Annotated in this window: 49 protein-coding genes (2 of these 49 running past the window's edge); 32 read left to right on the top strand and 17 right to left on the bottom strand. The window is 67.7% G+C overall.

The features are described from left to right. The 23 genes from nuoN to lpxB all read left to right on the top strand — a co-directional run. Window positions 1-105: the 3' end of an NADH-quinone oxidoreductase subunit NuoN gene (gene nuoN, locus ACP2AH_RS20125; RefSeq protein ID WP_425107425.1), read on the top strand. It extends 1,323 nt beyond the left edge of the window; the window shows 105 of its 1,428 coding nt (coding positions 1,324-1,428); its start codon lies off the left edge, out of view; the stop codon is at window positions 103-105. 2 nt (window positions 106-107) lie between these two features. Then, window positions 108-863 carry a biotin--[acetyl-CoA-carboxylase] ligase gene (locus tag ACP2AH_RS20130; RefSeq protein ID WP_425107426.1) on the top strand — a complete coding sequence of 252 codons (756 nt, stop codon included), beginning with the start codon at window positions 108-110 and terminating at the stop codon, window positions 861-863. A 71-nt stretch (window positions 864-934) separates the two neighbouring features. Beyond that, window positions 935-2,563, top strand: a complete 1,629-nt coding sequence (locus ACP2AH_RS20135) for a ribonuclease J (RefSeq protein ID WP_425107505.1) — start codon at window positions 935-937, stop codon at window positions 2,561-2,563. 105 nt (window positions 2,564-2,668) lie between these two features. Then, window positions 2,669-3,073, top strand: a complete 405-nt coding sequence (gene mce, locus ACP2AH_RS20140) for a methylmalonyl-CoA epimerase (RefSeq protein WP_425107427.1) — start codon at window positions 2,669-2,671, stop codon at window positions 3,071-3,073. Window positions 3,074-3,082: 9 nt separating this feature from the next. Continuing rightward, window positions 3,083-3,358: a DUF1467 family protein gene (locus ACP2AH_RS20145; RefSeq protein WP_307018058.1), complete on the top strand. Its 276-nt coding sequence runs from the start codon at window positions 3,083-3,085 to the stop codon at window positions 3,356-3,358. A gap of 418 nt (window positions 3,359-3,776) precedes the next feature. Beyond that, window positions 3,777-5,099 (top strand): proline--tRNA ligase, encoded by a 1,323-nt coding sequence (proS, locus tag ACP2AH_RS20150; protein ID WP_425107428.1) that lies wholly within the window; start codon window positions 3,777-3,779, stop codon window positions 5,097-5,099. Window positions 5,100-5,254: 155 nt separating this feature from the next. After that, entirely contained in the window at window positions 5,255-6,478 is a 1,224-nt protein-coding gene (locus ACP2AH_RS20155; protein ID WP_425107506.1) for a lipoprotein-releasing ABC transporter permease subunit, read from the top strand. Window positions 6,479-6,487: 9 nt separating this feature from the next. Further along, the gene (locus ACP2AH_RS20160; RefSeq protein ID WP_425107429.1) at window positions 6,488-7,183 is read left to right on the top strand and encodes an ABC transporter ATP-binding protein; all 696 of its coding nucleotides are present in this window, start codon (window positions 6,488-6,490) and stop codon (window positions 7,181-7,183) included. A gap of 444 nt (window positions 7,184-7,627) precedes the next feature. Continuing rightward, on the top strand, window positions 7,628-11,062 hold the full coding sequence (gene dnaE / locus ACP2AH_RS20165; protein WP_425107430.1) for a DNA polymerase III subunit alpha: 3,435 nt from the start codon (window positions 7,628-7,630) through the stop codon (window positions 11,060-11,062). A gap of 341 nt (window positions 11,063-11,403) precedes the next feature. Continuing rightward, window positions 11,404-12,282, top strand: coding sequence for a sulfotransferase family protein (locus ACP2AH_RS20170; protein WP_425107431.1), 879 nt, complete (start codon window positions 11,404-11,406; stop codon window positions 12,280-12,282). A 183-nt stretch (window positions 12,283-12,465) separates the two neighbouring features. Beyond that, window positions 12,466-13,464, top strand: a complete 999-nt coding sequence (locus ACP2AH_RS20175) for a 30S ribosomal protein S2 (protein ID WP_425107432.1) — start codon at window positions 12,466-12,468, stop codon at window positions 13,462-13,464. Between the two features lie 123 nt (window positions 13,465-13,587). Further along, on the top strand, window positions 13,588-14,511 hold the full coding sequence (tsf, locus tag ACP2AH_RS20180; protein ID WP_425107433.1) for a translation elongation factor Ts: 924 nt from the start codon (window positions 13,588-13,590) through the stop codon (window positions 14,509-14,511). A 100-nt stretch (window positions 14,512-14,611) separates the two neighbouring features. Continuing rightward, entirely contained in the window at window positions 14,612-15,343 is a 732-nt protein-coding gene (gene pyrH, locus ACP2AH_RS20185; protein WP_244376410.1) for a UMP kinase, read from the top strand. 143 nt (window positions 15,344-15,486) lie between these two features. Further along, window positions 15,487-16,050 carry a ribosome recycling factor gene (gene frr, locus ACP2AH_RS20190; RefSeq protein ID WP_244376411.1) on the top strand — a complete coding sequence of 188 codons (564 nt, stop codon included), beginning with the start codon at window positions 15,487-15,489 and terminating at the stop codon, window positions 16,048-16,050. A 24-nt stretch (window positions 16,051-16,074) separates the two neighbouring features. Beyond that, window positions 16,075-16,872: an isoprenyl transferase gene (locus ACP2AH_RS20195; protein ID WP_425107434.1), complete on the top strand. Its 798-nt coding sequence runs from the start codon at window positions 16,075-16,077 to the stop codon at window positions 16,870-16,872. 4 nt (window positions 16,873-16,876) lie between these two features. Continuing rightward, entirely contained in the window at window positions 16,877-17,698 is an 822-nt protein-coding gene (locus ACP2AH_RS20200) for a phosphatidate cytidylyltransferase (protein ID WP_425107435.1), read from the top strand. A gap of 161 nt (window positions 17,699-17,859) precedes the next feature. Further along, entirely contained in the window at window positions 17,860-19,005 is a 1,146-nt protein-coding gene (rseP, locus tag ACP2AH_RS20205; protein WP_425107507.1) for an RIP metalloprotease RseP, read from the top strand. Between the two features lie 188 nt (window positions 19,006-19,193). After that, window positions 19,194-21,620, top strand: coding sequence for an outer membrane protein assembly factor BamA (gene bamA / locus ACP2AH_RS20210; RefSeq protein ID WP_425107436.1), 2,427 nt, complete (start codon window positions 19,194-19,196; stop codon window positions 21,618-21,620). 87 nt (window positions 21,621-21,707) lie between these two features. Then, window positions 21,708-22,781 carry a UDP-3-O-(3-hydroxymyristoyl)glucosamine N-acyltransferase gene (gene lpxD, locus ACP2AH_RS20215; RefSeq protein WP_425107437.1) on the top strand — a complete coding sequence of 358 codons (1,074 nt, stop codon included), beginning with the start codon at window positions 21,708-21,710 and terminating at the stop codon, window positions 22,779-22,781. 4 nt (window positions 22,782-22,785) lie between these two features. Continuing rightward, entirely contained in the window at window positions 22,786-23,274 is a 489-nt protein-coding gene (gene fabZ, locus ACP2AH_RS20220; RefSeq protein ID WP_425107438.1) for a 3-hydroxyacyl-ACP dehydratase FabZ, read from the top strand. Beyond that, window positions 23,271-24,104, top strand: coding sequence for an acyl-ACP--UDP-N-acetylglucosamine O-acyltransferase (gene lpxA, locus ACP2AH_RS20225; RefSeq protein ID WP_425107439.1), 834 nt, complete (start codon window positions 23,271-23,273; stop codon window positions 24,102-24,104). Before fabZ ends, lpxA begins: the two co-directional genes overlap by 4 nt. Next, complete coding sequence (locus tag ACP2AH_RS20230) at window positions 24,079-24,978, top strand: LpxI family protein (protein WP_425107440.1); 900 nt, start codon at window positions 24,079-24,081, stop codon at window positions 24,976-24,978. The genes lpxA and ACP2AH_RS20230 overlap by 26 nt, the downstream gene beginning before the upstream one ends. Further along, entirely contained in the window at window positions 24,975-26,153 is a 1,179-nt protein-coding gene (gene lpxB / locus ACP2AH_RS20235) for a lipid-A-disaccharide synthase (protein WP_425107441.1), read from the top strand. The genes ACP2AH_RS20230 and lpxB overlap by 4 nt, the downstream gene beginning before the upstream one ends. 88 nt (window positions 26,154-26,241) lie before the next feature. Here lpxB and gltA read toward each other — a convergent pair whose 3' ends face one another. Together gltA and gltX are read right to left on the bottom strand one after the other, a co-directional pair. Further along, a complete protein-coding gene (gene gltA, locus ACP2AH_RS20240; protein WP_307018028.1) occupies window positions 26,242-27,549 on the bottom strand; it encodes a citrate synthase in 1,308 nt (435 codons plus the stop codon). Between the two features lie 241 nt (window positions 27,550-27,790). Next, window positions 27,791-29,227 (bottom strand): glutamate--tRNA ligase, encoded by a 1,437-nt coding sequence (gene gltX / locus ACP2AH_RS20245; protein WP_425107442.1) that lies wholly within the window; start codon window positions 29,225-29,227, stop codon window positions 27,791-27,793. A 211-nt stretch (window positions 29,228-29,438) separates the two neighbouring features. On the opposite strand from gltX, the gene ACP2AH_RS20250 reads away from it, so the two are divergent. Further along, window positions 29,439-31,703, top strand: coding sequence for a ComEC/Rec2 family competence protein (locus ACP2AH_RS20250; protein ID WP_425107443.1), 2,265 nt, complete (start codon window positions 29,439-29,441; stop codon window positions 31,701-31,703). Here the strand turns inward: ACP2AH_RS20250 and lexA are convergent. The 10 genes from lexA to ACP2AH_RS20300 form a co-directional block, all read right to left on the bottom strand. Beyond that, the gene (lexA, locus tag ACP2AH_RS20255) at window positions 31,697-32,392 is read right to left on the bottom strand and encodes a transcriptional repressor LexA (protein WP_244376422.1); all 696 of its coding nucleotides are present in this window, start codon (window positions 32,390-32,392) and stop codon (window positions 31,697-31,699) included. The two genes, ACP2AH_RS20250 and lexA, sit on opposite strands and share 7 nt — an antisense overlap. 148 nt (window positions 32,393-32,540) lie before the next feature. After that, a complete protein-coding gene (locus ACP2AH_RS20260) occupies window positions 32,541-33,254 on the bottom strand; it encodes a GntR family transcriptional regulator (RefSeq protein ID WP_425107444.1) in 714 nt (237 codons plus the stop codon). An 83-nt stretch (window positions 33,255-33,337) separates the two neighbouring features. Continuing rightward, window positions 33,338-33,724 (bottom strand): oxalurate catabolism protein HpxZ, encoded by a 387-nt coding sequence (gene hpxZ / locus ACP2AH_RS20265; protein ID WP_425107445.1) that lies wholly within the window; start codon window positions 33,722-33,724, stop codon window positions 33,338-33,340. Between the two features lie 56 nt (window positions 33,725-33,780). Further along, a complete protein-coding gene (gene glp / locus ACP2AH_RS20270; RefSeq protein WP_425107446.1) occupies window positions 33,781-35,001 on the bottom strand; it encodes a gephyrin-like molybdotransferase Glp in 1,221 nt (406 codons plus the stop codon). 10 nt (window positions 35,002-35,011) lie between these two features. Then, window positions 35,012-35,497, bottom strand: coding sequence for a cyclic pyranopterin monophosphate synthase MoaC (gene moaC, locus ACP2AH_RS20275; RefSeq protein ID WP_425107447.1), 486 nt, complete (start codon window positions 35,495-35,497; stop codon window positions 35,012-35,014). A 3-nt stretch (window positions 35,498-35,500) separates the two neighbouring features. Further along, window positions 35,501-36,316, bottom strand: a complete 816-nt coding sequence (gene trpC, locus ACP2AH_RS20280; RefSeq protein ID WP_425107448.1) for an indole-3-glycerol phosphate synthase TrpC — start codon at window positions 36,314-36,316, stop codon at window positions 35,501-35,503. A 9-nt stretch (window positions 36,317-36,325) separates the two neighbouring features. Further along, on the bottom strand, window positions 36,326-37,351 hold the full coding sequence (gene trpD, locus ACP2AH_RS20285) for an anthranilate phosphoribosyltransferase (protein ID WP_425107508.1): 1,026 nt from the start codon (window positions 37,349-37,351) through the stop codon (window positions 36,326-36,328). Between the two features lie 32 nt (window positions 37,352-37,383). Further along, complete coding sequence (locus ACP2AH_RS20290) at window positions 37,384-37,992, bottom strand: anthranilate synthase component II (protein ID WP_425107449.1); 609 nt, start codon at window positions 37,990-37,992, stop codon at window positions 37,384-37,386. Between the two features lie 140 nt (window positions 37,993-38,132). After that, on the bottom strand, window positions 38,133-39,647 hold the full coding sequence (trpE, locus tag ACP2AH_RS20295; protein WP_425107450.1) for an anthranilate synthase component I: 1,515 nt from the start codon (window positions 39,645-39,647) through the stop codon (window positions 38,133-38,135). Window positions 39,648-39,662: 15 nt separating this feature from the next. Continuing rightward, window positions 39,663-41,555 carry a SurA N-terminal domain-containing protein gene (locus ACP2AH_RS20300; RefSeq protein WP_425107451.1) on the bottom strand — a complete coding sequence of 631 codons (1,893 nt, stop codon included), beginning with the start codon at window positions 41,553-41,555 and terminating at the stop codon, window positions 39,663-39,665. A 186-nt stretch (window positions 41,556-41,741) separates the two neighbouring features. Between ACP2AH_RS20300 and tpiA the strand changes: the two genes are divergently transcribed. The 4 genes from tpiA (at window position 41,742) to ACP2AH_RS20320 (ending at window position 45,880) form a co-directional block, all read left to right on the top strand. Beyond that, window positions 41,742-42,491, top strand: coding sequence for a triose-phosphate isomerase (gene tpiA, locus ACP2AH_RS20305; protein WP_425107452.1), 750 nt, complete (start codon window positions 41,742-41,744; stop codon window positions 42,489-42,491). A gap of 151 nt (window positions 42,492-42,642) precedes the next feature. Then, window positions 42,643-43,026 (top strand): preprotein translocase subunit SecG, encoded by a 384-nt coding sequence (gene secG, locus ACP2AH_RS20310; protein WP_421700731.1) that lies wholly within the window; start codon window positions 42,643-42,645, stop codon window positions 43,024-43,026. 116 nt (window positions 43,027-43,142) lie between these two features. Continuing rightward, a complete protein-coding gene (locus ACP2AH_RS20315; RefSeq protein ID WP_244376433.1) occupies window positions 43,143-44,771 on the top strand; it encodes a CTP synthase in 1,629 nt (542 codons plus the stop codon). Window positions 44,772-45,010: 239 nt separating this feature from the next. Further along, a complete protein-coding gene (locus ACP2AH_RS20320) occupies window positions 45,011-45,880 on the top strand; it encodes a VOC family protein (RefSeq protein ID WP_425107453.1) in 870 nt (289 codons plus the stop codon). 95 nt (window positions 45,881-45,975) lie between these two features. Here the strand turns inward: ACP2AH_RS20320 and ACP2AH_RS20325 are convergent, their stop codons facing one another. Further along, on the bottom strand, window positions 45,976-48,495 hold the full coding sequence (locus ACP2AH_RS20325) for a glycosyltransferase (protein WP_425107454.1): 2,520 nt from the start codon (window positions 48,493-48,495) through the stop codon (window positions 45,976-45,978). 334 nt (window positions 48,496-48,829) lie between these two features. Next, the gene (locus tag ACP2AH_RS20330; RefSeq protein WP_425107455.1) at window positions 48,830-49,306 is read right to left on the bottom strand and encodes a hypothetical protein; all 477 of its coding nucleotides are present in this window, start codon (window positions 49,304-49,306) and stop codon (window positions 48,830-48,832) included. A gap of 260 nt (window positions 49,307-49,566) precedes the next feature. Between ACP2AH_RS20330 and ACP2AH_RS20335 the strand changes: the two genes are divergently transcribed. Beyond that, entirely contained in the window at window positions 49,567-51,192 is a 1,626-nt protein-coding gene (locus tag ACP2AH_RS20335) for a beta-1,6-glucan synthase (protein ID WP_425107456.1), read from the top strand. Here ACP2AH_RS20335 and ACP2AH_RS20340 read toward each other — a convergent pair. Continuing rightward, a complete protein-coding gene (locus ACP2AH_RS20340; RefSeq protein WP_425107457.1) occupies window positions 51,152-51,532 on the bottom strand; it encodes a hypothetical protein in 381 nt (126 codons plus the stop codon). The genes ACP2AH_RS20335 and ACP2AH_RS20340 overlap by 41 nt on opposite strands. Window positions 51,533-51,598: 66 nt before the next feature. Then, window positions 51,599-52,561 carry a DMT family transporter gene (locus tag ACP2AH_RS20345; protein ID WP_425107458.1) on the bottom strand — a complete coding sequence of 321 codons (963 nt, stop codon included), beginning with the start codon at window positions 52,559-52,561 and terminating at the stop codon, window positions 51,599-51,601. A gap of 159 nt (window positions 52,562-52,720) precedes the next feature. On the opposite strand from ACP2AH_RS20345, the gene glmU reads away from it, so the two are divergent. Continuing rightward, window positions 52,721-54,070, top strand: coding sequence for a bifunctional UDP-N-acetylglucosamine diphosphorylase/glucosamine-1-phosphate N-acetyltransferase GlmU (gene glmU, locus ACP2AH_RS20350; RefSeq protein WP_425107459.1), 1,350 nt, complete (start codon window positions 52,721-52,723; stop codon window positions 54,068-54,070). Window positions 54,071-54,184: 114 nt separating this feature from the next. After that, entirely contained in the window at window positions 54,185-56,008 is a 1,824-nt protein-coding gene (glmS, locus tag ACP2AH_RS20355; RefSeq protein ID WP_425107460.1) for a glutamine--fructose-6-phosphate transaminase (isomerizing), read from the top strand. Between the two features lie 109 nt (window positions 56,009-56,117). Here glmS and queF read toward each other — a convergent pair whose 3' ends face one another. Continuing rightward, window positions 56,118-56,579: a preQ(1) synthase gene (gene queF, locus ACP2AH_RS20360; protein WP_421700740.1), complete on the bottom strand. Its 462-nt coding sequence runs from the start codon at window positions 56,577-56,579 to the stop codon at window positions 56,118-56,120. Between the two features lie 119 nt (window positions 56,580-56,698). Here queF and eno point away from each other — a divergent pair, with 119 nt between their 5' ends. Then, on the top strand, window positions 56,699-57,166 hold the 5' portion of the coding sequence (gene eno / locus ACP2AH_RS20365) for a phosphopyruvate hydratase (protein WP_244376443.1). Its footprint extends 816 nt past the window's final position; only the first 468 of its 1,284 coding nucleotides appear in the window; its start codon is at window positions 56,699-56,701; its stop codon lies beyond the right edge, outside the window.

A 57,166-nucleotide genomic window follows, 5' to 3' on the forward strand; every position in this document is an offset into this window, starting at 1 on the left:
CCGCGGGTGGTGCTCGCCATTTCCGGCACCTTCACCCTGCTGTTCTTCGTCTATCCCGCGCCGCTGATCGCGGCGGCGGCGGCGGCGGCCCGGGCGCTCTTCTGAGAATGGCGCCCACGCCGGTCGCGACGCCGGTCGTCCGTTTCGACACCGTCGGTTCGACAAACGAAGCCGCGCTCGCCCAGGTGGGCGGCGCGGCGCCCTGCTGGTTCGTCGCCGCGCGGCAGACCGGCGGACGCGGCCGGCGCGGCCGCCCTTGGGCGTCGGAGCCCGGAAATCTCTATGCCTCGCTGCTGCTGGTGGATGCCGCGCCGGCGGCGCGCCAGCCGGAGCTCTGCTTCGTCGCCGCGCTCGCGCTCTATGATGCCGTGCGCGCCGTCACCGGCATCGACCCGCTGCGCATCGGCCTCAAATGGCCCAATGACGTGATGATTGACGGCGCCAAGCTGGCCGGAATCCTGCTAGAGGGCACGGTAGCGCCCGGCGGGCGGGCGGCGACGGTGATTGGCTTCGGGGTCAATTGCGCGCACCATCCCGCCGACACGCCCTATCCCACCACGGACCTTGCCGCCGCCGGCTATCCCACCGACCCGCCGGCACTGCTCGCCGCGCTCGACGCGGCGATGGCGGCGCGGCTGGCGGAATGGGCGCGGGGCGCCGGCTTTGCCGCCACCCGGGAAGCCTGGCTGTGCCGCGCCAGCGGCCTCGGCAAGGCGATGACGGCCCGGCTTGGCAGCCGGGAGGTTGCGGGAGTATTCGAGGCACTCGATTTTTCGGGCGCCATGGTGCTGCGCCGCAGTGACGGTGTGCGCGAGACGATCAGCGCCGGCGACGTGTTTCCCACGCCCGCCGCGCCAGTGTGAAAGGCAGGAATGTGAGCAAGTGGCCGGACGAACTGGTCTTCGCCCCCCTCGGTGGGGTCGGCGAGATCGGTATGAATCTCGGGCTGTATGGTCTGGGGCCACGCAACCGGCGCAAATGGCTCGCGGTCGACCTCGGCATCTCCTTCGCACCGCCGGAAGTGCCGGGCATCGACATCATCATGCCCGATGTCGGCTTTCTCGAACGTGAGGCCGATGCCGGCAACCTCGCCGGCCTCGTCATCACCCACGGGCACGAGGACCATATCGGCGCGCTGGTGGATTTGTGGCCGCGTCTCGGCTGCACCGTCTACACCACGCCCTTCACCCATGCGCTGGCGGAGGCGCGGCGCCTCGGCGAGCCGGGGGCGCCGAAGATTCCCTTCCACATCGTGCCCACGGGCGGGCGGAGCAAGATCGGCCCGTTCGACGTGGAATTCGTGCCGGTCGCGCATTCCATTCCCGACAGCCATTCGCTGGCCATCCGCACCCCTCTCGGGCTGGTGGTGCACACGGGCGACTGGAAGATCGACCCGACTCCGGTGGTCGGCAACGTCACCGATCCCGCGCGCTTCACCGCGCTCGGCGATGAGGGCGTGCGGGCGATCATCTGCGATTCCACCAATGCCATTCGCGACGGTATCTCGCCCTCGGAAGTGGATGTGCAGGCCGCGCTGCACGATCTGATCGCCGCCGCGCCGCACCGTGTGGCGGTGACGACCTTCGCCTCCAATGTCGCCCGCATCCGCTCGATCGCCGAGGCGGCCGTGAAGGCCGGGCGCGAGGTGGTGCTGGTCGGGCGGGCGATGGAACGCGTGATCGGCGTGGCGCGCGAGCAGCACATGCTCGACGGGCTGCCGCCCTTCCGTCCGGTCGATGCCTATGGCTTCCTGCCGCGCGACAAGGTGGTCGCTATTCTCACCGGCAGCCAGGGCGAGCCCCGCGCGGCATTGGCGCGCATCGCCGATGACGACCACCCCGACATCGCCCTGTCGCCGGGCGACCATGTGATCTTCTCGTCGCGCACCATTCCCGGCAATGAGCGGGCGGTGAACCGCATCATCAACGCGCTGGTGCTGCAGGGCATAAAGGTCATCACCGACCGCGACGGGCTGGTGCATGTTTCCGGCCATCCGCGCCGGGGCGAGCTGGAGCAGATGTACAAATGGCTGCGCCCGCAAGTGGCGGTGCCGGTGCATGGCGAGCCGCTGCATCTGTCCGAACATGCCGAACTTGCCCGCCGCATGGGCGTGCGTGAGGTGATCCGGCTGGTCGATGGCGATGTGGTGCGCCTCATCAGCGCCGATCCCTCGCTGGGGGCGGAGGTGATCGAGGAGATTCCCTCCGGCCGGCTCTACAAGGACGGGCAGGTGCTGGTCGGCGCCGAGGACCCGGCGATTTCCGAGCGGCGGCGGCTCTCCTTCAGCGGGCTGGTTTCGGTCGCCATCGCCATGTCGTCCAAGGGCGAGGTGGTCGGCGATCCCATGATCGACCTTTCCGGCCTGCCGCGCCTCGGCATTGGCGGCACGCCGCTCGACGAGGTGGTGGAGGACGCGGTGCTGAACTGCCTCGACGGCCTGCCCAAGCCGCGCCGGCGCGACCCGGATGCGGTCGCGGAATCGGTGACGCGGGCGGTACGCGCCCAGATCAACGCCGCCTGGGGCAAGAAGCCGCTCTGCCATGTGCTTGTCATCACGGTATGACAGGTGGGCCGGGAGCCGGCAGACACGGGAGGTGAGCCTTTTCCGTGCCGCCGGCGTATCCCCGGTGCCGGCGCGTCCGCGCGGCGGAACGGGGAGGGGACTTGCATGATCGGCCGTCTGAACCACGTCGCCATCGCGGTGCCGGATCTCGAAGCGGCGATCGCGACCTATCGCGACACGCTCGGCGGCGAGGTGTCCGGCGTCACGCCGCAGCCGGAGCATGGGGTGAACACGGTGTTCGTCACCCTGCCTAACACCAAGGTGGAACTGCTCGGCGCCCTCGGGGAAAACTCGCCCATCGCGAAGTTCCTCGAACGCAACCCGGAAGGCGGCATTCATCATCTCTGCTACGAGGTCGAGGACATCCTCGCCGCCCGCGACCGCCTGCTGGCGGCGGGGGCGCGGGTGCTGGGCTCGGGCGAGCCGCGTCTCGGCGCGCATGGCAAGCCGGTGCTGTTCCTCCACCCCAAGGATTTTCTCGGCACGCTGGTCGAGCTGGAACAGGCGTGAGGCGGCACAATGGGCGTCGGCACCTATATCGCGATCTATTTCATCGTCTGGTGGGTGGTGATCTTCGCCGTCCTGCCCTTCGGCGTGCGCTCCCAGCATGAGGACGGCGCGGTCGAGGACGGCACGGAGCCGGGCGCGCCGCAGCAGCCGATGCTGCTGCGCAAGGCACTGGCGACGACGGTGATCTCGGCGGTTCTCGTTCTCATCTTCGCCTGGCTGGTGGAGACGGACCGGCTGAACTCCGACATGCTGCCCATGCCGTTCCCGCTCTATCAGGCCAAATAGGCGGCGCCCTGCCGGCAAAAAGGCAAAAAAAGAGGCGGGACCGAAGTCCCGCCTTCCTTATCTGGCCGCCCGCACCTGATTCCGCGCCGTTTCGACGTCTGCCAGGGGGCTTTCTTAGCCGTCATTCCTCCCGAGACCTGGACCGATCAGCACGCTTCTAAAAGCGTTCAGCGGACCTCTTTCTAGAGGCCGGCACTCTAGCAAAATTTAGAACCTTGTCATCCTTGCGTCGCAATACGAGTATGGTGCGTTGCAACAAAAATGGGCGCGGATCGGGCATCAAGCCTTAAGTTGAGGCAGTCTTTGCGCCATTCGCCCGCGCCCATGGGGCAAGGGCTTGTGTTTTGTGAGGCGATCCGGTTTCACTCCGCCATCGCCGCCACGCAGCCGATCCCGGCCGAATCGTGAGTTTCCGCTGATGCGCCTTTCCCGCTACTTCCTTCCCATCCTCCGCGAAGTCCCGAAGGAAGCGGAAATCGTCTCGCACCGCTTCATGCTGCGCGCCGGCATGATCCGGCAGGAGAGCGCCGGCATCTATGCGTGGCTGCCGCTGGGCAAGCGCGTGCTCGACAAGATTTGCAACATCATCCGCGAGGAACAGAACCGCTCCGGCGCCATCGAGATCATGATGCCGACCATCCAGTCGGCCGATCTCTGGCGCGAAAGCGGGCGCTATGACGACTATGGCAAGGAGATGCTCCGCATCAAGGACCGGCACGAGCGCGACATGCTCTACGGGCCGACCAATGAGGAGATGCTGACCGAGATCGTTCGCGCCTATGTGAAGTCCTACAAGGACTTGCCGCTGAACCTCTACCACATCCAGTGGAAGTTCCGCGACGAGGTGCGCCCGCGCTTCGGCGTCATGCGCTCGCGCGAATTCCTGATGAAGGACGCCTATTCCATCGACCTCGATTTCGAGAACGCGGTCGTCGCCTATAACCGCATGTTCGTGGCGTATCTGCGGACCTTCGCCCGGCTGGGGCTGAAGGCGATTCCCATGGTCGCCGACACCGGCCCGATCGGCGGCAATCACAGCCATGAGTTCATCATCCTCGCCTCCACCGGCGAGAGCCAGGTGTTCTGCCATGCCGATTATCTCGACATGGCCACGCCGGAGGCGGGCGTCGACTTCCGCGATCCCGCCGGCCTGCAAGACATCGTGAACCGTTGGACCAGCCTTTATGCGGCCACGGAAGAGAAGCATGACGAAGAGGCCTTCGCGGCGATTCCCGAGGAACAGCGGGTCTCGGCGCGTGGCATCGAGGTGGGTCACATCTTCTATTTCGGCACCAAATATTCCGAGCCGATGGGCGCCAAGGTGACGGGCCCCGATGGCGTGGAGACGCCCGTGCATATGGGCTCCTACGGCATCGGGCCTTCGCGTCTCGTCGCCGCCATCATCGAGGCGTCGCATGACGAGAACGGCATCATCTGGCCGGAGGCCATCGCGCCGTTCCGCGTCGGGCTGCTGAACCTCAAGGTGGGCGATGCGGCGACGGACGAGGCCTGCGAGGCGATCTATGCCGAGCTGACCGCGCGTGGCGTCGATGTGCTCTACGACGACACGGCGGAGCGGCCCGGCTCGAAATTTGCCACCGCCGACCTGATCGGCCTTCCCTGGCAGATCATCGTCGGGCCGAAGGGCCTGGCGGCCGGTACGGTGGAGCTGAAGCGGCGGGCGGACGGTTCGCGCGAGACGCTGACCATCGCGGCGGCGCTGGAGCGGATCATCGGTTGAGTTGAAGGCGCGTGCCGGCCGATCAAGGCCGGGCGAGGGGCGGAGCAGGCATGGCGGCCAAGAGCGCAGCGCGTCGGACCAAGGCAGCGAAGACCGCGTCGGCGGGCGCCAGCGCGGAGCCCACCGGCTCCAGGCCGTTCAGCGCCTTCGAGTGGATGCTGTCGCTGCGCTATCTGCGCGCGCGCCGCAAGGAAGGCTTCATCTCGGTCATCGCCGGCTTCTCCTTCCTCGGCATCATGCTCGGTGTGGCGACGCTCATCATCGTCATGGCGGTCATGAACGGCTTCCGCACCGAGCTGCTGTCGAAGATCCTCGGACTGAACGGCCATATTCTGGTGCAGTCGGCGGGCGAGCCGCTGACCGACTATGAAGAAGTCGCCAAGCGCATTGCCGGCGTGCCGGGGGTGAAGCTCGCCGTGCCGCTGGTGGAAGGGCAGGCGCTCGCCTCCTCCGCCTTCAATGCCGGCGGCGTGCTGGTTCGGGGCCTCTCCGAGGCCAGCCTGCGGGCGCTGCCGGCCATCGGTTCCAATATCAAGTCTGGGACGCTGGAGGGCTTCGACGAGGGCTCCGGCGTCGCCATCGGCGCGGGCCTCGCCAAGCAGCTCTCGCTGCAGGCCGGCGACAACCTCACCCTTGTCGCCCCGCGCGGCGCGGTGACGCCCATGGGCACGACCCCGCGCATCAAGGTCTACAAGATCGCGGCGGTGTTCGAGATCGGCATGTCGGAATATGACAGCGCCTTCGTGTTCATGCCGCTGGCGGAGAGTCAGGCCTATTTCAACAAGGATGGCGATGTGACCGCCATCGAGGTCTATGTCGACAAGCCGGACGATGTGGAACGCTTCAAGCCCCTGTTGCAGGCGGCGGCGGAGCGCCCAATCTACTCCGTCGACTGGCGGCAGCGGAACGCCACCTTCTTCAACGCGCTGCAGGTGGAGCGGAACGTGATGTTCCTGATCCTCACGCTGATCGTGGTGGTGGCGGCCTTCAACATCGTCTCCGGCCTCAACATGCTGGTGAAAGACAAGGGGCGCGACATCGGCATTCTGCGCACCATGGGCGCCACCAGCGGGGCGATCATGCGCATCTTCCTCGTCACCGGCGCCGCCATCGGCGTGGTCGGCACGCTGGCGGGTTTTTTGCTCGGGCTCATCGTCTGCCTCAATGTCGAGGAGATCCGTCAGTTCATCTCCTGGCTGACCTCAACCGAGCTGTTCTCGCCGGAACTCTATTATCTCAGCCGCCTGCCGGCCGAGCTGAACGCAGGCGAAACCGCCACCGTGGTGCTGATGGCACTCATCCTGTCCCTTCTCGCCCCGCTCTACCCGTCCTGGCGTGCCGCGCGCCTCGATCCGGTGGAAGCGCTGCGCTACGAATAGGAGGGCGCCATGTCGACCGCTTACCCCAAGGCCGCGCTGCGGCTTGAGAGCATCGAACGCCGCTATGCCCAGGGCGAGGGCACGCTGGAAATTCTGCGCGGGACCAATTTCACCGTGATGGAAGGCCAGTCCGTGGCGCTGGTCGCCCCGTCAGGCACTGGCAAGTCCACCCTGCTGCATATTGCCGGCCTGCTGGAACATCAGGACGCGGGCGAGGTGTTCATCGGCGACACCGGCACCGCCGGCCTGTCGGACGCCGAGCGCACCCGCATCCGCCGCGTCGATGTCGGCTTCGTCTACCAGTTCCACCATCTGCTGCCCGAATTCTCCGCGCAGGAGAATGTGATGCTGCCGCAGATGATCCGCGGCCTGCCGCGCCGGGAGGCGGCAAAGCGGGCGAAGGAACTGCTCAGCTATCTCGGCCTCGGCAAGCGGCTGGAACACCGGCCGGGCGAACTTTCCGGCGGCGAGCAGCAGCGCGTCGCCATCGCCCGCGCCGTCGCCAACGCGCCGCGCGTGCTGCTGGCCGACGAGCCGACCGGCAATCTCGACCCGCACACCGCCGACCATGTGTTCCATGCGCTGTCGCAGCTTGTGGAGGCGACGGGGCTGGCGGCGGTGATCGCCACCCATAATCTCGACCTCGCCGACCGCATGCACCGCCGGGTGACACTTCGCGAGGGGCAGGTGGTGGAACTCGCCTGAGGCGGGAGCACCACAAGCGGGCAACGTCATCCCGAGGTGCCCGGCGGCGCCGGGCCTCGAAGGATGGAGGCTTGGTGCCTAGTCTGGCACCTTTCCGCGCGCTGGGCGATTCGTGCGAGGAGGTTCGAGGCGTTTTCGTTTCGTCAACCATGAACTGGAACGAAAGAAGAACATGGCTTGATCATGTGGATTGCGGGAGTCATGTTCTCTCTATGTTCCAGGGAGGTCGACATGATCCGCGTTCTCGTTCAGGAAGCCGCCGCTCTCGCGTCCATCGCACTGTTCGTTGCCATGATCGGCCTTTGGGCCGGGGTGATCACCGGGGTTTGAGGCGCGATTACCTGGTCCCGCCTGAGGACAGCGGGGAGGAGCCGCCCGCAAGGGTGGACGCCGCCGGCGGCGATGCCCACCATGGGGAGTTTCGAGTCGCAGGAGGGATGTGAGATGGCGCAGGCTGATGTCGGGTTCGTGCATCTGCATGTTCATTCCTCCTTCTCCCTGCTTGAAGGCGCGCTGAGCATCGGCAAGCTCGCCGATCTCGCCAAGAAAGACCGCCAGCCCGCCATCGCCCTCACCGACACCGGCAATCTGTTCGGTGCGCTGGAATTCTCGGAAAAGATGGCCGGCGCCGGCATCCAGCCGATTCTCGGCTGCGCCGTGGCGGTGGATTTTCCCGGCACGGCCCCCCGCGGCCCCGCCGGGCAGGAGCGCCCGCGCATCGTCCTGCTCGCGATGAACGAGGAGGGGTGGATGAACCTCATGGAGCTGGTGTCGCGCTCCTTCCTCGACACCGCCTCCGACGGCGCGCCGCACATCAAGGCGGACTGGCTGGAAGGCCGAGCGGCCGGTCTCATCGCTCTCACTGGCGGTCCCATCGGCCCCATCGACCGCGCGCTCGCGGCCGGCAGTGCCGACCATGCGGAGCAGCGGCTGGCCACGCTTAAAGCCCTGTTCGGCGACCGGCTTTACGTGGAAATCCAGCGCCATGGCGTCGCCGAGGAACGCCGGGTCGAGCCGGCGCTGATCGAACTCGCCTACCGCCTCGACCTGCCGCTGGTGGCGACCAACGAACCGTTCTTCGCCGCCCAGGACGATTATGAGGCCCATGACGCCCTCATCTGCATCGCCGAGGGCCGCCTCGTCGCCGAGCCCGACCGGCGCCAATTGACGCCGGAGCACCGTTTCCGCACGCGCGCGGAAATGGCTGACCTGTTCGCCGATCTTCCGGAAGCCCTCGCGAACACGGTGGAAATCGCTCAGCGTTGCGCCTATCGCCCGCGCACGGTGAAGCCCATCCTGCCGCGCTTCACCCTCGACCGCGACGAGGCGGAGGAGTTGCGGCTGCAGGCCGAGGAGGGGCTGCGCAACCGTCTGGCGGTCCACGGGCCGACGGAGGGCCTGACGGTCGCGGACTATGAGGCGCGGCTGGCCTTCGAGCTCGGCATCATCGAGCGGATGAAGTTCCCCGGCTACTTCCTCATCGTGTCGGACTTCATCAAATGGGCGAAGGCGCAGGGGATTCCTGTCGGACCGGGCCGTGGCTCGGGCGCCGGTTCGCTGGTCGCCTATTCGCTCACGATCACCGATCTCGACCCGCTGCGCTTCGGCCTGCTGTTCGAGCGCTTCCTCAATCCCGAGCGCGTCTCGATGCCGGACTTCGACATCGACTTCTGCCAGGAGCGGCGCGACGAGGTGATCCGCTACGTCCAGCAGCGCTACGGCCGCGATCAGGTGGCGCAGATCATCACCTTCGGTACGCTACAGGCGCGCGGCGTGCTGCGCGATGTCGGCCGGGTGCTGGAAATGCCCTATGGCCAGGTCGACAAGCTGTGCAAGCTGGTGCCGCAGAACCCGGCCAATCCAGTGACGCTGAAGCAGGCGATCAACGACGAGCCGCGCCTGCAGGGGGAGAGCGACGCTAACCCGGTCGTCAAGCGCGCCTTCGATATCGCCACCCGGCTGGAGGGCCTCAACCGTCACGCCTCGACGCATGCCGCCGGCATCGTCATTGGCGACCGGCCGCTGGCGCGACTGGTGCCGCTGTACCGAGACCCGCGCTCGGACATGCCCGTCACCCAGTACAACATGAAATGGGTGGAGCAGGCGGGGCTGGTGAAGTTCGACTTCCTCGGCCTCAAAACCCTCACCGTCCTGCAAACCGCCGTTCGACTGGTCGCCCTGCGCGGGATCAAGCTCGACCTGTCGACGATTCCGCTCGACGATAAAAAGACTTACGACATGCTCACCCGCGGCGAGACGGTCGGCGTGTTCCAGGTGGAAAGCGCCGGCATGCGGCGGGCGCTGGTCGACATGAAGCCGGACCGGCTGGAGGACATCATCGCCCTCGTCGCCCTGTACCGGCCGGGCCCGATGGCCAATATCCCGGTCTATTGCGCGGTCAAGAACGGGCAGGAAAAGGCCGCCTATGCGCATCCCGCGCTGGAAGCGAGCCTGAAGGAGACCTACGGCGTCATCATCTACCAGGAACAGGTGATGCAGATCGCGCAGACGCTCTCCGGCTATTCGCTGGGCGAAGCCGACCTGCTGCGCCGCGCCATGGGCAAGAAAATCCGCGCCGAAATGGACAAGCAGCGCGAGCGCTTCGTCGATGGCGCGGTGGAGCGGGGCGTGCCGAAGGCGAAGGCGTCGGAGATTTTCGACCTGCTCGCCAAATTCGCCGATTATGGCTTCAACAAGAGCCACGCGGCGGCCTATGCGCTGGTGTCCTACCAGACCGCCTATATGAAGGCGAATTACGCGACCGAGTTCCTCGCCGCCTCCATGACGCTCGACATGGGCAATACCGACAAGCTGGCGGAATTCCGGCAGGAATCGCAGCGGCTCGGCATCGAGGTCGTGCCGCCCTCGGTGAACCACTCCGGGCGCGACTTCGCCGTGAAGGACGGGCGCATTCTCTATGCGCTGGCGGCGATCAAGGGGGTCGGCGGCCATTCGGTCGACGCCATCGTCGAGGCGCGGGGCGAGCGGCCCTTCACCAGCCTCGCCGACTTCGCCTCGCGCATCAACGCCAAGGCGCTGAACAAGCGGACGATGGAAAGCCTGGTCAATGCCGGGGCTTTCGATGCGCTGGAGAAGAACCGCGCGCGGGCCTCGGCGGCGATCGACTGCATGCTCGCCCATGCGGCATCGGTCGGGGCCGAGGTGGCGTCGGGGCAGGGCAATATGTTCGGTGGCCCGTCGGTCGCGGCGGAACTGCCGATTCCCAGCGCCGGGCCGTGGCTGCCGGCGGAGAGGCTTCAGCGCGAATACGACGCCATCGGCTTCTTCCTCACGGGCCATCCGCTGGACGATTACGGCAAGGCGCTGGACCGGCTGCGTGTGCAGCGCTGGACCGATTTCACGCGTTCGGTGCGGGCCGGCTCCATGGCCGGACGGCTTGCCGCCACCGTGGTGAGCCGGCAGGAGCGCCGTACCAAGACCGGCAACAAGATGGGCATTGTCGGCCTTTCCGATCCGTCCGGGCAGTTCGAAGCGGTGCTGTTCTCCGAAGCGCTGGCGCAGTACCGGGAGTTGCTTGAGCCCGGCAAGGCCCTGTTGCTGCAGGTGTCGGCGGAATTGCAGGGCGAGGATGTGCGCGCGCGTATCCAGACCGTGGAGCCGCTCGACCAGGCGGCCTCGAAAATGCAGAAGGGCATGCGCGTCTTCCTGCGCTCGCCGGAGCCCTTGGAAAGCGTGGCCACCCGGCTCGGGTCGCTCGGCGGCGCACGGGGCGACGGCGAGGTGTCGCTGGTGCTTTTGCTGGGTGAGCGCGGCGACACCGAAGTCGAGGTCAAGCTCCCCGGCCGCTTCAGCCTGTCGCCGCAGATCGCTGGCGCTCTGAAAGCGGTGCCCGGTGTTGAAATGGTCGAGATGGCGTAAAGCCGCCGCGCCGGGCGTCTGCGAGACGCATCCAGCGTGAGGAAGGCCCTACGTGCGGGCTTCCTGCACTTGCCGATTCGCCTCTGCTGTGCGTGCCTCGCCATGCCCGCAGGGGCCGGCGTGCAATTCAGAGTCTGTTCCCGGTTGTACTCAACCTTGATGACGTGCGGTGCCGCGTCGCCAAGGGCTGAGACGTCATGTTTCGGAGTGTGGCGCGGTATGTCTGTATGTGTCTGAATAAATGCGCAGATTTTATTCGATTACTGAGTTTCATTTGTGCTTGATCTTTGCGGCAGGCATGCCCTTTTTACCGCGCATCACAAAGGAAGGTGTCGGGGTCGGTGGTATTCGAGGGTTCAAAGACACGTCGGGCGATTTTAATCCTTGGCATGCACCGCAGCGGTACCTCGGCGCTCACGCGCACGGTCAATCTGCTGGGGGCGGCCACGCCGCAGACGCTAATGGGTGCGACCTCGAACAATCTGCGCGGCCACTGGGAATCCAAACCTATCGTCGATCTCAACGACGAAATCCTCGCCGCGTGCGGGCACCGCTGGTATTCGCCGCAGCATATCACGGTGTGCCCAAGCGAGGTTGTGCGGGCGCGGGGCATGTGGTCCCGGCTGCGCGACACGCTGGAAAGCGAGTTCGACGGTGCTTCCACGGTGGTGCTGAAGGACCCTCGCATCAGCCGGCTGGTTCCGCTTTATCGGGAAGTCCTCGACGAATTGGGCTATGCGACCGAGGCCGTTCTCACCTTGCGCAACCCGCTAGAGGTTGCGCAATCGCTGGCGCGGCGCGACGGCATGGGCTCGCGGAGGGCGCTCAGCTTGTGGATGCGCTACACGCTGGATGCCGAGCGGGGGACACGCGGCCTGCCCCGGGCTCTCGTCGTCTATGAGGAATTGCTCGCGGATTGGCGCGGCGCGACGGATCGGATGAAGCGACAGCTCGGAAGTCCGTGGCCACAGGTGACGCCGGAGATGGCGGCCGCGATTGACGCCTTCCTCACCCCCGAGTTGCGTCATCATAAGGTCAATCCGCCTGGCGGCGGCATCGGACGGGCCGCTATCGCCGGGCTGCTTTATCGCGACATGCGGGGCACCCTCTCCAGGGAGTCGAGCGCGACGCCCGGATTTGTTTCTTCCACCCTTGCGGAGTTGAACCTGCGAACCGGTCGCGCCTTGACCGGACTGTTGAAGCGTCCCACTCCGGATTGAAGAGAGCGGCGGACTTGCCACGGGAACGGCGCTCCCCTATAAGCCGCGCCATTCCGCACGCGGACTCGCGGCCGGGAGCCCCTCGTCACAACCTGGCGCTGGCTTCACGACCGCTCCGGTGCCGTCAGCCGAATTCCTCGGCACGGCCATGTCCGCGGAGGCCCAACCGGATGAGAGACGACAATGGCGCTTCCTGACTTCACTATGCGCCAGCTCCTGGAAGCTGGCGTGCACTTCGGGCATCAGTCCCACCGCTGGAACCCGAAGATGGCTCCGTTCATCTTCGGCACCCGCAACAACATCCACATTCTCGACCTGGCCCAGACCGTGCCGGCGCTGCACCGCGCCCTGCAGGCGGTGTCCGACACCGTGGCCCGTGGCGGCCGCGTGCTGTTCGTCGGCACCAAGCGTCAGGCGGCCGATGCCGTGGCGGATGCCGCCAAGCGCTCGGCTCAGTATTATGTGAACTCCCGCTGGCTCGGCGGCATGCTGACCAACTGGAAGACCATTTCCCACTCCATCGCCCGCCTGAAGAAGCTCGAAGAGCTGCTCGCGGCCGGCGAGGGCGTCGGCTACACCAAGAAGGAGCGCCTGACGCTCCAGCGCGAGAAGGAAAAGCTCGATCGCGCCCTTGGCGGTATCCGTGACATGGGCGGCATTCCCGACCTGCTGTTCGTGATCGACACCAACAAGGAAGACCTCGCCGTCGCCGAGGCTCGCCGCCTTGGCATTCCGGTCGCGGCCATCCTCGACACCAATTGCGATCCGGACGGCATCGCCTTCCCGGTTCCCGGCAATGACGACGCCGGTCGCGCCATCAACCTCTATTGCGACCTCGTCGCCCGCGCCGCCATCGACGGCATCGGCCGCTCGCATGGCGATCTCGGCATCGATGTTGGCGCGGCTGAGGCCCCGCTGGTCGAGGACCTGCCGGCGGAGACCGCCTGGACCAGCCTCGAAGCCCTCTCGGGCCCGCGCGGCATCGCCGATGACCTGAAGAAGCTCACCGGCGTGTCGCCGGCGATCGAGAAGCAGCTGACCGACCTCGGCATCTTCCACTTCTGGCAGATCGCCGCCCTCAACGCTGACGACGCCCATCGTCTCGGCGAAGAAGTCGGTCTGCCGGGCCGTGTCGATGGCTGGGTGGCGCAGGCCAAGGAGCTGACCGCCGAGGTCGAGTGACCCCGGCGTCCGCTTCGCGACGGCGTCACATTCCGGCGCCAAGCATTGTATCGCACGGCCGGCCCGGATTTCGTCCGGCCGGCCGTGTCGTCGATAGACACAGAGATCGTTGAGGAACGGAACATGGCCAACATCACCGCGGGCATGGTGAAGGAGCTGCGCGAGAAGACCGGCGCCGGCATGATGGACTGCAAGGCCGCGCTGACCGAGGTGGACGGCGACATCGAGGCCGCCATCGACTGGCTGCGCAAGAAGGGCCTCGCCAAGGCCGCCAAGAAGGCCGGGCGCGTCGCCGCCGAGGGCCTGATCGGCCTCGCCGTATCGGGCACCACGGGTGTCGTCGTCGAAGTCAATTCCGAGACCGACTTCGTGGCGCGCAACGACCAGTTCCAGCAGCTCGTGCGCGACATCGCCACCGTCGCGCTGAGCGCCGAGGACGATGTCGAGGCGGTGAAGGCCGCGGCCTATCCGGCCGGCGGCACCGTCGCCGAGGCGATCAACAGCGCCGTCGCCACCATCGGCGAGCACATGAACCTGCGTCGCTCCAAGAAGCTGGCGGTGTCGGCGGGCGCCATCGGCGCCTATGTCCACGGTTCGGTGGGCGAAGGCCTCGGCAAGATCGGCGTGCTGGTCGCGCTGGAGTCGGAAGGCAAGGCGGATGAACTCGCCGCGCTCGGTCGCCAGATCGCCATGCATGTCGCGGCTGCCAACCCGCAGGCGCTCGATGCCGCCGGCATCGACGCCGACGTGATTGCCCGCGAGAAGGGCGTGCTCGCCGAGAAGGCCAAGGCCTCCGGCAAGCCGGACAATGTGGTCGAGAAGATCGTCGAGAGCGGCCTGAAGACCTTCTACAAGGAAGTGACGCTGGTCGAGCAGGCGTTCATCCACGACCCGTCGAAGACGGTCGCCCAGGCGGTGAAGGAGAGCGAAGGCAAGGTCGGCGCGCCGATCAAGCTTGTCGGCTTCGTCCGCTTCGGCCTCGGCGAGGGCGTCGAGAAGCAGGAAAGCGATTTCGCCGCCGAAGTCGCGGCCGCTGCCGGCGTCTGAGCGCGTTGTTACGTTGATAAGTCACGCCGGGCCGCCCACGGGCAGTCCGGCGTGTTTTACTGTGCGCGCCACCCGGGTCGCGCCAAGCCAGAGGTGCCCCATGTCGATCCCCGAGCCGCACGGCGCCCTTTTCGAGCGCGTCCTGGTCAAGGTGTCCGGTGAGGCGCTGATGGGGAACGAGGCGTTCGGGCTGCACTGGCCGACCATCGAGCGCATCGCCCAGGATCTCGTGGAGGCCCGCGCCACCGGAACCGAGATCGCGGTTGTCGTCGGCGGCGGCAATATTCTGCGCGGCGCCAGCGTTGCGGGTCAGGGGCTCGACCGTGCCACGGCCGATCATATGGGCATGCTGGCGACGGTGATGAACGCGCTGGCGCTGGAGAAGGCGGTCGAGAAGGCCGGCGTTCCCGCCCGCACCCTTTCCGCCATTCCCATGCCCACCATCTGCGAGCCCTATGCCCGCCAGACCGCCTCGCGCCATCTGGGGCGCGGGCGCGTCGTTCTGCTGGCCGGCGGCACGGGCAACCCCTATTTCACCACCGATACCGGCGCCGTGCTGCGCGCCGCCGAGCTCGAATGCGATGCGGTGATGAAGGCGACCAATGTCGACGGCGTCTACACCGCCGACCCCAAGCACGATCCCTCGGCTCGGCGCTATGAGCGGCTTACCCATGATGAGGCGCTGGCCAAAGACCTGAAGGTGATGGACGCCGCCGCCTTCGCGCTGGCGCGTGAATCGAAGCTGCCGATCGTCGTGTTCTCAATCCGCGAGCCGGGGGCGATTGCCGCCGCCATTCGCGGCGAGGGGCGCTCCACGACGGTAGCGCCGTAGCCTTTGTCACCAAATTGGCGTCCCGCGCCCGTGGTGCGGGCATGGTTGTCGCCTAACGCTTGCCATGCGCGCCGTTAGGTTGGATAAGCCGCCAACCGGCGCCCGTCGGCCTCGGGCCGGCTGATGAATGAATGAGGTTCGTGATGAGCACTGGTCCGATCGACATTGCCGATATCAAGCGCCGCATGACGGGCGCGATCTCCGTTCTCAAAACCGAGCTTTCGGGCCTGCGCACCGGCCGCGCCTCGGCCAGCCTGCTGGAGCCGATCCAGGTGGATGCCTATGGCAGCCACATGCCGTTGAACCAGGTCGCGTCGGTCAACGTGCCGGAGCCGCGCCTGCTGTCGGTTCAGGTGTGGGACCGAGGAATGGTGGCGGCGGTCGAGAAGGCCATCCGCGATTCCAATCTGGGCCTGAACCCGCAGACCGAAGGGCAGGTCCTGCGTGTGCGCATCCCCGAGCTGACTCAGGATCGCCGCCAGGAACTCGTCAAGGTCGCGCATAAATACGCCGAGGCCGCGCGCGTGTCGGTGCGCCATGTGCGCCGCGACGGGCTCGACGTCATCAAGAAGGCGGAAAAGGACGGCGAGATGAGCTCGGACGACCTCGACCGGCTCGCTGACCAGGTCCAGAAGGCGACGGACCAGTTCATTGCCGAGATCGATCAGGTCGTCGCCGCGAAGGAAAAGGAAATCCTCGCGGTTTGATCGGCGGGCGCCGATAAGGGCGCCATGGGGGGGTCCGTGAACATTGCAAGGCGCGGCGAGGCCTCTGGGGCCGCCATCGAGACCGAAGGGGGCGCTGCCGCGTCTCTCTTCCCGGTGCCGCGCCATATTGCCATCATCATGGATGGCAACGGGCGATGGGCGAAGGGCCACGGGCTTCCGCGCTTCGAAGGGCACCGGCGGGGCGCCGAAGCTGTCCGCCGCACGGTGGCCGATGCCCGGGAATTGGGTATCGAGGCGCTGACCCTCTACAGCTTCTCCAGCGAGAACTGGTCCCGGCCGGAGCGGGAGATCGGCGAGCTTATGGGGCTGCTGAAGCGCTTCATCCGCTCCGATCTCAAAGAGCTTCATGCCAAGAATGTCCGCCTGCGCATCATCGGCGAGGGACATCCGACCGACAGCGAAGTGCAGGCGCTGTTCGACGAAGCTGAGGCGCTGACCCGCGACAATACCGGGGTGCGCCTTACCGTGGCGTTCAACTATGGCGCGCGTGGCGAAATCGCCCGCGCGGCGCAGGCGCTGGCGCGGCAGGTTGCTTCCGGTCAATTGCGTCCCGAGGACATCACACCGGAACGTTTCGCGGAGGCGCTCGACACGGCGGGGCTACCGCCGCTCGATCTCGTCATCCGCACCAGCGGCGAACAGCGCCTGTCGAACTTCCTGCTGTGGCAGGCGGCCTATGCCGAACTGGTCTTCCTGCCCGTGCTGTGGCCGGATTTCGATCGCAGCTGGCTGGAGCAGGCGCTTTGCGAGTATCGTCGTCGCGAGCGCCGCTTCGGCGGCGTCGAAGCGGCGGAAAGCTGAGCTCTTGCGGATCGGAGAGGATTTCCTGCCGCGGCTCGCTTCGGCCCTCGTGCTTGGGCCGTTGGTGGTGCTGGTCGCCGTGGCCGGCGGCTGGGCCTTCAGTGCTCTCGTCGCACTCTCTTCGGTGATCGTGCTGTGGGAATGGCTCCGCATGATCGGCGCCAAGCCCCGCACGCCGCTGCTGGTGATCGGCGCCGCGACACTTGTCGTGGCCGTCCTGCTGCTCGCCATCCGCCCGCCGCCCGCCGCGATCGGAATTGTGGTGCTTGGCGCCATCACGGCCGCCCTTGTGGCACGTTCCAACCGCGAACGGCGGACATGGGCGCCGTTCGGCGTGCTCTATGCCGGCGCGCTGGCGCTGCCAACCCTGATCCTGCGGCAGGACGGTAGCCTCGGCCTGGTGAGTCTGGTGTGGCTGCTCGCCGTCGTCTGGTCGACCGACATCGCCGCCTATTTCTGCGGTCGCCTCATCGGCGGCCCCAAGCTCTGGCCGCGCGTCAGCCCGAACAAGACATGGGCAGGCTCGCTCGGCGGGGCGCTGTTCGGCATGCTGGCGGGGATGGCGACGCTGTACCTCGCGAGGGTCGAGACCGCGTTGATCGCTGCCCCGGTCGCGCTGCTGGCGAGCTTTGCCAGCCAAGGCGGCGACCTGTTCGAATCGGCGATGAAGCGGCGTTTCGGGGTGAAGGATTCCAGCCATCTCATTCCCGGCCATGGCGGTCTGATGGACCGGCTCGACGGTTTCATCGCGGCGGCGGCGGTTATGCTGTTGATCGGTCTGCTGCGCGCGCCGGACGCGCCCGCGCGCGGCTTCCTGCTGTGGTGAAGCGGCCGGGGGCTCCCCGCGCTGCCAGCCCGCGCTGCCAGGTCGCACGCGATTCCGGCCGTAAATTCCGACATCGCGCCGCATTTTACCCACCTTCGCCTTAAACGCTCCTTATGGAATATGCGGCGCGCCCGTCGGCGTGCCTGTCTGGGAAATCGCTGATGGACTTTCTTGCCTCGATGGGCGGCACCGCGGGCTGGCTGCTCGGCTATGTCGTGCCGTTTCTGTTCGTGCTGACGATCGTCGTGTTCTTCCACGAGCTGGGCCATTTCTGGGTCGCGCGGCGGGCCGGGGTGCGGGTGGTGGCGTTCTCGATCGGCTTCGGGCCGGAGATCGTCGGCTTCAACGACCGACACGGCACGCGCTGGAAGCTCTCTGCGATTCCGCTCGGCGGCTATGTGAAGTTCCTCGGTGACGAGAACGCCGCCAGCGCCCCCGACCGCGGGGCGATCTCGCACATGAGCGAGACGGAGCGCCGCGAGAGCTTCTTCCACAAGTCGGTCGGCGCCCGGGCGGCGATCGTGGCGGCGGGACCGATCGCCAATTTCATCCTGGCCATCGTCATCTTCGCCGGCCTGTTCATGACGGTCGGCCGGCAGGTGACGACGCCGCAGGTCGATGCGGTGCAGGCCGGTAGCGCCGCCGAGCGCGCCGGCTTCCAGCCGAGCGACCTCATCCTCACCATCAATGGCGCCAAGATCGACTCGTTCGGCGACATGCAGCGCGTCGTCAGCGCCAATGCCGGCGAGCCGCTCGCCATCGAGGTCGAGCGCGGCGGGCAGCGACTCACGCTCCAAGCGACGCCGGATCTGCGCGAAGTCACCGACACCTTTGGCAATGTGCATCGCATCGGCGTGCTCGGCATTTCCCGCGACACCGGGGGAGGGCAGGTCCGCACCGAGCGATTCGGCCCGGTCCAGGCCGTGACCCAGGCGACGGCCGAGGTCTGGTTCATCGTCGATCGCACCTTCAGCTATCTCGGCGGCGTGGTGACCGGACGCGAGCGTGCGGACCAACTGGGCGGCCCGATCCGCATCGCCCAGGTGTCCGGGCAGGTCGCGACCTTCGGAATCGCGGCCCTGCTGCAGCTGGCGGCGGTGTTGTCGGTGTCGATCGGACTTCTTAACCTCTTTCCTGTACCGCTACTGGACGGCGGACACCTGCTTTTCTACGGGATTGAGGCGCTGCGCGGCCGGCCGCTCAGCGAACGGGCCCAGGAGGTGGGTTTCCGCATCGGCTTGGCGCTCGTGCTGATGTTGATGCTGTTTGCAACGTGGAACGATATTCTCAATATATCAAAATCTTGACGAGGATTCGGGACGGCGTTGCCAAGCGGACACGCCGTCCGGAAAAGGCACAGAAAGCGGCAGGTCCGGTTTGCAGGCTCTGGAAAAGTCTGTATCAAACGGAGTGCAGGGTGAGGAGTGTCGCCGGTTGCGCATCTTTGGGTGTGCCGGTGGTCGTCTCCCAGAACAACGGTAAGGTTGCGCACCAAATGGCTCGTTCCCGGTTCGTGAGTAGATTGGCGTCGGCAGTCGGCTTTGCCCTTCTTGTGGCGGTCGGCGGTGTTTCCGGCGCCGTCATGGCGCCCGGGGTGGCCATGGCTCAGTCGGCGAGTTCCATCGTCGTCGAGGGAAATCAGCGCGTTGATGCCGAAACCATCCGCTCCTATTTCCAGACCTCGCCCGGCCAGTCGCTGACGCCGGCCAAGATCGACGAAGCGCTCAAGGGGCTTTACGCCACCGGGCTGTTCTCCGACGTCACCATCAGCAACCGCGGTGGGCGGATGGTTGTGACCGTCGTCGAGAATCAGGTGATCAACCGCGTCGCCTTCGAGGGCAACAAGAAGGTCAAGGACGACCAGCTGTCGCTCGAAGTGCAGTCCAAGGCCCGCAGCCCGCTGTCCAAGACCACGGTTCAGGCCGATACGCAGCGCATCATCGATATCTATCGCCGCGCCGGCCGCTACGATGTGCGCGTCGAGCCGAAGATCATCGAGCGTGGCCAGGGTCGCGTCGATCTCGTCTTCGAGATCAAGGAGGGCGACAAGCTCGGCGTGGCCGAGATCAAGTTCGTCGGCAACAAGGCCTATTCGGCCTACAAGCTGAAGGACGAGATCACCACCACCGAGACCAACTGGCTCTCCTGGCTGAAGAATTCCGACATTTACGATGTCGACCGCATCAACACCGACCAAGAATTGCTGCGCCGCTTCTATCTGAAGCACGGCTATGCCGATTTCCGCATCATCTCGGTGACGGCGGATCTCGATCGCCAGCGCGACGGCTTCGTCCTCACCTATGTGATCGACGAGGGCCCGCAGTATCGCGTCGGCACGGTCGATGTCGTGTCCGGCATCAAAGACGTGGACATCAAGGACCTGCGCGCCGCTATTCGCGTGGCGCCGGGCCAGGTCTACAATGCCGAGCTGGTGGAGAAGTCGGTCGAGAACGCGACCATCGAGGTCTCCAAGGCCGGCTATGCCTTCGCCCAGGTGCGTCCGCGCGGCGACCGCAATGTCGAGACCCGCACCATCTCGCTGGTGTTCGCCGTCGAGGAAGGTCCGCGCGTCTATGTCGAGCGCATCGAAATCCGCGGCAACACCCGTACCCGTGACTGGGTTATCCGCCGCGAGTTCGATTTCGCTGAGGGTGACGCCTATAACCGCGTGCTGGTCGACCGTGCCGAGCGCCGTCTGCGCAACCTCGGCTACTTCAAGGACGTGAAGATCACCAATGAGCCCGGCACAGCGCCGGACCGCATCATCCTCGTGGTGACGGTCGAGGATCAGCCCACCGGTGAATTCTCGGTCTCGGGCGGCTATTCGACGACGGACGGCTTCATCGGCGAAGTGGCGATCTCGGAGAAGAACTTCCTCGGTCGCGGTCAGTATGTCCGTCTGGCCGGCCAGCTCGGCGAGAACGTGCAGGGCGCCGATTTCAGCTTCACCGAGCCGTACTTCCTCGATTACCGCATGGCGGCCGGCTTCGACCTGTTCTGGAAGACCACCAGCGCGACCAGCTACAGCCAGTACGACACGCAGACCGCCGGCGGTACGCTGCGCGTCGCTCTCCCGCTCACCGACGAAATGACCCTCGGCCTGCGCTATATGCTGTCGCAGAAGGAGATTTCGGTCAGTGTTACCGACGAACTGTACAACAACATTTCGTGGGCGCTGCTGGAGATCAACAACGAGTCCATCGTCACCTCGTCGGTTGGCTACACGCTGTCCTACAATATGCTCGACAACAACAAGAACCCGTCCAACGGTTACTTGCTGGAGCTGAAGCAGGACTTTGCCGGTCTCGGTGGCGACTCGCAGTATGTCCGCACCACCTTCGACGCCCGCTACTACATGCCGGTCGTCGGCGATGCGGTGCTGCTGCTGCGTGGCCAGGCGGGTAATGTCGCCGCCTGGGGCAATGAAGACCTGCGCATCACCGATAACTTCTTCAAGGGTCCCGACCTCGTCCGTGGCTTCGCGCCGAACGGTATTGGCCCGCGCGACCTTGCGTCCGGTGCCTTTGGTCAGGATATGGACGCGCTCGGCGGCACGATGTTCTGGGGTGCGACAGCGGAAGTTCAGTTCCCGCTCTCCTTCCTGCCCAAGGATTTCGGCCTGAAGTTCGCCGTGTTCGCCGATGCCGGTTCGCTGTGGGACTACCAGGGCAACACCACCTTCCCGAACATCCCGGGTTGGCAGAACAATCTGGTCGACTGCAGCGCGTTCTCTGGTTCGAAGACTCAGGGCACGGCCAATGTCTGCGTCGCCGACAGTGATGCGGTGCGCTCTTCGGTCGGTGTCAGTCTGATCTGGGCCTCGCCCTTCGGTCCGCTGCGGTTCGACTACGCCTGGGCGCTGACCAAGGAATGGTACGACGAGGTTCAGGAGTTCCGCTTCAGCGGCGGCACCACCTTCTGATACACTCCATCTCATGAGATGCAGGGCGGTCCGGTCATCCGGGCCGCCCATGCGTTTGGGAAGTGCCACGGCAGTCGACAGGCGGCGATGAACGATCCCTTCTTCCATCCGGTGCCGGCGGCGCTGACACTGGCCGAAATCGCGGCGCTAGTCGCGTCGGACCCTGCGGCGCTCGGGCCCGATGCGGCGGCTGTGCGCCTTTCCGGTGTTGCCTCGCTCGAAGAGGCCGGTCCGCACGATCTCGCCTTTATGGACGGTGCCCGCCATGTCCCGGCGCTCCGCGCCACCCGTGCCGGCGCCTGCCTCGTCACCGAGCGCTTCGCCGCCCATGTGCCGGCCGGCACGGTCGCGCTTCGCGTGGCCAAGCCGCACGCCGCCTTCGTCATCGTCGCCCGGCGGCTTTATGCCAGCAGCCTTCAGCCGGGCTCGATGTTCGGCCAATCCGGCGTCGCCGCCGGGGCGATGGTCCATCCCCAGGCACGGCTGGAAGCGGATGTGACGGTCGACCCCGGCGCGGTGATCGGGGCCGGGGCGGAGATCGGGACGGGTACGGTGATCGCGGCCGGCGCCGTGATCGGGCAGGGGGTGCGCATCGGTCGTCACTGCTCCATCGGCGCTGGCGTCACGCTGCAGCACACATTGGTCGGCGATCGCGTCATCATCCATCCCGGCGCTCGCATCGGCCAGGACGGGTTCGGCTATGTCGGTGGCGCCAAGGGGCACGCCAAGATTCCGCAGATCGCCCGCGTCATCCTGCAGGACGATGTCGAGATCGGCGCCTCCACCACCATCGACCGTGGCGGCCTGCGCGACACGGTGATCGGTGAGGGGACCAAGATCGACAATCTGGTGCAGATCGCGCACAACGTGGTTATAGGCCGGCACTGCATCGTGGTGTCGCAGGCCGGCATTGCCGGCAGCGCGACTCTGGGCGATTTCGTCATGCTGGGTGGGCAGGTCGGCGTCATCGGCCATGTCCATATCGGTGACGGCGCGCGCATCGCCGCGTCGAGCAATGTGAAGGATGACGTGCCGCCGGGTGTCGAATGGGGGGGCTCTCCCGCCAAGCCGATGCGCGACTGGTTCCGCGAGGTGATGGCGGTCCAGCGCCTCGGGCGCGGCGAAATCGGCGCCCGTCGCGGCGAACAACAGGGGCAATGAAGGAATGGACGTGCAGGTCGAAGCCGCAGTCGAGCCGACAGCGCTCGGCACCGCCGATATCAAGCGCATTCTGGCGGCTCTGCCGCACCGCTATCCGTTTCTGCTGGTCGACAAGATCGTCGGCATCGAAGGCGACCGGAAGGCGATCGGCATCAAGAACGTCACCGCCAATGAGCCGCATTTCCAGGGCCATTTCCCGGACAATCCGGTCATGCCCGGCGTGCTCATTCTCGAGGGCATGGCCCAGACCGCCGGCAGCATCTGCCTGCTGGACCGGCCGGAAGACGGTGCGCCGTCGCTCGTCTATTTCATGACCATCGACAAGGCGAAGTTCCGCAAGCCGGTGGTGCCGGGCGACGTGCTCGAATATCACATGACGCAGATGTCCAAGCGGCGGAACATGTGGTGGTTCCGTGGCGAGGCGAAGGTCGACGGCCAGATCGTCGCCGAGGCCGAGGTCGGGGCGATGATCGCCCGCGAGGGACGTAAATGACTGTTTCCGAGGCGAAGATCGACCCGTTGGCGCGGGTGGAAGCGGGTGCCGTTCTCGGCGCCGGCGTCGAGATCGGCCCGTTCTGCACGGTGGGTCCGCATGTGGTGCTGGGCGAGGGCGTCAAGCTGCTCTCGCATGTCGCCGTCAGCGGCCACACCACGCTCGGCGCGGGAACGGTCGTCCATCCCTTCGCCGCGCTCGGCTCCGCGCCACAGTCGCTCGGCTATAAGGGGGAGCCGACCAAGCTGGTGATCGGTCGCGACTGCATCATCCGTGAGCATGTCACCATGAACACCGGCACGGCCAATGGCCATATGGAGACGGTGGTCGGCGATAATTGCTTCTTCATGGTCAACGCCCATGTCGCGCATGACTGCATCGTCGGCAACCATGTGATCTTCGCAAACAACGCGACCCTCGCCGGCCATGTCACGGTCGGCAACAATGTCTTTCTTGGCGGCCTGTCGGCGGTGCATCAGTTCGTGCGCATCGGCGACAATGCCATTGTCGGCGGGCTGTGCGGGCTGCAGCACGATCTCATCCCCTTCGGCGCGCTGATCTATGGCCGCAGCGGGCTCGGCGGGCTCAACATCATCGGCATGAAGCGGCGCGGCTTCACCCGGCCGCAGATCCACGCGCTGCGTGCCGCCTATCGCGAGTTGTTCTATTCCGGCGGCACGCTGGCCGAGCGGGTGGAGCGCGTCGCCGGGCACTATGGCGACGATGCCAATGTGATGCAGGTGATCGATTTCGTGCGCAGCGGCGCCAAGCGCCGTCTGATCGTTCCCAGCGATGCGGCCGACCATGGCGCCGAACCCGACGCCGCCTGAGGCGCCGTCCCGGGTGGTGGAGAGCGCCGCGCCGCTGGCGATCATCTGCGGCGGCGGCACATTTCCCCTCGCCGTAGCCGAGGGCGCCCGCAGGGCCGGGCGCCCGGTGGTGCTGTTCCCGGTGCGCGGCTTTGCCGACGCGGATTTCGCTGCCTGGCGGCATGAGTGGGTGTCGCTGGGCGGTTTCGGTTTCCTGAAGCGAGAGATGCGCCGCCGCGGCTGCCGCGATGTGGTGTTCATTGGCAATGTGCTGCGTCCGCGGATCCGCGATCTCCGGCTCGACTGGACGACGCTGCGGCTGATGCCGCGCGTGCTCAGGCTGTTTCGCGGCGGTGACGATTTCCTGCTCACCGGCCTTGGGCGGTTGATGGAGGAATCGGGCTTCCGGCTCGTCGGTGCGCATGAAGTGGCGCCGGAGATCCTCATGCCGGCGGGCCAGCTCGGCGCGGTCGCGCCGGATGCGGCTGCGCGCGCCGATATCGCCCGCGGGCGCGAGGCGCTCGCGGTGATGGGGCCGCTCGATATCGGCCAGGGGCTGGTGGTGATGAACCGCCATGTGGTGGCGGTCGAGGCGGCCGAAGGCACCGATCTCATGCTGGCGCGGGTGTCGGAGCTACGGAGTAATGGCCGGGTCAAGATGCCGGCGCGTTGCGGCGTGCTGGTGAAGCGCCCGAAGGCGGGCCAGGATCGGCGGATCGACCTGCCGTCGCTCGGCGCGCGCACGGTGGAGGGTGCGGTGCGTGCCGGGCTTGCCGGCATCGCGGTTGAGGCCGGCGGCGTCATCGTTGCCGACGGTGCGGAACTGATCCGCCGCGCGGATGAGGCCGGGCTTTTCATCCTCGGCTTCGAGCCTGGCGATGGAGGCTCCTTATGAGCGGCGAAGCGCCGCTCGATGTATTCATCGTCGCCGGCGAGGAATCGGGCGAAGTGCTCGGCGCCGGGCTGATGGCGGAACTCGCGGCGCTGCATCCGGGTGCGGTGCGCTTTCGCGGCGTCGGCGGGGCCCGCATGCAGGCGCAGGGTCTTGTGCCGCTCTTCCCCATGGAGGACATCACCGCCATGGGTTTCGCGCAGGTCGTGGCCGGGCTGCCGCGCATTCTCCGGCGCATGGGCGAGACGGTGCGCGCCATCGTGACCGACCCGCCGGACGTGCTGGTGCTGGTCGATGCGCCGGACTTCACCCACCGTGTCGCACGCAAGGTGCGTGCGCGCCTGCCGGAGTTGCCGATCGTCAAATATGTTGCCCCGACGGTCTGGGTCTGGCGACCCGGGCGGGCGCGGGCCATGGCGCCGCATGTCGACCGGGTGCTGGCGCTGCTCCCCTTCGAGCCGGAGGCGATGCACGCGCTTGGTGGGCCGCCCACCACCTATGTAGGCCATCCGCTGCTCGGGGAACTCGCCACTTTGCGGCCGGATGCGGCGGAGGCTGCCCGCCGCGCCGCGTCCCCGTCGGTGCTGCTGGTGCTGCCCGGCAGCCGGCGCTCGGAGCTGGCGCGGCTCGGCGCGACCTTCGGTGAGGTGCTGGAGCGTCTGAGGGCCGAGATGCCAGATGTCGAGCTGGTGCTGCCGACCTTGCCCGCCCGGCGGACGCAGATCGAGGAGATGGTGGCGTCCTGGGCGGTGAAACCGCGCATCGTTGTCAGCGATGAGGAGAAGCGCGCGGCCTTCCGCATTGCGCGGGCGGCGCTGGCGGCGTCGGGCACGGTGACGCTCGAACTCGCGCTGGCGGGCGTGCCGACCGTCGCCGCCTACCGCGTGCCATGGCTGGAAGGGCGTATCGCGCCCTTCATCATCCGGGTGAAGACGGCGATCCTGCCCAATCTCATTCTCGATGAGCCGGCGATGCCGGAATATCTGCAATGGCACATCGACCCGCCCGCCATGGCGGCGCAACTGGCGCGGCTGATTGCCGGCGGGCCGGAGCGCGAGGCGCAGCTTGCCGCCTTTGCGCGGCTCGATGCGGTCATGGGCGAGGGGGGCGAACCGCCGAGCCGGCGCGCGGCGCGGGCGGTGCTGGAGACGTTGGCGCAGCGGCGTCGCGTGGCCTGATCAGGAATGAACTCCGCATTGAAAAACCCCGCCTTCCAGACCGGAAAGCGGGGTTCTCTTCGCTCGTCTCAGTGAAGAGGCGCTGCCGTCACTTGCGGCGGGCGATCGGCACGTAGTCGCGCTGCGTGGCGCCGGTGTAGAGCTGGCGCGGACGGCCAATGCGCTGGCTCGGGTCCTCGATCATTTCCTTCCACTGGCCGATCCAGCCCACGGTGCGGGCGAGGGCGAACAGCACGGTGAACATCGAGGTGGGGAAGCCGAGGGCGCGCAGGGTGATGCCCGAGTAGAAATCGATATTCGGGTAGAGCTTGCGTTCGACGAAATACTCGTCCTGCAGCGCGATGCGCTCCAGTTCCACGGCGATGTCGAGCAGCGGGTCGTCCTTGATGCCGAGTTCGCCGAGCACCTCATGGCAGGTGCGCTGCATGATCTTGGCGCGCGGATCGTAGTTCTTGTACACGCGATGACCGAAGCCCATCAGGCGGAACGGGTCGTTCTTGTCCTTGGCGCGGTTGATGAACTCGGGGATGCGGTCCACCGAGCCGATCTCGCCAAGCATCTTCAGCGCTGCCTCATTGGCGCCGCCATGCGCCGGTCCCCACAGGCAGGCAATGCCGGCAGCGATGCAGGCGAAGGGGTTGGCACCCGACGAGCCGGCGAGGCGCACGGTCGAGGTCGAGGCGTTCTGCTCGTGGTCGGCATGGAGGATGAAGATGCGGTCGATCGCGCGCGAGAGGATCGGGTTGACCTTGTACTCCTCGCAGGGAACCGAGAAGCACATGCGCAGGAAGTTCGAGGCGTAGTCCAGGTCGTTCTTGGGGTACACGAAGGGCTGGCCGATCGAGTACTTGTAGGCCATGGCCGCCAGCGTCGGGATCTTCGCGATCATCCGGATCGAGGCGATCATGCGCTGCTGCGGATCGGAGATGTCGGTGCTGTCATGGTAGAAGGCGGACAGTGCGCCGACCGAGGCCACCAGCACGGACATGGGGTGCGCGTCGCGACGGAAGCCGTGGAAGAACCGGCTCATCTGCTCATGCACCATGGTGTGGCGCGTGACGCGGTAGTCGAAATCCGCCTTCTGCGCGGCGGTCGGCAGCTCCCCATAGAGGAGCAGGTAGCAGGTCTCGAGGAAGTCGCTCTCGGCCAGCTGTTCGATGGGGTAGCCGCGATAGAGCAGGATGCCCTCGTCGCCATCGATATAGGTGATCTGGCTTTCGCAGGAGGCGGTGGAAGTGAAGCCGGGATCGTAGGTGAACTTGCCGGTCTGCGCGTAGAGCTTGGCGATATCGATCACATCAGGACCGATCGTCCCGTTCAGGATCGGCAGCTCCCAGCTTTCATCGCCAATGGTGAGCGTGGCGGATTTTGGCGCGTTGCTTTGGCTGGCGTCCATGCGGGTCTCCCTGAACCTAGGAACGAACGGATCTGAAACGGATCGCGTCTTGGCGAGGGGCCGCGCCTGCCGTTTGGCGCTGTGCGTAGGAGACGGGGGGTGTCTCGCTGCGGCCCATGGTCAAAGTCGTAGCGGTTTCGATCCGCCCTCGCAAGCGCAGCGAAAACGCTGCCGCAATGCGGCCGCCGGGCGGGCGCGAAACCCTTGCGTCCGCGCTTCCGCCATGTGCTAGAACGGTTTCTTACGCCTGCGCGGCGCGGCCGGTCTGGTCGGCGATGCGGGCCAGCGACTCCTCGCGGCCGAGCACGGCGAGCACGTCGAAAATGCCGGGCGAGGTGGTCTTGCCGGTCACCGCCGCGCGCAGCGGCTGCGCCAGCATGCCGAGCTTGACGCCCTGCGCTTCCGCCACCGCGCGCACCGCCGCCTCGGTCTCCGCCGCATTCCACGTCCTCACCGCGGCGAGCTGAACGGACGCTGCCGCCAGCAGGCGGCGCGCCTCCTCGGTCAGCAACGCCTGCGCCTTTTCTTCCAGCGGCAGCGGGCGGGCGCGCCAGATATAGGCGGCGCTTTCAATGAGTTCGATCAGCGTCTTGGCGCGCTCCTTCAGCCCCGGCATGGCGGCGAGCAGCTGTGCGCGGCGCTCGGGCGTGAGCGCGGCGGCAATGGTGGCGCCCTCGGGAATGTGCGGCAGCAGCGTGTCGATGGCCGCGATCAGCTCGGCATCGGGCGTGGAGCGGATATAGAGGCCGTTGATGTTCTCCAGCTTGGCGAAGTCGAAACGCGCCGCCGAGCGGCCGACGCGGTCGAGATCGAACAGCTGCGCCATCTCCTCGGTGGAGAAGATCTCCTGGTCGCCATGGCTCCAGCCGAGGCGGACAAGATAGTTGCGCAACGCTGCCGGCAGGTAGCCCATGGCCCGATAGGCATCGACGCCGAGCGCGCCGTGGCGCTTGGAGAGCTTCGCCCCGTCCGGCCCATGGATCAGCGGGATGTGTGCCATCTTCGGCACCTCCCAGCCCAGCGCATGGTAGATCTGCGTCTGGCGCGCAGCATTGGTCAGGTGGTCATCGCCGCGGATGATGTGGGTGACGTTCATGTCATGGTCGTCCACCACCACCGAGAGCATATAGGTCGGCGTACCATCGGAGCGCAGCAGCACCAGGTCGTCGAGGTCCTTGTTCGGAATCACCACCCGGCCCTGCACGAGATCGTCGATGACGGTCTCGCCCTCGGTCGGCGCCTTCAGGCGGAACACCGGCTTGCGATCGGCGGGCGCCTCGGCGGGGTCGCGGTCGCGCCAGCGACCGTCATAGCGCGGCGGGCGGCCTTCCCTCCGGGCGGTCTCGCGCATTTCTTCCAGCTCCGCCGCGCTGGCATAGCAGGGATAGGCGCGGCCGGCGGCGATCATCTGTTCCACCGCCTCGCGGTGCCGCCCGGCGCGGGCGAACTGGTAGATCACCTCGCCCGACCAGTCGATGCCGAGCCATTTCAGCCCGTCGATAATGGCGTCGATCGCTTCCGGCGTGGAGCGCTGACGATCCGTGTCTTCGATGCGCAGCAGCATGGTGCCGCCCTTGGCGCGGGCATAGAGCCAATTGAACAGCGCGGTGCGGGCGCCGCCAATGTGCAGGAAGCCGGTGGGCGAGGGGGCGAAGCGGGTAACGACGGTCTCGGACATATTTCTTCCGTCTGCGCCGCAGGGCGGCGTCGAAGCATGGCGGGCGCGGAGCGTGCGTGTACCATAGGTCGGCGACACGGGAAAAGCGCGCAGGGGCCTTGAGGGGATGCAGCGGCCGCCGGAACGGGAACCGCGAGACGGGCCGCGCGCGCGGGGCCGTGCAGCGGTGCTCGGCGCGGCGGGGGCGCGCGGGCAGCCGGCGGCGGGCTGGTTGCCCGAGCTCTCCCTCGCGGGCCTCTGGCAGGCGCTAGCCGCAGCGCTGGCGCGCGAGCTCGAGGACCGGCGCGGCTTTCTTTTTCTTCCCCTCGGATTTGCCGCTGGCGCGGCGCTCTATTTCAGCGCCCCGCATGAGCCTCTGCCCTATGCCGGCTGGGTGCCGGCCCTGGGCTTTCTCGGCCTTGCGGTGCTGGCACGCGCCCGACCCTTCGCCTTTCATCTCTTCGCCATGCTCGCTGTGGTCGCCGCCGGCTTCGCGGTTGCGGCGTTGCAGGTGCAGCTGGTGGCGCATCCGGTATTGTCGACGACGCTCAACGCGGTCGAGGTGAGCGGCTATGTCGAAGCGGCGGAACTTCGCCCGCGCGGCAGCCGGATCACCCTCGCCGTCACCCGCCTGGAGCGCCCGCGCACCGATCCGCCGACGCGGGTGCGGGTGACGCTGGCGGGGCGGGAGCCGCCCGCCGTGGGCAGTCATGTGACGTTGCGGGCGACGCTCGCCCCGCCGCCGGGGCCGTCCTATCCCGGCGGCTTCGATTTCGGCCGGGCGATCTGGCTCGATGGCATCGGCGCCACGGGCTACGCGCTCGGACGGCCGCAACTGACGCCGGCCCTCGGCCCGCCGCCGCCGGGGCTGGCGCTCACCACCTGGCTCGACGGCACCCGCCGCGCCATCGCCGCGCGCATCCATGCGGCGCTGCCGGGGGAAGAAGGGGGCGTGGCGGTGGCGCTGGTGACCGGGCTGCGCGACACGGTGCCGGAGTCGATCGAGGAAAGCATGCGCATTTCCGGCCTGTCGCATGTGCTGTCGATCTCCGGCCTGCATATGGCGCTGGTGGCGAGCTCGGTATTCTTCCTCGCCCGGGCGTTGCTGGCGCTGGTGCCGGAATTCGCGCTTTACCGGCCGATCAAGGCCTGGGCAGCGCTGCCGGCCATGGCCTCGGCGAGCTTTTACCTTTTGCTGTCCGGCGCCGAGGTGCCGACGCAGCGCGCCTATGTGATGACGCTGCTGGTGCTCGCCGGAATCGTGCTCGGGCGGCCGGCGCTGACCGTGCGGACGTTGGCGCTGGCAGCATTGGCCCTGCTGGCGCTCTCGCCCCGGGCGGTGCTCGATCCCGGTGCGCAGATGTCGTTCGCCGCCACGCTGGGGCTGGTCGCCGCCTATCAGCGCTTTGGCCATCTCCTCACCGCCGTCCCCGCGCGGACGGGCCGGTGGATGGGCGTGCCGGCACGCCATGTCGCGGGGCTGGTGCTGGCCTCGCTGGCGGCAGGGCTGGCGACGGCGCCTTATGCCGCCTATCACTTCCAGCGACTGGCACCGCTCAGCCTGCTGGCCAATCTCGGCGCTGCGCCTGTGGTGTCGTTCATCGTCATGCCGGCCGGCCTCGCCGGGGCGGTTTTGATCCCGTTCGGCTGGGACGATCCGGCGTGGCGGCTGATGGGCTGGGGCCTCGCCCGCATGCGCGACATTTCCGACCTGGTCGCTGCGATGCCCGGCGCGGATCGCGGCGTGCCGGCGATGCCGGTGGCGAGCCTGGTGCTGATCAGCCTCGGGCTGGCCGTGCTGTGCCTCGCCCGCACCCGTCTGGTGCTGCTGGCGCCGGCGCTGGCCGCCTCAGGTCTCGCCATCGCCGCGATGGCGCCGCGTCCCGACCTCTATGTCGATACGGAGGCGCGAACGGTCGCGGTGCGGGGGAGGGACGGCGCACTCGCCGTGATGGGCGATCGTGACAGCGGCGTGAGCGGGCGCTTCGCCGTGGAGCAATGGCTGAGCGCGGATGGCGCGCGGTCACGCTTCGGCGCAAAGGACCTCACGGCCGCTGCCGCCTGCGACACGCTCGGCTGTACCCTCGCTCTGCCGGATGGGCGATTGGTGGCCCTGTCGCGCGACCGGGATTCGCTGGAGGATGATTGCCGCCTCGCCGCCGTGCTGGTGACGCCCTTCGCGCCGCCGCTGAACTGCGCGGCGACCGTGATCTACCGCGACCCCAGAACTTCTGTCGGCGGCGTCTCGGGCACGCTGCGGCCGGATGGTGGCCTCACCCTCGCCTTTGCCCGTGCCGCACCGGGCACACGGCCGTGGGAGCCGAAAGCCGCGTCGCCGCCGTCTCCCGCGAGCCCTGAAACAGCCACAGCGCCGCGGCACCGGACGCCGGCGCGGCCATCGGCCGATCCGCCGGAGATGGGCGCTGCGACCGACGCCACCAAGCCGGCGGACTTTGCCGCAGATGACGGACCACCGGCCGCCGACGACGCTCAGTAGCGCCGGAAAAGCCCCACAAGCTTGCCCTGGATGCGAACCCGGTCAGGGCCGAAAATCCGCGTCTCATAGGCGGGGTTGGCGGCTTCCAGCGCCACCGAGGCGCCCTTGCGGCGCAGACGCTTGAGAGTCGCTTCCTCGTCGTCGATCAGCGCGACGACGATCTCGCCGGTGCTGGCGGCGTCGCATTTGCGGATCAGCGCGAGGTCGCCGTCGAGAATGCCGGCCTCGATCATCGAATCACCGCGCACCTCCAGCGCGAAATGCTCCCCGCCCGACAGCATTTCCGGCGGCATGCTGATGGTGTGGTCGCGCGACTGGATGGCGGAGATCGGCGTGCCGGCGGCGATGCGGCCCATGACCGGGATCGGCACCACGCGCCGCTCCGAATCGTCGTCGGAGGGTGGCCGCACCTTGCCGAGATTTCCCTCGATCACATTGGGCGAGAAGGGGCGGGCGGGCTTCGGCGGCTGCGCGTCTTCCGGCAGGCGGACCACCTCCAGCGCTCGCGCCCGGTTTGGCAGGCGACGGATGAAGCCGCGCTCCTCCAGCGCCGTGATCAGCCGGTGGATGCCGGACTTCGACCGCAGGTCCAACGCCTCCTTCATCTCCTCGAAGGAGGGGGGCACGCCGTCCTTTTGGAGGCGTTCATTGATGAACAGAAGCAGCTCATGCTGTTTGCGGGTGAGCATCAAGACAACCCCGTCTGCCGGACGGCCCCGGAACGAAACAAATCACGAACAAAGACTAGCTGTTCTTATTGTGTTCCACAATGGGTAAAGAGAGGCTAAATACCTCCGGCACCTCTATTGGGGCGCGTCGGCGCTTCCCGTCGCGTCGTCACAGCGTCTGGGCGTATTGCTCATAGGCGTCGTGGACGATGGCGATATGATCGCGCATGGCGCTTGCCGCACCGTCGCGGTCGCCGCGCAGAACGGCGGTGGTCACCCGGTCGTGTTCGGCATGCGAGAGCGCGAGGCGGCCGAGCGCGCGGAACTGCGCGCGGCGGAACGGAGACAGGCGCCGTCGTGTCCCGAGCGTCAGTTCGATCAGATAATCGTTGTGGCTGCCGGCATAGACCGAGGTGTGGAACAGTTCATTGGCCTCGCGATAGGCGGCGAAATCCCCCAGCCGCATGAGTTCGCCCATTTCGGCGTGCAACTGTTCGAGTTGGCGGCGCTCGGGTGGCGCCATCTTGAGCGCGCACAGGCCGGCGCACAGCGCTTCCAGTTCGGCCATCACCTCGAACATGTTCTGCAGCCGCGCGACGCTGGGGCGCGCCACCACGGCGCCGCGATGCGGGCGCGCCTCGACGAGGCCGGAGGCGACGAGTTCACGCAGCGCCTCGCGCACCGGGGTGCGCGATACGCCGAAGCGGGCGGCGAGCGCGGTTTCATCGAGCGCCGAGCCGGGCGGCAGCGTGCCGCGGGTGATCTCGTCGGCAAGCTGCATGCGCAGCTCCTCTGCGCGCGTCGTGCGCCCCGGCCGGCCCGGCGCCGGTCGGGAGGGGGAGGCGGGCCGATTGAGCGGCAGGCGGACAGGCAGCACCGACATGAGCGAACACACGACCGACAGGCACGCCCGAATGCCGGGCGGCCATCGCATGTGTACCCGCCACGCCGGGCTTCACCAAGGGCTCAGAGAGGGTCGTCGATCACGCTGACATGGGCAGCCACCACTTTCCACCCCTCCGGCGTGCGCATCCAGGTCTGCATCTGCCGGCCGACCCGCCCCGGCGCGGTCTCCCGCCGGAACAGGGTGGAGGCCACCGCCATGTCGCGGCCATAGGTGGTGATCACCGTGCCGTCGAGCGTCCGTTCCAGCCCGGCCGGCGAGCGGGCGGCCCGGAAGGCGCGGATCGCCGCGATGCCATAGAGATTCTCGCCCCCGCCATAGCGCAGGGTGCGGGCATCGTCCCAGAACAGAGCGTCGAGTTCGGCGACATCATTGGTCACAAGCGCCCGCTCATAGCGCTCGAAGGCGGCGCGGACTTCGGCCACCACCTCGGGAAGATCGATGTCCATGCGCAGCCCCCCATTCGCCAGCCAAGCGTTGAGAACACAGGCGCGGCGGGGCGGCGTCAATCCTCCAGCCGCAGAATCTCGCACGGTTCCCCGGCCAGAGCCGCCGGCGCGTGTGGGCGGCGGACGAGCAGCACATCGGCGCGGGCGAGGTTGCGCAGCATGGAGCTGTCCTGCACCGACAGCGGCCGCACCAGCGGCACGCCCTCCGCGTGGCCGACGATCTCGGCGCGCTGGAAATCCATGCGCTGCTCGTTCGCCTTCACGTCCCCGGCCAGCCGGGCCGGCTCCAGCGCGGGATGGGCCGGCACGGCCAGTCCCTGCAGCGCCTTGATGAGCGGCACGAGGAACAGCAGCGCGCAGACATGGGCGGAAACCGGGTTGCCCGGTAACCCCAGAACCTGCGTGCGCGTCGCGCCGGAACGGCCGAACATCAGCGGCTTGCCCGGCCGCAGCGCGATCTTGTGCACGGCGAGGTCGACCCCCTGCGCGGTGAGCGCGGGGGCGATGAGGTCATGGTCGCCCACCGAGGCGCCGCCCGTCGTCACCAGCACGTCGAAGCCGCCGTCGAGCGCCGCCCGCACGCCGTGCTGCGTCGCCGCCATCGTGTCGGGCAGAATGCCGAGATCGACCACCTCCGCTCCGGCGCCACGGGCGAGGGCGGCGACGGAGTAGATGTTGGAGACGATCACCTGATGCGCCCCCGCGCCTGCGCCCGGCCGCACCAGCTCGTCGCCGGTGGACAGCAGCGCAACACGCGGGCGGCGCACCACGGATACAACGTCGACATCGCCTCCGGCGACAAGAGCGAGGTCGCGCGCGCGCAGGCGGTGGCCGGCGGGCAGCAGCGTCTCACCAGAGGCAAAGTCGCCGCCGGCGCGACGGATGTGGCGGCCGGGCGTCGCCGCTTCCGTGACCGTGACGACATCGCCCGCGCGGCGCGTGTCTTCCTGAATGACGATGGCATCGGCGTCCTGCGGCAGCACGGCGCCGGTGAAGATGCGGACCGTGGTGCCGGGCAGCACCGCGCCGGCAAAGGGCCGGCCGGCGGCGGATTCGCCGATGACGGTGAGCGTTGCTCCGCTGTCGGCGGCATCTTGTGCCCGCAACGCGTAGCCATCCATGGCGGAAACGTCGGCGCCCGGCGTGGTACGGCGGGCGATCACCGGCGCGGCCAGCACCCGGCCGGCGACGGCCTCCAGCGGCACGGTTTCGGCGCCGAGCGGCGCGGCGGTGGAGAGAAGGAGGGACAGCGCCTCCTCGACCGGCATCAATGCCATGGTTCTCTCCTTAATCGGCTTTCCAATGGCCGGAACGCCCGCCGGCCTTTTCCAGCAGGCGGACATTCTCGATCCGCATGCCCCTGTCCACCGCCTTGGCCATGTCGTAGATGGTGAGGCCGGCCACGGTGACGGCGGTGAGCGCTTCCATCTCAACGCCAGTCTGGCCCGCGGTGCGCACGGTGGCGCGGATGATGAGGCCGGGCAAAGCGGGGGCAGGCTCGATCTCCACCGCAACCTTGGACAGCAGCAGCGCGTGGCAGAGTGGGATCAACTCATGGGTGCGCTTGGCCGCCATGATGCCGGCGAGCCGCGCCGTGCCGATCACATCGCCCTTCTTGGCGTTGCCGGAGAGGATGAGGTCGAGCGTCTCCGCCTGCATTGTCACCTGACCCTCCGCCACCGCCACGCGGTCGGTTACCGCCTTGTCGGCGACATCGACCATGTGCGCGGCGCCGGCGGCGTCGAGATGGGTGAGGCGGGGCGTGTCGCTCATCGCTTAGCCGGCCGCGCGCGCGGGCAGGGCGGGGGCGAGAAGGGCGCGCGTCGCCGCCGCCACATCCGCCTGCCGCATCAGGCTTTCACCGACAAGGATGGTGCCGATGTTCACCTGCGCCAGCCGGGCGATGTCGTCGGGCGTGAAGATGCCGCTCTCGCCGACGATCACCCGGTCCGCCGGGATGCGCGGGGCGAGGCGCTCGGAGGTTTCCAGCGTCACGTCGAAGGTGCGCAGGTTGCGGTTGTTGATGCCGACCAGCTTCGCCGGCAGCCTCAAGGCGCGGTCGAGTTCGGCGTCGTCATGCACCTCGACCAGCGCGTCCATGCCGAGGCCGTGGGCGGTCTCGACGAGGTCGAGCGCCAGTGCGTCGTCGACCGAGGCCATGATGACGAGGATGCAGTCCGCGCCCCAGCTGCGCGCCTCGAACACCTGATAGGTGTCGTAGAGGAAATCCTTGCGCAAAGCCGGCAGAGCGCAGGCGGCGCGAGCGGCGACGAGGAATTCCGGGGCGCCCTGGAAGGAGGGGCCGTCGGTGAGCACGGACAAACACGCCGCGCCGCCGGCCTCATAGGCCTTCGCCAGCGCGGGCGGGTCGAAATCGGCGCGAATCAGTCCCTTGGACGGGCTGGCCTTCTTGATCTCCGCGATCAGCGCGGTGCGGCCTTCGGCGATCTTCCCCTCGATCGCCCGCAGGAAGCCGCGCGCCGGCGGCTGCGCCTCGGCGCTCGCGCGCACCTGCGCAAGCGGCCGCTCGCGCTTGGCGGTGGCGATCTCCTCGCGCTTATAGGCGCCGATCTTTTCCAGAATGTCGGCCATGGCGCCCTCCTATTCCGCCGCCGCCAGCGCCGAGGTGGCGATCAGGCGGTCGAGCGCCGCGGCGGCATGGCCGCCCGTGAGGCTGGCGCGGGCCAGCTCCAGCCCGGCACCGAGGTCGTCCGCCTTGCCGGCGACGACCAGCGCGGCGGCGGCATTGAGCAGCGAGACGTCAGCATAGGCGCTCGGCTCGCCCGCCAGCACGGCGCGCAGCGCCAGCGCATTGGCGGCGCCATCGCCGCCCTTCAGCGCCTCCGGCGTCGCGCGGGCGAGGCCGAATTGTTCCGGCGTGATCTCGAAGCTGCGGATGGTGCCATCCTTCAGCTCGGCCACCTGGGTCGGGCCTGTCGTGGTGATCTCGTCGAGCCCGTCGGAGCCATGCACCACCCAGGCATGGGCCGACCCCAGCGTGCGCAGCACTTCGGCGAGCGGCTCGACCCAGGTGCGGGCGAACACGCCGACCATCTGACGAGTCACGCCGGCGGGATTCGACAGCGGGCCGATGAGGTTGAAAATGGTGCGCGTGCCCATTTCCACCCGCGTCGGGCCAACATGCTTCATCGCCGGGTGATGGGCCGGGGCGAACATGAAGCCGATGCCGGCCTCGCGAATGCAGGTGGCGATCTGCTGCGGCGTCAGGTCGATCTTCACGCCGAGCGCCATCAGCACATCCGCCGCGCCGGATTTGGAGGACAGCGCGCGGTTGCCGTGCTTGGCCACCGGCACGCCGGCGCCGGCGACGATGAAGGAGGCGCAGGTGGAAATGTTGTAGGAGCCGGAGGCATCGCCCCCGGTGCCGACCACGTCCACCGCCTCCGCCGGCGCGTCCACCCGCAGCATCTTGGAGCGCATGGTGGTGACGGCGCCGGCGATCTCCTCGATCGCCTCGCCACGCACCCGCAGCGCCATGAGGATGGCGCCGATCTGGGAGGGCGTCGCCTCGCCCGACATCATCACGTCGAAGGCGGCGGCGGCTTCCGCGCGCGTCAGCGTGGTGCCGGTCGCCAGCTTGCCGATAATGGGCTTGAGATTGTCCATCTGGCTCTGCGTCCCCGCCTGTTGTGCCGCGCTCACGCCGCCCGCTCCCGGCCGGGGCCGGCATTCCACGCGCGCGCGAGATCGAGGAAATTCTTGAGAATGGTGCGGCCGTGCTCGGAGGCGATGCTTTCCGGGTGAAACTGCACCCCGTGAACGGGCAGCGTGGTGTGCGACAGGCCCATGATGAGACCGTCATCGGTCTCGGCCGTCACCGCCAGCGTGTCGGGCAGCGTGTCGCGCTTCACCACCAGCGAGTGGTAGCGCGTCGCCTTCAACGGGCCGTTGATGCCATGAAACACGCCGTCATTGCGGTGGTGGATTTCCGACAGCTTGCCATGGATCGGCTGCGGCGCGCGCACCACGTCGCCGCCGAACACCTGCCCGATGGCCTGGTGGCCGAGGCAGACGCCGAACACCGGCACGCCTTCCTTCGCCGCGCGCTCGATCAGCGCGCAGGAAATGCCGGCCTCGTTGGGGGTCGCCGGGCCGGGCGAGATGACGATCGCCTCCGGCTTCAGCGCCATCGCCTCGTCGACGGTGAGCGTGTCGTTGCGGCGCACCTCCACCTCGGCGCCGAGCCCGCCAATGTAGTGGACGAGGTTCCAGGTGAAGCTGTCGTAATTGTCGATGAGCAGGATCATCGTGCGTCCATCCGCCGGCCTGATGCTGGCTGTGAGAAGGTCTAGGGGCTGTTCCGGCGCGGGGTCAAGCCGCGCCGCCGGGCGATGGTGTCTATCGCCAGCCCCGCCATCGCTCGTGGCGCGGATCCCTGCTCATGGCCTTACTGCCCCCTGCCGGCCCGGGCGGCGAAGCGCACGGCTTCCTCGCCGGCGCGGAACAGCGCCTTGGCCTTGTTGACGCATTCCTGCAATTCGCTCTCCGGCACGGAATCATAGACGATGCCGGCGCCCGCCTGCACATACATCCGCCCGTCCTTCACCACGGCGGTGCGCAGCACGATGCAGGTGTCCATCTCGCCATCGGCGCCGAAATAACCGATGGCGCCGGCATAAATGCCGCGCTTGTCGCGCTCCAGCTCGTCGATGATTTCCATCGCCCGCACCTTCGGCGCGCCGGACACCGTGCCGGCGGGGAAGCCGGCGGCCAGCGCGTCCAGCGCATCGCGGCGCGGGTCGAGCGCGCCTTCGACATTGGAGACGATGTGCATGACCTGGCTGTAGCGCTCGATGAAGAAGCTGTCGGTGACTTCGACCGTACCGATCTTCGCCACGCGGCCGACATCGTTGCGGCCGAGATCGAGCAGCATCAGATGTTCGGCCCGCTCCTTCGGGTCGGCGAGGAGTTCCTCCCCCAGCGCCTTGTCCTCATGCGGTGTGGCGCCGCGCCGGCGGGTGCCGGCGATCGGGCGGATGGTGACGGTGTCGTTGCGCAGACGCACCAGGATTTCCGGGCTGGAACAGACCAGCGAGAAGCCGCCGAAGTTGAAATAGACGAGGAACGGCGCCGGGTTGATCCGCCGCAGTGCCCGGTAGAGCGAGAAGGGCGGCAGCGCGAAGGGCGCCTCGAAGCGCTGGGAGAGCACTACCTGGAAGATGTCGCCGGCGCGGATGTATTCCTTCGCCCGCTCGACCATGTCACGATAGGCCGCTGGCTCGGTGTTGGACTGCGGCTCCACCGCCTCGTGGAACGCGTCTTCCGAGGGCAGGTTGGGCAGCGCGCTGTCGAGGGCGGCGACCACCTTCTCCAGCCGCTCGCGCGCTGCTTCATAGGCGGCGGTGGCGGTTACGTCCTGCGTCGGGCGCACGGGGGTGACGACGGTAATTTCGTCGCGCACCGCGTCGAACACCACCATGACGGTGGGGCGGATGAAGATCGAATCCGGCACGTCGATGACATCGGGCTTGGGCGCGGGAAGCCGCTCCATCTGCCGCACCATGTCGTAGCCGAGATAGCCGAACACGCCCGCCGCCATGGGCGGGGCGCCTTCGGGCAGATGAATGCGCGATTCCTCCACCAGCCGGCGCAGCGAGACCAGCGGCTTGTCCGGGCAGGGCTCGAAGGCGTCGGCGTCGCTGGCGGCGCGGCGGTTGATCTCCGCCTTGTCGCCATGGCAGCGCCAGATCACATCGGGCTCGATACCGATCATCGAATAGCGCCCGCGCGTGGCGCCGCCCTCGACCGATTCGAGCAGGAAGCTGTTCGGCCGCTCGCCGGCGATCTTGAGGAAAGCCGAGACCGGTGTTTCGAGATCGGCGATGAGCGTGGTGGTGACCACCTGCGCCTCGCCGCGCTGATAGGCGGCGGCGAAATCCGCCGCTTCGGGAGTGAGGCTCATGACCCGCGTTCCGCCTCAGTTCACCGCGTCGGTGCCGACGATCTGGTCGAGCGCGGCACGGTTGATGCGGGCGCCGAGCCGGGTCTGCAGCTCGACCAGATACTCCGTCATCAGGTCGTTCTCCATGCTCGTCCGCAGGTCGGACAGCAGCTTCTCGTCGGTGGCGGCAGTGGCCGCCGGCACGACGGCGCGCAGTACCTGGAACAGCAGCCGGCTGTCGCCGCCCTCGGCGAGCGCGCTGCCGACGCCACCCTCGGGCGTCTCGAACACGGCGGCCATGATGTCCTGCGGCACGCCGTCGGCGGTGCGGCCACGGCGCAGGCCGTTGGCGGCGCGCAGTTCGAGCCCGGCCTCGGTCACGGCCTGGTCGAAGGGGGTGCCGCCGGCGATCTTGGCCTTGATCTCCTCGACCTTCTTGTCGAGGGCCTGCGCGGCCTGGTCCTGCTTCCAGCGCTCCAGCACCTGTGCGCGCGCCTCCTCGAAGCTGCGGTCGCGCGGCGGGGTGATCTCATCGACCTGGTACCAGACATAGCCGCCATTCTGCGGCAGCTGGACGGGTTCGTTCTCCTCGCCGACCGCGGTGGCGAAGGCGCCGCGCAGCACGTCCGAGCGTGCGGGGAAGGAGGCAATCGCGCTGCCGTCCGGGGTCTGGCCCTGAACGCTGGTGTCGAAATTCTGCAGGGTAAGCCCGAACTTGCCGGCGATCTCGGCGAGTTGCGCGCCGCCGGCACGCTCGTCCTCGATCTTGTCATAGGTCGCGAGCATGGCCCGGCGGGCGGCATTGACCTGCAGCGCCGCCTTGATCGCCGGCGCGACTTCCGCCAGCGGCTGCACGCTGCCGGGGGTGATGGCGCCGATATGGACGATGACCGGGCCGAAGCGGCCGGCGACGACATCGCTGGTGCCGTTGGCGGGCAGGGAGAAAGCGGCGTCGGCCACCTGGCGGTCGATGATGTCGGCGCGGGAGACCTCGCCGAGATCGACATCCTTGGCGCTCAGCTTGCGCTCGGCGACGATGTCGGCAAAGGCCGTGCCGGCCTTGATGCGGTCGGCGGCGGCCTTGGCTTCGTCCTCATTGGGGAAGACGAGCTGCTGCACGACGCGCTTTTCCGGCGTGCCATAGGTGGAGAGATTGGCGTCGTAGGCGGCCTTGACCTCGGCGTCGGAGACCGTTTCGCTGGCCGCCAGCGCTTCGGGGGTGAGCGCCAGCACGCCGATCTTGCGATATTCCGGCGCGCGGAAGGCGACCTTGCGTTCGTCGAAGAATTTGCGCAGCTCCTCGTCCGACGGATCGGCCGGGGCGGCGAGCGAGGCCGGCGTCAGCATCGCGTAATTGACCGAGCGCTCCTCGCCCTCGTAGCGGGCAAGCGCGCCCTTGAGCACGGCCGGCACTTCAATGCCGCCGCCCAGCGACTGGATCAGCTGCTGGCGCAGCGCCAGCGCCCGCTCGGCGGCGACGAAGCGCGCCTCGGTGAAGCCGTTGGAGCGCAGGAGCTGGTTGAAATAGGCGGGATCGAAACTGCCGCTCGGGCCATGGAAGGCCGGGTTCGACTGCACCCGCCGCGCGATCTCCTCATCCGACAGGGCGAGGCCGAGCGCCTTCGCCTGATCGTTGAGCGCCGCCTCGGCCAGCTGCTCGTTCAGCAGCTGGTCGGGAATGCCAAAGGCCCGCGCCTGATCGGGCGTGATGCCGCGCTTGAGCTGCTGGCTGATCTGCTGCAGCCGCTCCTGATACAGCTGCCGGAACTCCGGCACCGTGATTTCGGTGTCGCCGATGGTCGCCAGCGTCTGGCTTCCGAAGCCGCGGAACACGTCGGCGATGCCCCAGACCGCGAAGCTGAGGATGAGGAGACCCATCAGGATCTTGGCGACAATTCCGGAAGCGCTCTTACGCAGGGTCTCAAGCATATGATTCTCGTCTGGCGTCGTGCGGGCGACGGCCCGGGGCGCGAAAGGCGCGCATAATAGGGAGGCGTCCCCGTCGCCGCAACGGCACTTCTGCGCGCTTCCCGCGACGAAAGCCGCTGCACAGGCGACCTTGCTCTGTTAAGAGGCGGGGCGCGGAGCTTTCAGAGTGCAGGAGCTTGGAACGGTATGAAGATGCGTCGTCCGCTGGTCGCCGGCAATTGGAAGATGAACGGCCTCAAGGGCTCGCTCGCCGAGTTTGCTGCCATCGTCGAAGGCTATGACGCCGGGCTGGCGGCCAAGGCCGACCTGCTGGTCTGCCCGCCGGCGACACTGCTCACCGCGTTCGCGGCTGCGGCAGGCGCTGTCGGCGTCGGCGGACAGGACTGCCACGCCAAGCCCTTCGGCGCCCATACCGGGGACATCGCCGCCGAGATGCTGGCCGATGCCGGGGCGCGCGCCGTCATCGTCGGTCACTCCGAGCGGCGTCAGGACCATCGCGAGAGCAATGGCCAGGTGCGTGCCAAGGCCGAGGCGGCGCGCCGCGCGGGCCTCATCGCCATCGTCTGCGTCGGCGAGACGCGCGAGGAGCGTGAGGCCGGGCAGGCGCTCGATGTGGTGCGTGGCCAGCTGGAAGGCTCGATCCCCGACGGTGCCACCGCCGCCGATCTGGTCGTGGCCTATGAGCCGGTCTGGGCGATCGGGACCGGCCTCACCCCCACCAATGACGACATCGCCGAGATGCACGCCGCGCTGCGCGAGGCGCTCACCGCGCGCTTCGGCGCCGAGGGAGAGGGTTTCCGCCTGCTTTATGGCGGCTCCGTGAAGCCGGAGAACGCGCGCGAGATTCTCGCCGTGCCGGATGTCGACGGCGCGCTGGTCGGTGGCGCCAGCCTGAAGGCGGAGTCTTTTCTCGCCATTGCGCGCGCCTATCTGTAAGGCGGCGACTTCCAGCCGCCCGCCAACAATCCCTGTGGTCGGGCGGCTGGAAACGCCGGGCGCAATCGTGTAGGAACGCGCCCAACACGTGCGGCGGGCGAGTTCAGGATTGGGCTCGCGTGCCGCTGCATGAGCATTTTGAAGGCGTCAGATGCAAACCGTACTCATCGTCATCCATCTCATGGTCGTGCTGGCCCTGATCGGCGTGGTGCTGATTCAGCGTTCCGAAGGGGGCGGGCTCGGCATTGGCGGCGGGGGAGGCGGTGGCGGCGGCTTCTTCAGCGCCCGTGGGACGGCGAATGTGCTGACCCGCGCAACGGCGATTCTGGCGGGGCTGTTCTTCGTCACCAGCCTGTCGCTCACCATTCTCGCCGGCTGGGGTCGCGGTCCGACGACGATTTTCAACGCCCCGGCCGCCGTTCCCGGTGCGCCCTCGGCTCCCGCTCCCGGCGGCTCCGTGCTGGACCAGCTCAACGCCGCCCAGCCCGCGCCGCCGGCCGCTCCCGCCGCGCCGCAGGCTCCGCAGTCGCAGTGATAACGGCGCCGCGTCGACAAGCGTCGGCGCGGCCCTCGGTTTAGCCACAGGCGGGCGCCCGTTCGGCAAGGCGGGCCCTCGTCGAATCGCGTTTTTGCCGGTAGAAACCAAAACCCATGGCGCGCTACATCTTCATCACCGGCGGCGTCGTGTCCTCGCTTGGCAAGGGCCTCGCCTCCGCCGCACTCGGTGCATTGTTGCAGGCCCGTGGGTACAAGACCCGGCTGCGCAAGCTCGACCCCTATCTCAACGTCGATCCGGGCACGATGAGCCCGTATCAGCACGGCGAAGTCTTCGTCACCGATGACGGCGCCGAGACCGATCTCGATCTCGGCCATTATGAGCGTTTCACCGGCCGTCCCGCGACCAAGCAGGACAACATCACCACCGGGCGCATCTATCAGGACATCCTCACCAAGGAGCGGCGCGGCGACTATCTCGGCGCCACCATCCAGGTGATTCCGCACGTCACCAACGCCATCAAGGACTTCGTGCTTTCGGGCAATGAGGGCTACGACTTCGTGCTGGTAGAGATCGGCGGCACGGTCGGCGACATCGAGGCGATGCCGTTCCTGGAGGCGATCCGCCAGATCGGCAACGAACTGCCGCGCCGGCACTGCATCTATATCCACCTCACTTTGCTGCCCTTCATCCCGTCCGCCGGCGAACTGAAGACCAAGCCGACGCAGCATTCGGTGAAGGAGCTGCGATCCATCGGCATCGCGCCGGACATCCTGCTCTGCCGCACCGACCGCGAGATCCCGCGCGAGGAGCGCCGCAAGCTCGGCCTGTTCTGCAATGTGCGCGAAAGCGCGGTGATCGAGGCGCGCGATGCCGACAGCATCTATGCCGTGCCCTCGGCTTATCACGAGGCCGGGCTCGACACGGAAGTGCTGGCGGCCTTCGGCATCGAGCCGGCGCCCGAACCGGATCTGACGCGCTGGAAGAAGGTGGAAGCCGGCATCCGCAACCCGGAAGGCTCGGTCACCATAGCCATTGTCGGCAAGTACACGGGGATGAAGGACGCCTATAAGTCCCTCATCGAAGCGCTGACCCATGGCGGGCTCGCCAACAATATGCGCGTCAATCTCGACTGGATCGAGAGCGAGATTTTCGAGCGCGAGGACCCCGCACCCTTCCTTGAGCACGTCCATGGCATTCTCGTGCCGGGCGGCTTCGGCCAGCGCGGCGCCGAGGGCAAGATCCGTGCGGCCCAGTTCGCCCGCGAGCGGCGCGTGCCCTATCTCGGCATCTGCTTCGGCATGCAGATGGCGGTGATCGAGGCGACGCGGAACCTGGTTGGGGTGGAGAAGGCCAATTCGACCGAATTCGGCCCCACGGAGGAGCCGGTGGTCGGCCTGCTCACCGAATGGCTGCGTGGCAATGAGCTGGAAAAGCGCGGCATTGGCAGCGACCTCGGCGGCACCATGCGGCTCGGCGCCTATCCCGCCGCGCTGGCTGAAGGCAGCCGGGTGGCGGAGATTTATGGCGACACCTCGATCTTCGAGCGCCATCGCCACCGCTACGAGGTCAACATGGCCTATCGCGAGCGGCTGGAAGCCTGCGGCATGCTGTTCTCCGGCCTCTCGCCGGACGGGCTGCTGCCGGAGATCATCGAGTATCCCGATCACCCCTGGTTCGTCGGCGTTCAGTTCCATCCCGAACTGAAGTCGCGCCCCTTCGAACCGCACCCGCTCTTCGCCTCCTTCATCGGCGCGGCGGCGGTGCAGAGCCGGCTGTTCTGAGCGCTGGCGGGCGTATCGTCGCCCGCATTCGGCGCGCCCTGCCAAGGGGCGCGCCGCGCCGCGCCGGTCCGGACAGGCGCGCGGCATGCGGCTGATCCCTGTCCGGGCCCGTCACCCTTCCCAGGCTCGCCCCCTCGCCGATAGTCGAGGCTGGTTCACCAGCCGTTGGCGTGCTCTGATGGCGGCCGGGATTCTCGCTCGGGGCGGCATGTGCCGGGCAAGCAGGGGAGAAGGTGCTGGTGGAGCGCGGTCTTGATCACGTCGTCCATGTCGTCCGCGACCTCGAGGCGGCGGGCGAACTCTACGACATGCTCGGCTTCACGGTCGGCACCCGCAACCGCCATCCCTGGGGCACCGACAACCGCATCGTGCAGCTGCCGGGTTTCTTCGTCGAATTGCTTGAGATTGCCGACGCCGAGAAGATCCCGCCGCAGGACGTGACGCGCTTTTCCTTCGGCGCCTTCAACCGCGATTTTCTCGCCGAGGTCGGCCCCGGCCTCTCCATGCTGGTGCTGGAAGGGCGTGACGCCGCCATCGACAAGTTGGAATTCGACACGGCCGGGATCGGCGGCATCGACCTGTTCAGCTTCGAGCGCGAGGGCAAGCGGCTCGACGGCGTGGGCGTCAAGGTCGCCTTCAACCTTGCCTATGCACGCGATCCGGCTTCGCCGCATGCCGGCTTCTTCACCTGCCAGCAGCTCTTCCCGGAAAATTTCTGGTCCGTGGATCTGCAGCGGCACATGAATGGCGCGCAGGGCGTGGTGGGGGTGGTGATGACTGCCGCCGATCCGGCGACCCATACCGGCTTTCTCGCGGATTTCGCCGGCATGGATGCGCGGCGGGCCGTCGAGGGCTGGTACATTCTCAAGACCCCGCGCGGTGATATCGACGTGATGAGCGACGCGCTGTTCACCCAGCGCTTCGGGGTGCCGGCGCCGTCCGGCCCGGGGCTGCGCCTCGCCGCCCTGCGCTTCGGGGTCGCGGATATGGACCGGCTGCGCCGGCGGGTGTCGTCCTCGCGCATGTCGGTGGAGGATATTGAAGGCGTGGTTGTGGTCGGCCCGAAGGCGGCGCTGGGGGCGACGCTGGTGTTCGAAGCGGCAGCCTGAACCCTCGGTTCCTCAGACGAAAAGCAAAAGCCCCGGAATCGCTTCCGGGGCTTTCTTTATTCACGACGCGAGGAGGGCGGAGCCCTCCAGCGGTATCAGCCGATCTCCTCCGGCAGCGCCTGCGGCTGGGCCGCACGGCCCGGCAGCAGCGCCATCGCGCGGCCGCGCAGGGCGCGCCAGGTGGCGAAGGAGTTGAGCGTCGAACCTTCCAGCCAGCCAATGCCGGCGGCCGCCAGGAAGGGCAGGCTCTGGATCGCCAGCGCCAAGGCGAACAGATCGACTTCCACCACGGCGTGCCAGTTGGTCAGCCGCAGGCCGATGGCGGCGAGCATCAGCCCGGCGCCGATGATCGCTTCCGGCAGCGCCGGGAAGGCGCGGGCGGCGTCGGCCAGCCACGAGCCCTTGGCGGTGCGGGCGAAGGCGAGATCCTTGTAGCGGAAGCTGTCATAGACCGCCTTGGCCACGGTGAACTGCACCGCCATCGCCGCAAACGCCGCGCCGATCATGCGCACCGGCGTCGTGGCGACGCGCAGGCGGTAGAGCGCGATGAAGTGCAGCAGATAGATGCCGAAGCAGAACACGATCGGGATGGTGAGAATGCGCTGCGGCACGGCGATGCCGAGCCCGAGCACGAAGGGAACCCAGAGCAGCGACAGGATCGCCACCAGCGCGCCAACGCTTTCCGAGCCGAGCCAGCTCATCCAGCCGATGCTGAACTCGCGGCGCTGCGCCGGGGTCAGACGGGTGCCGGCATTGGGCAGCATGCGGCGCCAGTGCTTCTTGATGATCTGCATGCCGCCATAGGCCCAGCGGTGGCGCTGCTTCTTGAACGAGGCGAAGTCGTCCGGCAGCAGGCCCCAGCCATAGCGCTCATTGGTGTAATGGCTCTTCCAGCCGCGCTCGACGATGGCGAGGCCGAGATCGGTGTCCTCGCAGATCGTGTCGCTCGACCAGTCGCCGGCCTCAACCATGGCGGCGCGGCGCATCAGGCACATGGTGCCATGAACGACGATGGCGTCATGCTCGTTGCGCTGGACCATGCCGATGTCGAAGAAGCCGGCATATTCGCTGTTCATCGCCTCGTGCAGCAGGCTGCGATCGGCGTCGCGGTGGTCCTGCGGCGCCTGGACGATGCCGACGGTCGGGTCCTCGAAGGTCGGCACGAGGTGCATCAGCCAGTTCGGATCGACGACATAGTCGGCGTCGATGATGCCGATGATCTCGGCGTCCGGCGCGGTCTGCAGCATGGCCTCGCGCAGCGCGCCGGCCTTGAAGCCCGCGACTTTGGGCAGGTTGATGAACTTGAAGCGCTCACCGAGCTCGCGGCAATGGGCCTCGATCGGTTCCCAGAAGGCCGGGTCCGGCGTGTTGTTGATGATGACCAGGCATTCGAAGTTCGGCCAGTTCAGCCGGGCGACGCTGTCGAGCGTCTGCTTCAGCATCTCCGGCGGCTCCTTATAGGCCGGGATGTGGATCGATACCTTGGGCGTGCGCGAGGGCGCGGACGCGTTCTCCTTGCGCAGCAGCCGGCGCGGGGTGCGGCCGAAGGCGATGGTGGAGAGTTCCTCCACCCGGTAGAGCATGACGATGACGAGCGGCACCAGCAGCACGAGGCTGACGACCATGGTTACCATGTTGCCGCCGACGACATAATGCGTCAGCCAGTGATCGGTGACGGTCGCCACCCAGGCGCCGGCAAGGTTCGCCGCGCCGACCATGACCAGCGCCTGCGGCAGGGTGAGGCGGGCGAAGCGGAACACCGGCAGCGAGAAGGCGATGCCGAGCAGCAGGGCGATGGCGGCGGTGGCGTTGTAGGTCGAGGGGGTGATCGGGCCAGCCATCGGGAACTTGGCGACGCGGTTGGCGTCGAGAATGCCCCAGTACTGGCCGACGCTGCCCTCGAAGCTCTTCCACGGCGCGTCGAACGCCTCGATGAGGTTGTACTCGATGCCGAGCGCGTCGGCGCGGGCGGCGAAGGTGCGGATGATCTGCGCCTGTTCGACCTCGCCAGGGATGGCGCTGTCGCGGTTATAGCCCTGGCTGGGCCAGCCGAACTCGGCGATGACGATGCGCTTGCCGGGATAAGTGGCGCGCAGGCGGTCATAGATGGCGATGGTGTGGTCGACTACCTGCTCCGGCGTCACGCCTTCCCAATAGGGCAGCATGTGAGCGGCGATGTAGTCGACGGCGGAAACCAGCTCGGGATGGTCGAGCCACACGTCCCAGGTCTCGCCGGTGGTTACCGGCACATTGGTCTCGCGCTTCACGCGGCGGATCGTTTCGATCAACTGCTCGGGCGTGCGCTCGGCGCGCAGGATCGACTCGTTGCCGACCACGATGCCGACGACGTTGGAATTCTTCTTCGCGACTTCGATGGCGTTGGTGATTTCGCGCTCGTTGCGCGCCTCGTCCTCGTCCAGCCAGGCGCCGACCGTGGTCTTCAGCCCCTTCTCGGCGGCGATCTTCGCCACCAGGTCGAGATTGCCGGTCGAGGCATAGGTACGCACGCCGCGCGTATAGGGCGCCACCGCCTCCACATCGGCGCGGATCTGCGCCTCGGTGGTCGGCTCACCCTTATCCGGGTTGGCGTCGCGGCCATAGGGCGCGAACGACATGCTTTGGAAGCGATCGGGTGCGGCGGGAGCGGAAACCTCCTGACGCAGAGCCAGCCAGACAAAGGCATGGACGCACGTCACAACCGCAACAACTGCGGCAGCGACACGAATGGCGGGGCGCATGAGACAAACCCACGATAAAGGGGAGGCTGACAGGTGGATTATAATACAGTTTCAACGCACGTGCAGCACGATCTTTGCCGCGGCGCGCCAAAGCGCGTCACGCCTGCCGACAATGCCGCTCTGCAGCGGAGAATGCGTCAGTGGGAGAATGGTTCCCCACTATGGCGGCCGCATGACGCGCCGATGACGCGCCGGGGGCCGCGACGCGGATTCATTGCGCAGGTGCAGCAGGCGCCGGCGTCGCGGTGGCAGGCTGAGCGTCGGGGTTGACCCAGCAGGCATGCACGCGCTCGGACAGGCGCTCCTGCGCCTTGCTGTCGATATTGCCCTGACGGACGAGGCAGCGGAACGCGATCTTCAGATGCTCGGTCGGGCAGCCGAAGCGCTCATAGAGTTCGAGATGCCGGCGGGCGGTGTCGATGTCGTCGCGCCACAGCAGCATGGCGATCCGGCGCCCGGACCACACGCATTCCGGCAGGCCGGCATTGCCCGGCAGCTTGGCCGCCTCGGCATATTCCTCCACCGAGCGGCGCTGCGCCTCTTCCTTCGCCTGTTCCTCCGGCGACTTCTGTTCGGCGGCCTTCTGCTCCGGGGGAGCGCTTTGCGCCCACGCGCCGCCGGCCGCTGCAGACATCAGGATCAGGCCACCGAACAGGGCGGCGGCGAAGGGACGTACGGAGCACACCATGGGAGAAACGTCACACGCAAAAGAGGAAACACCGGACCGGCGAAGACAGTAGGAGAAGCAATCGAATTTGTCAGCATGACGGCGGGTGCCGAGCGCCGCAGGCAGCGCAAAATTTCATAGCTTTGCACACGGCTCTTGCCGTGGCCGCAAAGCCCCGTTACCCGGCAGGGTGGGCGAGCGTTGAACACCGTGCCCACGCCCTTCGACGAAGCCCCTCGCGACCGAGCCCGCTCGGCGCGTCCCTGGCGGAGATGTCTCGCATGCGACTGCCCCTTGCCCTCGCCGCCCTCGTCTGCGCGGCGATTGTCGCTGTCTGGGCGTGGCTCGGGCAGCCGGTGCCGGCACCCTTCGCCCCGATGGCGGCGAGCGAGAAGCTTCCCTGCGTCTCCTATGCCCCGTTCCGGCCCGGGCAGAGCCCGTTCACCGAGGATGTGGCGTTCTCCCCGGAGCAGATCGACGACGATCTGGCCCGCCTGTCCAAGATCACACAGTGCGTGCGGACCTATTCCTCGATCCAGGCTGGCCTTGCCGCCGTGCCGGAGCTCGCCCGCAAGCACGGCCTCGCCGTGCTCCAGGGCATCTGGATCGCCGCCGATCCCGTGCGCAACCGCGCCGAGATCGAAGGCGGCATCAAGGCGGCGAAGGAGAACCCGGATGTCGTCAAAGCGGTCATCGTCGGCAATGAGGTTCTGCTGCGCGGCGAGCAATCGGCCAATGACATTGCCGGCTTCCTGAAAGAGGTGAAGGCAAAGATTCCGCCGGAAGTCCCCGTCACCTATGCCGATGTCTGGGAGTTCTGGGAGCGCAACCGCTCGCTCGCGGATTCGGTGGACTTCGTCACCGTCCACATCCTGCCCTTCTGGGAAGACATGCCGGTGCCGGCCGAGGACTCCGTCGCCCATCTCGGCGAGATCCGCGAGCATGTCGGCGAGATCTTCGCCGGCAAGGACATTCTCATCGGCGAGACCGGCTGGCCGAGCGAGGGCCGCATGCGCGAGGGGGCGCTGCCCTCACCGTCCAACCAGGCCAATGTGATTCAGGAATTGCTGGCGCTGGCCAAGGCCAAGAACTACCGGCTCAACGTCATCGAAGCTTTCGACCAGCCGTGGAAGCGGGTGCTTGAAGGCACGGTCGGCGGCCATTGGGGCTTCCTCGACGCCTATACGCGCGAATTCAAATTCACCTGGGGTGAGCCGGTCTCCGACCATCCCTATTGGATGGCGCAGGCGGCGCTTGGCGTAGGCTTCGCCGGCGTCCTGTTCGCGCTCGCCGGCTGGGCCGGGCGGCGCGCGGGCGGGCGGCCGCTCGGCGCGCGGGAATGGTCGGCGGTGGCCGGCATCGCCTTCTTCGCCGGGCTGATGATCGGCCGGCTTCTGGCATCGGTGCCTGCGGAGAGTCTGGGCGTCGGCGGCTGGATTCGCGGCGCGGCGCTCGTTGGGCTGGCGCTGCTGGTGCCGGCGGCCTGCGCGGTCGCGGTCGGGCGGCGCACCCGCCTCATCACCCTGACGTTGGCGCTCAACAGCGAGGCGACGCCCGGCGCGCCCTTCTTCGACCGCTGCCTGGCGCTGGTGCTCGCCGCCTCGATCGTGCTCGCCGCGCAGATCGGCTTCGGGCTGGTGTTCGATCCGCGCTACAAGGATTTCCAGTTCGCCGGGCTGACGCCGATCATCACGGCCTTCGCCTTCTACGCCGTGGTCGCCGGGCCGGGACGCGTCACCGAGGGACGGCAGGCGGAGGCGATCGCCGCCGGGCTGTTCCTCGCCGCCGGCCTCTATGTGCCGCTCAACGAGACGCTGGCGAACTGGCAGGCGCTGTGGACCGGCAGCCTGTTCGTCGTGCTGGCCCTTACCCTCTGGCGCCTCGCCACGGCCGGGCGAAGGATATGAGCAGCAGCCCGCCGGCAAGACCGGCGAGGTTGTTGTTGTAGACCACCAGCCCGGCGCAGGTCGCCATCAGCGCCAGGGTGAACATGACAAGCGAGGGGCGGATCAGCTGGAGGATGGCGCCGATCAGCGCGGCGATGCCGAAGGCCGACTGGCTGAACAGGGCGATCACCGTCCCCCGCGTCTCGCAGGTCAGGGTTTCCAGCGTCCGGCAGGCAAGACCGACCGAGGACTGTTCCAGCAGCGCATAGCGGACATAGATCGCCCAGCCGAGGGCAAAGGCGCCGAGCGCGATCATGACATTGGCGGCGCGGGCGCTGGGCAGGAAGCTGCGATGGGCCACGGTGTCGGTCCTTCTGCGGCGGGCGTTTGTCGGCAGGCCGCTGCATCGCATGCCACGGCCGGGCGATCAATCCGCCGGGCGCGGCGCGGGTTCCCGCCGCCGGGTGGCGAGGATTACCCCGCCGAGAATCAGCACGAAACCGGCGGCGTGGTAGAGGTGCAGTTCCTCGCCCAGCAGCAGCACCGCCAGCAGCACGCCATAGACCGGCATGAGATAGAGCACGTTCGCCGTCACCGGCGCGCCGGCCACCTTGATCGCATACTGGAACAGACCGAAAGCCAGCACGGACGGGAAGATGGCGAGAAAGGCGATCGAGCCCCACGCTTCCAGCGTCCACGGCGTCGCCGCCCCGCTCGCCGCTTCCCACAGCGCCAGTGGCGCCAGCAGCAGCGTGCCGGCAATGGCATTGGCGGCGAAGGCGGTCTGTCCGCCGAGCTGGCTCAGCGGCCCCTGCCGCAGCATCAGCGAATAGATCGCCCAGGCGACCGCCGCCACGAAGATGCCGAGATCGCCGCTGTTGAACTGCAGCCCGAGCAACCGGCCCAGCTCACCATGCACGGCGATCAACGCGATGCCGGCGAATCCTGCCAGAGAGCCGATCAGCTGGATCGCCGGCAGTCTCTGGCGCTTCAGCAGCGCGTCCAGCACCACGATCATCAGCGTGGCGGTGGTATAGATGAGCGTTGCATTGGCGGCGGTGGTGTGCCGGAGCGCGACATAGACATTGCCGCCGCACAGCACCATGCCGAAAAAGCCCAGCAGCAGCACGCGCCACCATTCCCGCCGCAGCAGTTCGCGATGGCGCAGCAGCGCGCCCGCCGTCAGCGGCAGGAGTATCGCCACCGCCAGCAGCCAGCGCCAGAAGGCCAGCGACCAGGGCGGCACCAGCTCCGCCACCGCGCGGCCGACGATGAGGTTGGTGGAAAAGAACAGCGGCATCGCCAGCAGCGCCGCGATCGCCCAGGGGTCGTGCGCGAGGCCGGGCGCGGCGGGTGGGGAATCGCGGCGTGTGTCGGGGCGAGAGTCCATGGCGCGTGGTGATACACGCTTCCCCGCCCGCCGTCGCGGGCTCGACAGGCGCCGAGAACGCCGGGCGGTCTTTTCGCTTCGTTCGCGTCGGGCTAGATAGCGCGTTCCCGCGAAAGCCCTGCCCGGGCCGCGTCCCGCGTGCCGCTCTGGAGACCGCCGATGCGCCAGCTTCTCGTCATCGTCCTCGCCGCCGGGGAGGGCACGCGCATGCGTTCGGCGCTGCCGAAGGTTCTGCACGCGGTCGCCGGCCGGCCGATGGTGGCGCATGTGCTGGACGCGGCGCTGGCCGCCGGCGCGGCGCGGCTCGCCGTGGTGATCGGTCCCGACCACGACAAGGTGGCGACTGAGGTGCGCCGCGTGGCGCCGGAGGCGGAGATCTTCGTGCAGACCGAGCGGCGCGGCACGGCCCATGCCGTGCTCGCGGCGCGGGCAGCGCTGGAGCACGGTTTCGACGATGTGGTTGTCATGTATGGCGACACGCCGCTGGTGCAGCCGGAAACCCTCGCCGCGCTGCGGGCGCCGCTGGCGCAGGGCGCCGGGGTCGCCGTGCTCGGCTTCCGCCCCGCCGACCCCACCGGCTATGGCCGCCTCGTCACCGAAGGCGACGAACTCCTCGCCATTCGCGAAGAGAAGGAAGCGAGCGAGGCCGAGCGCGCGATTCGCCTGTGCAATGCCGGCCTGATGGCGCTCGATGGAAGCGTGGCGCTCGATCTGCTCGACCGTGTCGACGACGCCAATGCCAAGCGCGAATTCTACCTTACCGACGTGGTCGCCATCGCCCGCGCGCAGGGGCGCGCCACTGCCGTGTGCGAGGTGGCGGCGGAGGAAGTGGCGGGCGTCAACAGCCGCGCCCAGCTCGCCGAGGCGGAATCCATTTTGCAGCGGCGTCTGCGGGCGCGGGCGCTGGAAGCGGGGGTGACGCTGGTGGCGCCCGAGACCGTGTTCCTCTCGGTCGATACACGCTTCGGCCGCGACGTGATCGTGGAGCCGAATGTGGTCTTCGGCCCCGGCGTGCGGGTGGAGGAGGGCGCCACGATCCGCGCCTTCAGCCATGTGGAGGGCGCGCATGTCGGCCCCGGCGCCATTGTCGGTCCCTTCGCCCGGCTGCGTCCCGGCGCGGCACTGGGGCAGGGGGTACATGTCGGCAATTTCGTGGAGATAAAGGCGTCCGACCTCGCGGCGGGCGCGAAAGTGAACCACCTCTCCTATGTCGGTGATTCCAGCGTCGGCGCGAACACCAATATCGGCGCGGGCACCATCACCTGCAATTATGACGGCTTCCGCAAGCACCGCACCACCATCGGCGCCAATGCCTTTGTCGGCACCAACAGCCTGCTGGTGGCGCCGGTGAGCGTCGGCGACGGCGCCTATATCGGTACCGGCTCGGTCATCACCGATGACGTGCCGGCGGACGCGCTGGCCATCGGCCGGGCGCGGCAGGTCAACAAGCCGGGGCTGGCGGCGCGGCTGCGCGCACGGCTCTCCGCCGGGCTTGCGCCGAAGAAATGACACGAAGCCGGCGATACGAAGCGACACCGGAATTGATTTCAACGCTTCGGTGACGGCCGGTTAAACCCGCCATCGTAGCCTCGCGGATCGTCGCTTCACGAAAGGGCCCGGCTCATGTGTGGAATCATCGGCATTGTCGGCACCGAGCCGGTTGCGGATCGCCTGATCGACTCGCTGAAGCGGCTGGAATATCGCGGTTATGATTCCGCCGGCATCGCCGCGTTGCAGGGCGGGCACATTTCCCGCCGCCGCGCCGAGGGCAAGCTGCGCAATCTGGAAGAGGTGCTGCGCCAGACGCCGCTGGAGTCGCGCATCGGCATCGGCCACACACGCTGGGCCACCCATGGCCGGCCTAGCGTCGCCAATGCCCATCCCCACGCTACCACCGAGGTCGCGGTGGTGCATAACGGCATCATCGAGAATTTCCGCCAGCTGCGCGACGAACTCCTCGCTTCCGGCGCCAATTTCGAAAGCGAGACCGACACCGAGGTCGTCGCCCATCTGGTCACGCGCGAATTGCGTGCCGGCCTCAGCCCCACCGACGCCGTGGCGGCGGCGCTGCCGCGCCTTCAGGGGGCTTTCGCGCTCGCCTTTCTGTTCGATGGCGACGAAGACCTGTTGATCGGCGCCCGCAAGGGCAGCCCGCTCGCCATCGGTTATGGCAAGGGCGAGATGTATCTCGGCTCCGACGCCATCGCGCTCGCGCCCTTTACGGACACCATCGCCTATCTCGAAGATGGCGACTGGGCGGTGCTGCGCGCCAAGGGGATCGAAATCCGCGACTGCACCAACCACCGGGTGGAGCGCGCGGTGCAGAAGACCACCGCCACCGCCTTCCTCATCGAGAAGGGGGCCTTCCGTCACTTCATGGCCAAGGAAATGCACGAGCAGCCCGAGGTGGTGGCGCACACGCTGGCGCACTATCTCGACATGGCCAACGAGACGGTGCAGCTTCCCGAACTGCCTTTCGACTTCGCCAAGCTGGAGCGCGTCTCCATCGCCGCCTGCGGCACCGCCTATTATGCCGGGCTGATCGCGAAATACTGGTTCGAGCGCTATGCGCGCCTGCCGGTGGAGATCGACGTCGCCTCGGAGTTCCGCTACCGCGAGGCGCCGCTGCCGGCCAATGGGCTTGCCATCGTCATCTCGCAGTCCGGGGAGACCGCCGACACCCTCGCCTCGCTGCGTTATGCTGGGCAGGAAAAGCAGCATCTGCTCGCGGTGGTGAACGTGCCGACCTCCACCATCGCCCGTGAGGCGCATGCGGTGCTGCCGACGCTGGCCGGGCCGGAAATCGGCGTGGCCTCGACCAAGGCTTTCACCTGCCAGCTGGCGACGCTGGCGGCGCTGGCCGTCGCGGCCGGGCGCGCGCGTGGCGCGCTCTCGGTGGAGGAGGAGCGGGCGCTGGTGCATGCACTGGTGGAAGTGCCGCGCCTGATGAACCGTGCGCTCGACCTCGGCCCCGATATCGAGCACCTCGCCCGCAGCTTCGCCAAGACCAAGGACGTGCTCTATCTCGGCCGCGGTACGTCTTTCCCGCTGGCGATGGAAGGGGCGCTGAAGCTCAAGGAAATCTCCTATATCCATGCCGAAGGCTATGCCGCCGGCGAGCTCAAGCACGGGCCGATCGCGCTCATCGACGAGAACATGCCCGTCGTGGTGATCGCCCCGCACGATGCCGTGTTCGAGAAGACCATGTCGAACATGCAGGAAGTGGCGGCGCGCGGCGGGCGCATCATCCTCATCACCGACGAGGCCGGCGCGAAACTTGCGGCGCTGGAGACCGAGGCGACTCTGGTGCTGCCGGACATGAACCCGTTCATCACCCCGCTGGTCTACGCCATTCCGGTGCAGCTGCTCGCCTACCACACGGCGGTGGCGATGGGTACCGATGTCGACCAGCCGCGCAATCTGGCGAAGTCCGTCACGGTGGAGTAGGGGCCTCGCGTCGTTATTCCGGCCGCAGCCAAGCGGAAGATGCCGTCTCGCCGGCTCCGGATCGGTCCCGGATCGGCCTGCGGCCGTCCGGGATGACGATGTGCGGCGCTTACCCTCGCCCGCGATAGGGCGCAACGCCCTGGTCCGGCAGCCACACGCCCTCGAGCGGCGCGCCGCTCTGCCAGAACACGTCGATCGGTATGCCGCCGCGCGGGTACCAATAGCCGCCGATGCGCAGCCAGCGCGGGCTGAGCAGCGCGTGCAGCCGCAGGCCGATGGCGACGGTGCAGTCCTCATGGAAGGCGCCGTGGTTGCGGAAGCTGCCGAGATAGAGCTTCAGCGATTTCGATTCGACCAGCCAACCGTCCGGCACATAGTCGATCACCAGCTGGGCGAAATCCGGCTGGCCCGTCACCGGGCAGAGCGAGGTGAATTCCGGTGCGGTGAAGCGGGCGACGTAGTTCGTGCCGGGGTGCGGGTTCGGCACCTTCTCCAGCACCGCCTCGTCCGGGCTGGCGGGCAGGGCGGTGGGGCGGCCGAGCTGGGTCGTGCCGTCGGCGATGTCGGTCATGGCAGCGGTCTCCTGGGGGAGGGGGCGGGCGATATGTCGCTGGCACCTCTTTCGCATGTCACATGGCCGGAGTAGAAGCGCCTCGACCATCCTGACCGAGTTGAGCATTGGGGAAACGTATGACCGCCATCGTCGATATCGTTGGGCGTGAAATCCTGGACAGCCGCGGCAATCCCACCGTCGAGGTGGATGTGATGCTGGAAGACGGCTCGCAGGGCCGCGCCGCCGTCCCCTCGGGCGCCTCCACCGGCGCGCATGAGGCTGTCGAGCTGCGCGACGGCGACAAGGCGCGCTATCTCGGCAAGGGCGTTCTCAAGGCTGTCGAAGCGGTCAATGGCGAGATCTTCGACGCCATTGGCGGCATGGACGCCGAGGATCAGCCGGCCATCGACCAGATTCTGATCGAGCTCGACGGCACGCCGAACAAGTCGCGCCTCGGCGCCAACGCCATTCTCGGCGTCTCGCTGGCGCTCGCCAAGGCCGCCGCGGCCGCCCGCGACCTGCCGCTCTACCGCTATGTCGGCGGCGTGAACGCCCGCACCCTGCCGGTGCCGATGATGAACATCATCAATGGCGGCGCCCATGCC

It is taken from the genome of Ancylobacter sp., assembly GCF_965249975.1.
Classification (GTDB): Bacteria; Pseudomonadota; Alphaproteobacteria; order Rhizobiales; family Xanthobacteraceae; genus Ancylobacter.

What these genes read in the sequence shown, in the direction of transcription:
- glp (WP_425107446.1), bottom strand. Translation starts at nt 35,001, where the DNA reads ATGGCATTGATGCCGGTCGAGGAGGCGCTGTCCCTCCTTCTCTCCACC.
- tsf (WP_425107433.1), top strand. Translation starts at nt 13,588, where the DNA reads ATGGCCAACATCACCGCGGGCATGGTGAAGGAGCTGCGCGAGAAGACC.
- gltX (WP_425107442.1), bottom strand. Translation starts at nt 29,227, where the DNA reads ATGTCCGAGACCGTCGTTACCCGCTTCGCCCCCTCGCCCACCGGCTTC.
- ACP2AH_RS20135 (WP_425107505.1), top strand. Translation starts at nt 935, where the DNA reads ATGAATCTCGGGCTGTATGGTCTGGGGCCACGCAACCGGCGCAAATGG.
- trpC (WP_425107448.1), bottom strand. Translation starts at nt 36,316, where the DNA reads ATGGCCGACATTCTGGAAAAGATCGGCGCCTATAAGCGCGAGGAGATC.
- ACP2AH_RS20230 (WP_425107440.1), top strand. Translation starts at nt 24,079, where the DNA reads ATGGCGCCGAACCCGACGCCGCCTGAGGCGCCGTCCCGGGTGGTGGAG.
- ACP2AH_RS20130 (WP_425107426.1), top strand. Translation starts at nt 108, where the DNA reads ATGGCGCCCACGCCGGTCGCGACGCCGGTCGTCCGTTTCGACACCGTC.
- ACP2AH_RS20330 (WP_425107455.1), bottom strand. Translation starts at nt 49,306, where the DNA reads ATGGTGTGCTCCGTACGTCCCTTCGCCGCCGCCCTGTTCGGTGGCCTG.
- lpxA (WP_425107439.1), top strand. Translation starts at nt 23,271, where the DNA reads ATGACTGTTTCCGAGGCGAAGATCGACCCGTTGGCGCGGGTGGAAGCG.
- secG (WP_421700731.1), top strand. Translation starts at nt 42,643, where the DNA reads ATGCAAACCGTACTCATCGTCATCCATCTCATGGTCGTGCTGGCCCTG.
- rseP (WP_425107507.1), top strand. Translation starts at nt 17,860, where the DNA reads ATGGACTTTCTTGCCTCGATGGGCGGCACCGCGGGCTGGCTGCTCGGC.
- lpxD (WP_425107437.1), top strand. Translation starts at nt 21,708, where the DNA reads ATGAACGATCCCTTCTTCCATCCGGTGCCGGCGGCGCTGACACTGGCC.
- ACP2AH_RS20145 (WP_307018058.1), top strand. Translation starts at nt 3,083, where the DNA reads ATGGGCGTCGGCACCTATATCGCGATCTATTTCATCGTCTGGTGGGTG.
- ACP2AH_RS20195 (WP_425107434.1), top strand. Translation starts at nt 16,075, where the DNA reads ATGGGGGGGTCCGTGAACATTGCAAGGCGCGGCGAGGCCTCTGGGGCC.
- bamA (WP_425107436.1), top strand. Translation starts at nt 19,194, where the DNA reads ATGGCTCGTTCCCGGTTCGTGAGTAGATTGGCGTCGGCAGTCGGCTTT.
- ACP2AH_RS20290 (WP_425107449.1), bottom strand. Translation starts at nt 37,992, where the DNA reads ATGATCCTGCTCATCGACAATTACGACAGCTTCACCTGGAACCTCGTC.
- trpE (WP_425107450.1), bottom strand. Translation starts at nt 39,647, where the DNA reads ATGAGCCTCACTCCCGAAGCGGCGGATTTCGCCGCCGCCTATCAGCGC.
- ACP2AH_RS20175 (WP_425107432.1), top strand. Translation starts at nt 12,466, where the DNA reads ATGGCGCTTCCTGACTTCACTATGCGCCAGCTCCTGGAAGCTGGCGTG.
- frr (WP_244376411.1), top strand. Translation starts at nt 15,487, where the DNA reads ATGAGCACTGGTCCGATCGACATTGCCGATATCAAGCGCCGCATGACG.
- dnaE (WP_425107430.1), top strand. Translation starts at nt 7,628, where the DNA reads ATGGCGCAGGCTGATGTCGGGTTCGTGCATCTGCATGTTCATTCCTCC.
- glmU (WP_425107459.1), top strand. Translation starts at nt 52,721, where the DNA reads ATGCGCCAGCTTCTCGTCATCGTCCTCGCCGCCGGGGAGGGCACGCGC.
- queF (WP_421700740.1), bottom strand. Translation starts at nt 56,579, where the DNA reads ATGACCGACATCGCCGACGGCACGACCCAGCTCGGCCGCCCCACCGCC.
- ACP2AH_RS20155 (WP_425107506.1), top strand. Translation starts at nt 5,255, where the DNA reads ATGCTGTCGCTGCGCTATCTGCGCGCGCGCCGCAAGGAAGGCTTCATC.
- ACP2AH_RS20260 (WP_425107444.1), bottom strand. Translation starts at nt 33,254, where the DNA reads ATGTCGGTGCTGCCTGTCCGCCTGCCGCTCAATCGGCCCGCCTCCCCC.
- moaC (WP_425107447.1), bottom strand. Translation starts at nt 35,497, where the DNA reads ATGAGCGACACGCCCCGCCTCACCCATCTCGACGCCGCCGGCGCCGCG.
- lpxB (WP_425107441.1), top strand. Translation starts at nt 24,975, where the DNA reads ATGAGCGGCGAAGCGCCGCTCGATGTATTCATCGTCGCCGGCGAGGAA.
- ACP2AH_RS20315 (WP_244376433.1), top strand. Translation starts at nt 43,143, where the DNA reads ATGGCGCGCTACATCTTCATCACCGGCGGCGTCGTGTCCTCGCTTGGC.
- ACP2AH_RS20345 (WP_425107458.1), bottom strand. Translation starts at nt 52,561, where the DNA reads ATGGACTCTCGCCCCGACACACGCCGCGATTCCCCACCCGCCGCGCCC.
- ACP2AH_RS20325 (WP_425107454.1), bottom strand. Translation starts at nt 48,495, where the DNA reads ATGTCGTTCGCGCCCTATGGCCGCGACGCCAACCCGGATAAGGGTGAG.
- hpxZ (WP_425107445.1), bottom strand. Translation starts at nt 33,724, where the DNA reads ATGGACATCGATCTTCCCGAGGTGGTGGCCGAAGTCCGCGCCGCCTTC.
- pyrH (WP_244376410.1), top strand. Translation starts at nt 14,612, where the DNA reads ATGTCGATCCCCGAGCCGCACGGCGCCCTTTTCGAGCGCGTCCTGGTC.
- gltA (WP_307018028.1), bottom strand. Translation starts at nt 27,549, where the DNA reads ATGGACGCCAGCCAAAGCAACGCGCCAAAATCCGCCACGCTCACCATT.
- mce (WP_425107427.1), top strand. Translation starts at nt 2,669, where the DNA reads ATGATCGGCCGTCTGAACCACGTCGCCATCGCGGTGCCGGATCTCGAA.
- ACP2AH_RS20160 (WP_425107429.1), top strand. Translation starts at nt 6,488, where the DNA reads ATGTCGACCGCTTACCCCAAGGCCGCGCTGCGGCTTGAGAGCATCGAA.
- fabZ (WP_425107438.1), top strand. Translation starts at nt 22,786, where the DNA reads ATGGACGTGCAGGTCGAAGCCGCAGTCGAGCCGACAGCGCTCGGCACC.
- lexA (WP_244376422.1), bottom strand. Translation starts at nt 32,392, where the DNA reads ATGCTCACCCGCAAACAGCATGAGCTGCTTCTGTTCATCAATGAACGC.
- glmS (WP_425107460.1), top strand. Translation starts at nt 54,185, where the DNA reads ATGTGTGGAATCATCGGCATTGTCGGCACCGAGCCGGTTGCGGATCGC.
- ACP2AH_RS20335 (WP_425107456.1), top strand. Translation starts at nt 49,567, where the DNA reads ATGCGACTGCCCCTTGCCCTCGCCGCCCTCGTCTGCGCGGCGATTGTC.
- proS (WP_425107428.1), top strand. Translation starts at nt 3,777, where the DNA reads ATGCGCCTTTCCCGCTACTTCCTTCCCATCCTCCGCGAAGTCCCGAAG.
- ACP2AH_RS20300 (WP_425107451.1), bottom strand. Translation starts at nt 41,555, where the DNA reads ATGCTTGAGACCCTGCGTAAGAGCGCTTCCGGAATTGTCGCCAAGATC.
- trpD (WP_425107508.1), bottom strand. Translation starts at nt 37,351, where the DNA reads ATGGACAATCTCAAGCCCATTATCGGCAAGCTGGCGACCGGCACCACG.
- tpiA (WP_425107452.1), top strand. Translation starts at nt 41,742, where the DNA reads ATGAAGATGCGTCGTCCGCTGGTCGCCGGCAATTGGAAGATGAACGGC.